Below are 57,671 nucleotides of genomic sequence, written 5' to 3' on the forward strand. Positions count from 1 at the left end.
CGCCCCGAGAGCCCTGCGAACTCCCGGTACAGCGGGCGTTCGTGCAGTTCTTCCTCCATGGCCGGGTCGCTCAGGTTCCACCACAGTTGCAGGCAGTGGATGCGCAGCATCGTCTCCACGGCGAATGGCGGGCGTCCACCCAGTGCCTGGTGCGCGCCGCGCGCATGCGGCTGGATCAGCGCCACCAGCGCCGCCCACGGCACCACCCGGTTCATCTCTTCAAGGAAGATCTCCTTGCGGGTCTTCTTGGGCAGGGGATCGAACCCCAGCATCTGCTGCTGCTCATGCGTCATGCTCGCCATCTTGCCTGCGGCTCACTTCACGCGCCAGTCAGCGATGGGGTTTTGCAGACCTTCCCTAGTATGGAAGTATTATTTCTTCTATTTCTTCTGCGAGCTCGAAAGATACTTGTTTTATTAAAAAACTTCTCAAAATTTCGTATGATTCGGCAGACAAATTTTTTTTCCATGAATAAAGAAAATTCAAATTTGCATGCGAATTTTTTAGCCTAAGGGCAATTGTATCTATATAATATTGATCATATTCATCATCATATATTTTGACGATTTTTTCATCCCATTCATCTCTAGGGTCTGATGCGTCTCCTATGATTTCTTCGTGAATACTTGTGCGGTAATGAGGTGGCTTTGATCCTTCATCTAATGCTATGACTGAAGCAATTGTTTCGTCATCATAGAAAAAATCATTCGATAGGGTCTCGATGCGTTCTCCTGCACTTGATATCTTTTCCGATAAATATTCGTTGTTTAATGGGTGAATAAAGCCTTTTTCCAATCTTTTAAGGTATCTTTCAATTGTATTTTTCGCGATTGGATTGAAGTATTTATGTATGGAGTTTCGTAGTATTTTCTCTGTTGGACTGTTTTTGGTCGGGTTTTTTATCAGGCTTTCAATTGATTTGTTTGTGGATTGTAGGTAACTCCTGGCTGTTAATATTGTCTTGAGCCGGTCTTCTTTGGGGTATTTGGGAAATAATGTATCGAAGCAGCAATTTAGGCTGGTTAATATTGTGAGATCGATAGCATCGTTTAGCATTTTATCTACTCGGAAATTTGGGGATTTCGATTCGCGAAGCGTCTCTGGTTGCTTGGGGTAGCTTTTTGTGGGTTGAGCCACAGCCTTTGGTGTCATATGCCTCGATGTCGTATTTTAGATTGTCGAGAACTTCTTGCGCAGCATTTACATGCCCGTCCCATGTTCCCACTCCATCAAGTGATCCACCTTTTCCTTTGAAGCTATCTGATTTTGCTCTCCTAAATAGATCAAGTTTGTCTTCGAGCAGATGTTCAACTCTTTCAAGCACACCCCTAGATCCTTGCGTTTCTTTCTTTCCAATAGATGTGCTTAGTGCATCTTTATAGATTTCTTCACATGTTCTTTGATCTTCGCAAGGGCATTTTTTTCGATTTCTTTTTGAACGAAGCCCTAAAGGATCAATCCAAGTTAGAGGGTTGGCAGCATAAATTCCGAGGTTGATGCCGCCCATTAAACCGATCGGATCCTCGCCAACAAATCTCCCGATAATGGGGTCATAGTATCTAAATCGGTTGTAATGTAATCCGGTCTCTTCATCAAATTGTTGCCCTTGTAACCGGAAGGGCTGCTCTGCGGGTGGAGCAGTTTGGCCCGTTCGAGGGCTATCTGCATCGTGTGCATACGCTCTGGGTTCATGTATTTTGCGGGATAATCCAGAAATGCTGTCAGTGCCTGTCGCTGATCTCGGCAAGGCCCGCAACACCGCCTCTCCCCATACCCTGTAATCGACCGCCCAGGCAATCTGCCCCTGCACATTGGTCAACTCCAGCGGCGCTCCGATCTGGTCGCAGTGGTACCAGTAAGTATGTTGTTCCTCTGCCGTACCTTGGACTGTGGCCAGCGGCACGAAGCTGTCTGGCTCATAGATGAACAGCGATCCGCGCCCGCCGCGCTGGCTATGCACCATCAGGTCCCCATCCCAGAGATAGTGCGTGGAGCCGAACCTATCGCTCTTCGTAACGCGGCGGCCAAGGGCATCGTAGGCGTAGCGGGTGGCCTGCGTCACCCCGTGTCGGGTGGTGGTGGATTCGACCAGTTGGTGGTCGGCGTTCCAGCGCAGTTCGATGGTTTCGTGGTGGCCGGCCTTGCGATTGCCGCGCGTGCGCTTCGTGACGTTGCCATGCAGGTCGTACTCGTAGTGCAGGTCCTGGTAGAAGCGCAAGCGGTTGTCGCCCACCACGCCCAGTCCTTGCTGGGGTATGCCCTGGCCTGCCTGCTGGCGCTGCATCTGCGCTTCGTTGGCGTCCAGCAGGTTGCCTGCGGGATCGAAGGCGAACAGTTCCCTGGCGAGTGCGCTGCCTTGGGCAGGCAGCGCGGCGAGGATGCGCCCCGTGGGGTCGTAGCGGAAGTCCTGTCGGCCGCGCGAGGTGTCGGCACGCGCGATGAGCTGGCCCTTGGCATCGTAGGCGTAGGCGCGTTCCAGCACCGCGCTTGACGCATTGGATCCCGCTGGCGCCATATTCCCGCTGCCCCGCAGGCTGGCGCGGTGGCTCACGAGGCGGCCCGCCGGATCCCAGCCGTAGTGGCTGGTGGCGGCGCCCTGGCTTCGCTCGATCTCACGGTGCAGTGCGTCGCGCTCGATGTCGGTGATGACTTCGTGGGCGCTCTGGTCGTCCGTTGGCGCGATGTTGATCTGGTGCAGATGCCCGGAGCCGTAGAACAGCCAGTTCAGCGTCCGCCCGTCAGGCAGGCACGTGCGGATGCGGTTGCCCAGCGGATCGTAGGCGTGGGAGAGCGTGCGCACGAGGTCGTCAGACGCTGGATGGCCGGGGCGGTTGCGGCCCATGCCCGCCCCACCTTGACCGATCAGCGTTTGTGTCTCCGACAGCAACTGCCCCACCGGGTCATAGGCGAATGCGAGGTGCGCCGCGCCATTGTTCGCCTGGGTGAGGCGGCCCAGCGCGTCATAGCGATAGCTGGATTCCTCCACGGTGCCATGCCCGTGCGATCGCTTGGCCAGCAGCTGGCCGAGCGCGTCACGCTCAAAACGCGTGGCCTTGCCCGGGCCGGCCTCGCAGCCTCCCGCTTCGATCACGTGCGTGAGTTCCCCCGCGGGGTTGTAGACGTAGCGCTGCCAGCGGCCGTCGAAGCCGATCTCGTCGGTGAGTTGGTCGCGCAGGTCGTAGCGGAAGGTGGTCTGCGCGCGGTTCTCGTTGATGAGAGAGACGAGACGGCCGGCGGCGTCGTAGTGGTAGGCCAGGATGCGGCCGGCCGCGTCCTGGCGGGTGAGGGGGCGGCCCGCGCCGTCGTAGGTGTAGCGGGTGGTCTGGCCGAGCGGATCGGAATAAGCCAGCAACTGGCCTTCGCCGTTCCAGGCGTATTGGTGTACTGCGGGTGCGCCGTTCATGCCGGGCTCTTCCACGCGCACCAGCCTGCCTGTGCCGTCATAGGCGTAGCGCGTGGTGTGACCGAGCGCATCGGTGCGTTCCAGGATCTGCCCCATCGGGCCGTAGGCGAAGCGTGTGGTGCGGCCCGAGCAGTCGGTGGTGGCGACAAGGTTGCCGGCCTCGTCCCACGACAGGCGCCGCGTGCCGCCGCGCGCGTCGGTGATCTCCACGGGCCGGCCCTGTGCGTCGTAGGCGTAGCCGGTGGCCTGTTCCAGGGGATCGATGGAGCGCACGAGATGGCCACGAGCGTCGTACTCGCGTCGCCATGCATGGCCCATGGCATCGCGCAGCACGGTGACGAGGTCCCGCCGGTCGTATTGCAACTGCGTGCTCTGCCCCAGTGCATCGGTGACCTGCACGATGTTGCCGCGCGCGTCGGTGCGCAGGCTGGTGCGCCGGCCCAGCGCGTCTATGCGTCCGCGCGGGGTGCCCGTGGCGTCGAAGGGGGTTTCCTCGCGCACGGACTCGGGCGTGCCTTCTGCGGTGACTGTGGCCACGATGTTGAAGCGCGCGTCCCAGTGGTAGGCGGTGACGCGGCCCAGGCCGTCGATGTGGCGGGTGATGCGCTCGGCGGGGAAGTAGGCGAAGCGGTCGTCGTCCTGGCCGGGCACGGGCGTGTCGGCACACCAGGAGCGCAGCACGCGGCCCTCGGGGCTTTCGTGGTCGTATTGGGCGAAGTAGCGGTGGCCGCTGGCCTTGCGGTAACCCACCAGCACGCCCGAGCGCCAGGCGTATTGGCGGTAGGGGGCGGCGCCGTGGTGGGTGGCGACGAGCTGACCGTGGGCATCGTAGTCGTAGCGCGCAAGTTCGGTGGGTGCATGGCCAGGCACGAGGAGTTCGACACGTGCGATGCGTTCGCCCTGCAGGGCATCGTGCGTTGCGGGGGCCGGGGAGCGCTGCCATGCCAGGCGAAGGTGGCGGCCGGCCGTGTCGGTGAGGCCGGTGAGTCGCAGCGGGCGGAAGGCTGCGGCGAACGGATCCGGGCTGGGTCGTGCCGCCACTCCCTCACGCGCCCGGCGTTCTTGCTCCTGGCGGCCGCTCCAGGTCAACGGCTCTGCCGTGCCGCCGCCGGTGCCGGGTTCCATGGGCTCCCAGTGCATTGCGATGGCGTTGCCATCGCGGTCCTGCAGACGGGCGAGCGGGAGGCGCCACTGCTCGGGGGCCTCGCGGCGGAAGTGGTGTTGCAGGCCGCTCTTGTGCTCGACGATCCACAGGTCGGCGCCAGGGCGGCGCACGGTGAATTTCTCGTAAGGGTCGAAGTAGTCGGTGCCTTCGGGCACCAGGGGCAGCGGGACATGGCGGCCGGCCTCGTCCAGCAGGACCATTCCCTCGGCCGAGAGGCGCAACTGCTGCGCCACCGGGTGGCTCCAGCCGCGCCCGAAGGGCCCGTCCTCGGCCAGGCCCGAGCGGTAGCGCCTGCGCCAGGGCAGGGACAGTAGCGGGCCGGGGCCGGGCAGGGTGAAGTCCGTCTCGTCCATGAGCTTCTGCCCGCTGGAGATGAGCACGGGGCTGCCGATGGCGCACGATTCACAGGGGCCCTTGCCGTGGGGCGGCTTGGTGTCGCTCTGCGCCGTCGTGGGCTTTTTGTCGTTGTTACCTTTGCTTTTGGTGCTGACCTTGAACCTCTTGCCGGCCAGCGCCAACAGGAGCGCGAATCCGCTGCCGAGCATCCATTTCGCCAGCTGCTCACGAGCCGCCTCCCTCTGCGCCTCCGTCATGGGGGAGCTCCAGGTCTCCATGATGGATTTCAGCTCCTCCGCGGCGGCGAGCCCTGATTCCCCCAGGGTGGCGATGCGGTCGGCCATCAATGCGCCACCCACGATCTGCCCCGCCACGGGAATACTCTGCGCTGCTGCGGCCGCCATCGAAAGAGCCAGGCCGCCGTAGGTCGCAGGGTCCTTGAGCACTTCCATGATCTCGTCGATCTGCTCCTGCGCCGCCCCCTTGAAATGATCGACCGTCATGCCGCCCAGGACGTCCTTGCCGTTGCGCACCGTCTGCTGGACCTCCGGGGCGAGCTTGCTCAGGATGGAATTCGTCAGCGTGGTCACGCCGTTCACGACCATCTCGCCGGATTCATGGACCACCGTCTTCACATAGGTCACATGTTCGTTGACCTTGTCGCGCACGTTGGTGAACAGGCCCACGATGACGCTGACCGGATCGTGCTGGCCCTGGTCCATTGCGCCGTAGCGGTTGGCCATCTGCGTGCCATGCTCGCGGATGGTGCCCAGTGGAACGTCGATGGCGCGGCTGTTGTTGGCGTGCCATGCCACGCCGGGCGTGCCGCTGGTCTTGAGCTTGACGGGGGTGGCCGGCTCGAAGGTCCATCCGTTGGCGACCTGGGTGATCGCGCCGTTGCCCCCGCTGAAGATATGCGTTCCCATGTTCGGTCGGCTCCCTGTTCTTGTTCGTGTCGGTGTTTCTTTTTCTGCTCGTCAATCGCCGTGCTGGAGGAAGCGCGACGAATAGGTGCGCACTGTGTCCACGGCCGCGCCGTCGCTCGCCGTTGCCGGATGGGCATCCCGCCTTCCAGGTAGCGTCACCGCGCGTTCCAGCGCCACCGCCGCAGCGCCGCTGCCCTCGTCGAGTGCCCAGGACAGCACCGAATTCGGCGGGCGCTCGTCATGCCATGCGCGCTCGGCGGCCAGCGCCCAATGCACGGGCCCGGTGGCTGCGCCCACCTGCCCGATCACGGCGGCAGGCTCCCACTCGGTGGGTTCCAGGTCCGGGGCTGCGCGCACGCGGGCGTTCACCTGGGCGAGTGCCCTCCATGCGGAGCCATCGAAATCCGAGATGCCATAGCCCACGTCCTCGCCCTGCCAGCCGGCCTGGGCCAGCGCGTTGCGCAGCACTTGTTCGAGCGCGCCGGTGTCGGGCGGCTGTGGTGGCCTTCTGTGCGGGCTGCCGCTTTCCGCCAGGGCGGGGGCGTGCAGCACGAGGTGGCGCTCGCTGCTGGCGTGGGTATCGGGCACGCTGGCCAGCCACAGGCAGGCCGCCGCTTCGCTCGCGACGCAGCCTTCCGGCGTGCGGTCGGTGAGCAGCGCGCCGTTTGCGTAGGCCCGGGCCAGCCGCGGCGCGTCGAGCAGGCTGTCCACGGCCATGAGCAGCGCGGTGCCGCCGCCGGGTGCGGTGGTGCCCTGCAGCGCAGACAGTGCCGCGAAGCCCGCCGTATGGCCGCCGCGCACGAAGCGGCAGGGCCGCGTTGTCCAGGGCGCTTCGGCCCCCGGGCCGGCCCAGCGTGCCAGTTCTGCAAGGCTCAGTCGCCAGACCTCGGCGCAGTCTGCGTCTGCCATCCATGCAGGCAAGGCCAGGACCATCTGATCAGGGACTGACAAGCGGACCGAACTTCCTGCGGCCAGCAGGCTGGCACCGAGGTCAGCCAGCGCGGCGCCCAGAAGGCGCGCCAGGCGCGGAATGCCAGTCGCGTCGCCGGCGATTTCCGGACAGGGGGCCGTGGTGATGGGATGCGGGCCGACGGCGGGCCAGGCGGACTTTCGGAACCGCTTCTGCAGGCCCACCCAGGAGGCGGCCGATTGCCATGCGCGCGTGCCGGCCGAGGTGACGGCGCCGCAGTGTTCGATGCGCCATAGGCGGTGGGGCGAAGCGGGGGAAGAGGAGACCATGGGAGCTGCGTGCGTCAGGCGGGCTGCGCGGAACATCGGGCGGCGTGGAATGGCACGGTCGAAGGCGAACGGGCGTGGGCGGTGATATGCACGAGGCCGATGTCTTCCCGGACCGGCAATGCGATGGCAGTGCGCCAGAGCAGGCTGGCGAGCCGCTCGCCGGTGTCCGCCATCAGCGTGTCCCAGCGCATCTCCTGCGGAGGCAGCAGCGTGCCCCCGGTGGTTTCCGCCTGGGCGGTGAGGGTGATCTCAGGCCAGGTGAAGAAGAGCGGGCCTGCCGCGTCCATGCCGTGCAGCGCCAGGCGATGGCCGGGGCGCGGGAACTCGCGCAGTTGCATCGCCTCGGGCGCGGCGTTGTAGTGCCGCGGATCGAAATCCTCCGGCAATTCCGGTGCGCGCGTGGCGCGCCAGTGTTCGTCGAAGGTGCCCTGCAGGTCGCGGCGCGGCACGTGGTGGGGCGGGACGGGACCCAGCGCTGCGGGCTCGGGCCGGTCGTCCCAATCGCGCATCAGCCGGTCGGCCGGCTCCACCCAGGGCAGGGGCCGGCCCCGGGCATCGGCGGCCGTACGGTAGTACCCCATGCCTTCCGGGTTGGCTTCGATGGCTTGGTGCTGGCCCGTGGCGGGGGCGGTGCACTGGCCGCCGAAGGCGAAGGGGCGCAGCAGCGGGATGCGCGATGCCGTGTGCGCGCAGTCCGCGCGCAGCCGGCCCAGGCCGCCGAAGTCGGCCGTCCATGTTCGGGGCGCGAAGGCGCGCAGGGCCAGCAGTCGGCGTGCTGCGGGGCCGGCCAGGACATCGACGGCCGCCTCCATGGAGCGCACGGGCTGGCCCCCGGGCGCCACGGCCCAAGCATGGAGCAGCAGGTCGAAGCAGGGCTTCGGGGGCACGTGCTCGGATTCGATGCGGCCCCAGCATTCATTCGCCCGGTCCGCGATGGCGGCGGCCTGTGCGTCTTCGAGCGGCAGGCTGCCCAGCGTTTGCTGCAGGCCGCTGCGGAAGATGGGGGCCTGCCGTTCCGCAGGTGCGAGGCGCGCAGGTGCGCCTTCCGTGTGGGACAGCAGCCAGCTGCCTTTCACGGCGACCACCAGGGCGGGGCCGGTTTGCGTGTCCCGGTGCAGGAACGTCTGGGCCCGGAACGGCGTGTGGTTGAGGATCTCGCAGCTCATGGGTTGTCGCTGCCGTCTTCGAGCGAGGCGATCAGTTGCACGGCTTCGACGGCGGCCATCTGGCGCGTGGCCAGGTCTTCCGGCTGCAGGGGAAAGCACCGGGCGCCGTAGCGCGCGTGCTCGGTGTACAGCCAGCGCCGCAGGGTATGGCCCACATCGAAGGCCTGCTCCAGGCAGGCGCGCGACGACCACGGGCGGGCACCGCGCAGGCGTACCGGCTCCAGCGCCCAGAGCCGCTCCTTCGTGGCGGGATCGGCCCAGGAGGTGATGTCATCGGGCGCGAGGCCGGTGCAGCCGTTGGCGGCGAACACGCCACAGGCGAGTGCGCGCAGCGCGCCCTTCCGGGCCTCCGGGCTGGCCCCCTGCGTGTTGGCCTGCTCCGGCGGCACCTGCCCGAAAACCAGTTGCAGCACGTCGCGCTCTGCCGGGCTCACGGGCCGATCCTGCCGTTCGATGAAGTCGAGCACGGGTAGCAGGCCGCGCGCCCTGCCGGTGAGTGCCACCACGCGCAGCGCGGTGTCGTTGGGCACGCGCAGCCCGCCCACCACCGCGTCCAGCGCGGCGTCGGGCTCGCGGGCCGCCCAGAGTGCCATGGCCGCATCGGCGGCCAGCGCCCAGCCGACGGGATGGGATTGCTCGGTCGGGCCGTCGTGCGCGGTGATGCGGGTGATGTAGTTCCGTACCTCTGTTGCCAGCCGTTGCCCGCCGGTGATGGCCAGCGCCCGCAGCGCCGTGATCTGGCGCGCCAGGTCCTGGCCCTGCAGCACTTCGGCCCAGCGTTCCTCTGCGCGCGGCGGCAGCGTGTCCATGCCGGCGCATGCCAGCAGGCAGGCATCCTGGTCAGCGCCGTTGCGGGCTGCGGCATAGACGGCATCGGCCTGCACCGGCAGGGCCAGCCGTCCGGCCAGTTGCACGCCGCAGTCCCGCACCAAGGGGTTGGCGGCAGCGAGCAGCCGCGCGCAGGTGTCGGGCTGGCCATAGAACCACAAGGCATCGCCGACGGCGTCGGGGTGCTCGGCCAGCAGTGCTTCGATGAGTGCGAGGCGCGCGCCGGCGTCCGGCTCGTGGCGCTCGGACAGCATGGTTCGCACGAAGGCCGCGCCGGCCTGGTCTTCTGCCGGTGCTGCTGCGGCGGCTTCTGCAGCGGCGTCCAGGCAGGCGGGCCCATAGTAGCGGCAGACCGCGAGCAGGGCGTCCAGCCGCTGGTCCACGGCCTTGAGGGCGCGGACCGTGTGGCCGCCGCGCAGCAGACCCGCGCGGCGACCGTAGGCGCGGATGGCGATGCCCATCTGCCGGGACAGCATGCCGGGCAGCGGGGGCGGGGCGATCGATGGAACAGAGGACATCGTCTGAAAGTGCAATGGCGCGCTCTGGCCGGCACGGCCTCGGGCCTATGGCGGAAGAAGGCATGCCGCCCGGCCTGCCGGCGGGCGGCATGCCGGTCAGTTGAGCTCGATGGAACCGCCTTCGATGCGGTGCGTCTCGACCGCGGCCGACGTGATCTGGTGGGCCCGCGTCTCCACGGAGCCGTCCTTCTCGAACTGCATCCGGGTGTCGCCGCAGCGCAGCACCACGCGGCCCACGGCCGCCAGGTCGATCTGCGCCACCTCCAGCGCGAGGTTGCCGGTGTCGCGGTCGAACTGCCATGGCGGGCAGGCCGGCGCTCCCGGGGCTGGCCAGGCGGCCACGACCAAGGCCGGTAGTGCTGCACCGTTGCCGCTGGTGCCTTCCTGGCCTTCTGCCGGGAGCGCGGCCAGCACGGATTGCCCCGTGATCACGCCCGGCACTTGAGACGCCAGTGCGGCGCGCCATTCGCGGCCGTTGCACAGAATGACCGTCTCGTCGTGCCCAACCCGTAGTACCTGGGCGGGGAAGAGCCCGAAGGCCGCGCCGGCATCCTGATGGGCCGATGCGGTTCCGGCATCCTCGCCGGATGTGCGCAGTACGCGGAGGTCAGTTTTCATGGATGCCTCCGGAATTGGTGGTGACGTCGCTGGCGCCGATGAGCTTGATGCTCTCGCCGTTGGCGGTGATGGTGCCGTCGGCCTGCAGGATCAGCGTGCTGCCGCCCACCTTGAGGGTGATGGATTCGGCATCCATGGTGATGCTCGATCCGCCGCCTCCGCCTCCGCCGCCTTGCGGAGAAGACGCGACGATGTTCTTGGCGCCGCCTGCGGCGGGCGCCCCGCCTCCACCACCGCCGCCCACGGTGAGCGTGTATTTGGTGCCCACGTCCGTGTTCTGGTTGGAGCCGACCTTCACGCTGCGGTCGCTGCCGACCATCGTGGTCTGCGTGCTCCCGACCACGGTCGCCATGACGGCGCCCACGTTGAGGTTGTAGGCCACGCCGACGTTCTCCATCCGACCCACGCCCACGTTCTGCATGTAGGCGATGCCGATGGTCTCCGTCTTCATCTTGCCGACCTTGATCGACCAGTTGTTGCCGATCTTGTCCTTCTCATTGCGGCCAATGGTCTTCGTGCGGTTCTTGCCGATGGAGACCGTCTCGTCGATGCCCACGTCCTCGCGGCGGTTGTCGCCGATGCTGATCTTCTCGTCGTGGTCCACCCGCTCTGTGCGGTTGTTGTGCACCGTGATCTTCTCGTCTCGGTCCACCGTCTCCGTGCGGTCCCGGTGGATCACGTTCGTCTCGTCCCGGTCGATCGTCTTGCGCCGGTCCTGACCCACCCACTTGTCCTCATCGTTCTCGACTTCGGTAAGCTGGTCCTTCTGCGCATGCAGCCATAATTGCTCCGCGCCCTTCTTGTCCTCGAAGCGGATCGCGTTGGCGTCGCCGCCTCCGTTCTTCATCCCGTCGCCGAAGGCCCCGCCCTTGCTCGACTTGGTCTTGATGCCCGACTGCGTGGCATTGCCGGGCAGGCCCCAGGGCGGCATGTTGGCGGCGTTATAGACGCAGCCTAGGATGATCGGATAGTCCGGGTCGCCGTTGAGGAAGTCCACGATGACTTCCATGCCGATGCGCGGCGTGAACACGGCGCCGAAGCCGGGGCCGGCCCAGCTGGTGGAGACGCGCACCCAGCAGCTGGAGTTCTCGTTCATCGCGCCGATGCGGTCCCAGTGGAACTGCACTTTCACGCGGCCGTACTGGTCGGTCCAGATTTCCTCGCCGGGCGGGCCCACGACCACGGCCGTCTGGGGGCCGGTGGTGCGCGGGCGCGGGGTGGCCACTTCGGGGCGGTAGGGCACGGAGGTGGGGTGCACTTCCATGCTGAATTTCTGCACCGAGCCGGCCTGCGTCTGCCCGGCGCCGCCCGTGCCCTGGGTGGCCTGCACGTTCTCTTCCAGGTGGTAGTGCACGCGGGTGACGAGGTACTGCCGGTTCTGGTCGCCGCGCGGGTAGTTCTCCAGCACGATGGTGTAGCCCGGGGCGATGCTGCGCTTGTTCAGTTCGGCATGGGCGCGCTCGCGGGCCGCCATGCCTTCTTCCATGTGCAGCCGCGTGTAGGTCTCTCCGTCGGCGAACTCGGTGTAGCCGCCCGGCCATTCGTAGCGCTCGTAGGCATCGTGCGCATGGCCCGGGGGCGACTGGCGCATCTCGGAAAGATCGGCGCGCGGCTTGGTGAAGTCGTAGTCGTCCAGGTAGGCGCGACCGGGCGCGACGCCCTGGCCCATGCGCCAGGCGAAGATGTGCTCGCGGTCGGCGATCGCCATCTTGCCCGGCGGGTAGAAGGGAATCACGTGCCCGCCCGGCAGCGGCGCGTGCGACGCCACCACGTCGTCGGCGAAGACCACTGTATGGCTGCCGCTCGCGTGCTCCACGAACCAGTAGATGCCCTCCGATTCGCACAGGCGCGAGACAAACTGGTAGTCGCTCTCGTGGTACTGCACCGTGTAGGGCCGGCTGCGGTAGCCGCGCGTGAGGCGCAGCACGAAGGGCCGGCCATAGCGCGAGAGTACCTGCGAGACGATGGCCGGCACGTCCATTTCCTGGAAGATGCGGAAATCGGTGCGGCGCGTGGCAAGCCAGAGCCACGGCTGCAGGGTGAGCCGGTAGGCGATCTGCGCGGAGGTGTCCTGCCCGCGCATGCCGAAGCGGGTGACGATGCCGTCCAGGTAGCGGCGGCCCAGGCCTTCGGTTTCGATGGAGACGGTGGCGCCCAGGCCGAGCAGGGCCTTCGGGTCGATGCCCTTGTCCTTCGAGAGCAGATCGATCTCGAAGCCATACAGCGCCGACAGCGCTTCCTCTCCCTGCAGCTGGCGGAACTGCAGGGCCTCTCCCAAGGGTGTCTGAATGGTCACGCGGCGTTGCGTCATGCGATCAACTGTTTCCAGCCGTTATTTTTGTGGCGCGAATTATGGTGTGGTTCGCCCCGCGAACGCGTGCCACCGTCGAGTCAATTGCATCCAAATGTTCGACGTAGTGACGTGGAAGGCTGCAGTTGCCGGCGGTTCATGCCGCAGCGGCATGGAGTCATGGCGATGTCACACGGCCGGCCAACACTGGCGGCTTTCTTTCGTTACCCATCCCACTCCATGTCTCCACATTCCCCTTCCGCTGCCCTGCGACTGCCCCGGTTCCCGCTGGTAGCCCTGTGCGCGATCCCCTCGCTGTTCCTCGCCGCCTGCGGTGGTGGCGGTGATGGCGGCAGCTTCACCAGCAGCAAGCAGGCCACCGCCACGCTGGCCGTGCTGGAAACCACCGACCTGCACTTCAACGTGCGCAGCTATGACTACTTCAAGCTCGCCGAAGACAAGTCGTACGGCTTCGAGCGCACGGCCACCCTGGTGCGCCAGGCCCGCAAGGAGTTCGCGAACACGCTGCTGGTGGACAACGGCGACACCATCCAGGGCACGGCCCTGGCCGACTACGAAGCCGTGGTGAAGACCATTCCGTGCAACCAGCAGCTGTCGATGTACAAGGCGATGGGTGCCCTGGGCTTCGACGTGGGCACGCTGGGCAACCACGAGTTCAACTACGGCCTGCCGTTCCTGAACCAGGTGCTGGGCGGAGGCATGCAGGTCGATGGCGTGGATTCCAGCGTGAAGTGCGCCGGCGCGGGCTACCCCACGGTGCTCGCCAACGTGTACAGCAGCAAGACCCGCCAGCCGCTGATCCAGCCCTACACGCTGATCGAGAAGACCGTGGTGGCCACCGACGCCGACGGCAAGGAAGTGAAGCTGCCGATCAAGGTCGGCGTGATCGGCTTCACCACGCCGGGCATCATGAACTGGGACAAGCGCTACCTGGACGGCAAGATCTACACGGAAGGCGCCGTCGAGGCCGCCACCCGATACGTGCCGGAACTGCGCGCCAAGGGTGCCGACGTGGTCGTGGCGCTGCTGCACGGCGGCCTGGACGCCAGCGCCTACACCTCCACCATGGAGAACCCGGGCCTGTACCTGTCCAAGGTGTCGGGCATCGACGCGATGGTGATGGGCCACCAGCACAGCGTGTTCCCCGACACGGCGGCCACGCCGGCCTTCACCCAGGCGGGCGTGGACAACAAGGCCGGCACCATCAATGGCGTGCCCGCGGTGATGGCCAGTTCGTGGGGCAAGGCCCTGGGCGTGGTCCGCCTCGCGCTGAAGTGGGACGGCAAGGCCTGGACGGTGGACAAGAGCGCGTCGAAGAGCGAGCTGCGCAACATCCAGACCGGCAAGGACGCCGCAGGCAAGGCCACGTTCGTGGATGCCGACAGCAGCATCGCACCGCTGGTCGAAACGCAGCACCAGGCCACCATCGGCTATGTGAAGACGCCCATCGGCAGCACGGACTTCCGCATGAGCACGCTGTTCGCCGACGTGGGCGACCCGGGCGCGATCCAGATCGTGAACCAGGCGCAGCAGGCCTACGTGTCGGCTTACATCCAGGCCAATCTGCCGCAGTACAAGAGCCTGCCGGTGCTGTCGGTGAGCGCGCCCTTCAAGTCCGGCTTCCAGGGCGGCGCCGACTACACCGACGTGGCCGTGGGCCCGCTCGCGATCTTCAACGCGGCCGACCTGTACCTCTACCCGAACACCGTGTACGCGGTGAAGGTGAACGGCGCCGACATCAAGAACTGGCTGGAGGCCGCCGCCAAGCGCTTCAACCAGATCGATCCGGCGAAGACGTCCGAGCAGGCGCTGATCAGCACCTTCCCGGGATACAACTTCGACATGTTCACCACGGCCGACGTGCAGTACGAGATCGACGTCACCCAGGCCGTCGGCAGCCGCATCAAAAACCTGACCTACAAGGGCCAGGCGATCGACCCGGCGCAGGAGTTCGTGATCGCCACGAACAACTACCGCGCGACCAGCGGCAAGAGCTTCATCGACAAGCTGGACGGCTCCGGCACGATCTGGGCGTCGCCTGATGCGAACCGCGACGTGGTGATCGACTACATCCGCAAGAACCCGTCCGTGACGCGCTCGGCCAACGGCAGCGCCAAGAGCTGGCGCTTCACGAAGGTGAAGACCTCCGGCCCGGTGGTGTTCAATTCCGGCGCCAATGCGATATCCGTGGCGCAGGCCGCCGGCCTCTCGAACATCTCCGTGCTGGCCGCGGACGATGGTTCGGGCAAGGGCACGTCGAAGTACGCGGTCGATCTGTCGAAGTAACAAAGAGGGCGGCAGGCATCCTGCTGACAGCGCCGGCGGCCTTTCCGGGTCGCCCGGCGCTGTTTTGCTTGGAAAAAGCGTCAGTCGTCCAGCTTCTCGCGCAGCACCTTGCCGGTGGTGGGCTCGATGCGCAGTTCCACCGGCTGGTTGGCGGCGTTGGTGGCCTCGGCTTCCCAGAAGCCGTCGTCGTAGTCGATGTCGCGGATGCGGGTGTATCCCGCCACCTGCAGGGCCTGCCGGACCTGGTCCGCGCCCAGCACCGGCTGGCCGTTGAGCGTGCCGCCATTGCGGCCCACCTGGCTCAGTACCTCCAGCGTCGCGGGGTGCAGCACGAATTCCACCTTCTCTCCCTGCAGTGTGGACTGGCGTGCCTTCGCTTCCCAGAAGCCGTCATCCAGCTCCACGTCATAGACGACGGCGTAGCCGGCGGCGCGCAACCGCTGCGTCACCTGGTCCACGCCGGGCAGGGCGCCGCCGATGTCGTTCTTGCGCACGGCGGTGAAGCTGCCGTCGGCATCCTTCACCAGCACGGTGGCGCGGGCCCCGTCGCTGGAGACGGCGCTGGCCGTCCAGTAGCCATATTGCTTCTGCAGGTCGTGCGGTGCGACGTACTGGTTGCGGGCCATCACGTCGACGGCCTCTGCGGCGCTCAGGGCCCAGGCCATGGAGGGCAGGGCGGTGGCGGCTGCGGCGGAGAGCGCGATCGTCACGAGGGTTTTCTTGTCCACGGTGTTTCCTTTCGAGGTTGCGGTGGTTGGCAGGTGATGGCGGCAGTGTGTGCCGCGCTCCCTAAATCCACCGTGAAGCGCCCGTTCATGCCCCGTTTAATGCGGGCCGCAATAATCGGGCGATGACACGACCGACACCCGGTGCTTTCCTGCGGGCCGCCGCTCTTGCCGCGGCGGCGCTCGCGTGCGCGCAGGCTCCCGCCGCCGAGCAGGACGCGGCGCGGCGCGGCGTACTGGCCGGCCAGCTCAAGCCCCTCAACAGCATCATTGCGGACATCGGGCGCAAGTACGGAGGGCGCGTCATCGAGGTGGAGACCAAGAGGGGCCGCCAGGGCGAGCTCCGCTACGAGATCAAGGTCATCGACGCCCGGGGCGAGAAGCACGAGGTGCTGGTGGACGCGGCTTCCGGCGCCGTGGTCGCGCAGGAGCGCGAGTGGCCGACGCAGCCCGTCCCGCTGGCGCAGATGGCCCGCTACATCCGGCAGCTGGAGCAGAAGTACGGCGCCCGCGTGGTGAACGCGGAATTCGAGCGCGACGGCCAGGGGCAGGCGGTGTACGAGGTCAAGCTCTCGGACCGGCCCGCCGGCGAGACGAAGCTGCTGCTGGACGTGCGCACGGGCGAGGTGCTGCACCCGCCCGAAGCCGGCGCCGTGCAGCCCCCGCCCAGGTCCATGGCGGTCATGCTCGAATCGCTGCGCCCGAAATTCTCCGGGCTGGTGCTGGAGGTGGAGCTGGAGACCGACCACCGCCGGCGCCCCTACTACAGTGTCGAACTGCAGCAGCCCAACGGCTTCAAGCTGGAACTGGAAGTGGATGCCGCCACCCTGGAGGTGACGCGGCAGAAGGTGGACGACGACTGATGCGCGTACTGGTGGTGGAAGACGACGTGGCGCTGACGCGGCAGCTGCGCGAGGCCCTGGAGGCCGCGGGCTTCGCGGTGGACGTGGAGCACGACGGAGAGGCCGCGTCCTTTGCCGGCAGCGTGGAGGCCTACAGCGCCGCAGTGCTCGACCTGGGCCTGCCGCTCAAGGACGGCCTGAGCGTGCTGCACGACTGGCGCGAGGCCGGCCGCGGCTGGCCCGTGCTGGTGCTCACGGCCCGCAACCGTTGGAGCGACAAGCTCGCCGGCTTCAACGCCGGGGCCGACGACTACCTGACCAAGCCGTTCCTGATGGACGAGGTCGTGCTGCGGCTGCGGGCCATGCTGCGCCGCGCGGCCGGGGCCGCCGCCGCGGTGCTGCGCGCGGGCCCGCTGGCGTACGACGCGGTGCAGGGCCGGTTCTCGCTGCACGGGCAGGCGCTGCAGCTCACCGCGCAGGAGCACAGGATCCTGGCGTACTTCATCCACCATCCGGGCAGGCTGCTCACGCGCACGGACATCACCGAGCACGTGTATGCGCGCGACCTCGATCCGGATTCCAACACGCTGGACGTGCTGATCGGCCGCATCCGCCGCAAGCTCGGCGCCGCGCCGCAGCTGGTGACCGAGCGCGGCCAGGGCTTCCGGCTCGTGGCCTCCGGTGCGCCGGGCTGACGCATGGCGGGGCCGGCCATGACGGACGGCGCAAGCCCAGGCCATGTGCCGGAAGCAGCGGCGCCCGCCGCTCCGGTGCCGCCTGTGCGGGGCATGTCCGCGTGGGCGCTCCGGGTGGCCCAGTGGCCCATGGCCACGCGCATCGCCCTGCTCGTGCTGATTCCCATGCTGCTGCTGGTGTCCGCGGGCGGGCTGTGGATGCGCGGGCAGGTGCACCGCAGCCTGCTGGAGGGTTTCGAGCAGGTGCTGCGCGACAAGGCCCAGCGCGTGGGCGCGCGGCTGCAGCGGGGCCCGGCGGGGCAGCTTCGCGAGGCCGCGGGCGGGGCGGACGAATTCAGCGCCATCTATGCCGGATGGTACTGGCGGGCCGAGGCCGGCAGCGAGGTGCTGCGCTCCCGCTCGCTCTGGGACATGGGCAGCCTGCCGGCCGCGCCCGGTCCGGTGCCGGGATCGGCCGTGCTGCACCCGGCCACGGGCCCGATGCAGGAGCCCCTGCTGGCGCTCACCGTCCCCATCGCGCTGGGCCAGCCTCCCGTCGCGGTGGCGCTCACGGTGTACGGCCCCGCCGACCAGCTGCAGCGCAGCGTGCGGCAGATCGACCGCAACCTGCTGGCGGCCGGATGCGTGCTCCTGGCCCTGGCCGGCGTGCTGGCCTGGCTGCAGGTGCGCCTGGGGCTCGCGCCGCTGCGCCGGCTGGAGGCGCTGATCGCGACGCTGCGCGGGCCGCAGGGCGCGGGCTCCGACGTGGCGGAGCACCTCGCGGCGCCCACGGGCAGGGACCTGCAGCCCCTGCAGAGCGAGCTGGCCGGCCTGCTGGCGCACAACGCGCACGTGGTCGCCCGAGCGCGGGCCCATGCGGTGGACCTGAACCACGCCCTCAAGAAGCCCCTGGCGCTTCTCGGCGCGCAGGCCAGCGCGCATCCCCAGGTGGCCAGCGCCGAAGTGCGCCGCCAGGTCGAGGCCATGGCGCAGCTGGTGGACCGCTACCAGGGGCGCACGCTGAGCGATGCCCTGCACGCCCATCCCGGTGCGGGTGCTCCGGCGGTCGATGTGCGCGAATGCGTGGGCCAGGTGCTGCGCATGATGCAGCGCCTGCATGCCGCGCAGGAACTGGACTGGGTGCTGGAGGACCGCACCACGGGCCCGGTGCGGTGGCGCGGGGAGCGGGCGGACCTGGAGGAGGTGCTGGGCAACCTGCTGGACAACGCCGGCAAATGGGCGGCCTCCCGCGTGCGGGTCACGCTGTCGGCCGAGACTGTCGCCGGCCAAGGCCGCCTGGGCCTGGACATCGAGGACGACGGCCCCGGCATGACGCCGGAGCAATGGCAGGCCGCAGGCCGGCGCGGCGTGCGGTTCGACGAGTCGGTGCAGGGCAGCGGCCTGGGCCTGGCGATCACGGGCCAGATCGCGCAGGCCTATGGCGGACGGCTGGAGCTCTATCGCAGCGCCGACCTGCGGGGCCTGGGCGTGCGGCTGGAAATGCGCGGCCTGGTCCTGCCTGCAGGCACGCCGGCCGGCTAGCTGGCCGGCACGGTGCGGCGGCGGCCCGGCTGCAGCAGCACGACCAGCGCGCCGGCACCGCCTTCGGCCGGGCGCGCCTGCACGAACGCCAGGACTTCCTTCTTCTGGACGAGCCAGCGCTGCACGCGGCCCTTGAGCACGGGCGTCTTGCCGGGCGAGCCCAGGCCCTTGCCGTGCACCACGCGCACGCAGCGCAGGCCGGTGCGGTGGGCCAGCCGGATGAATTCGCCCAGGGCCTCGCGCGCCTCGTCGGTGCGCAGGCCGTGCAGGTCGAGCTGGCGCTGGATGCTCCAGTGCCCGGCGCGCAGGCGGTGCGTCACGTCGGTGCCGATGCCGGGGCGGCGGAAGCTGAGCTGGTCGTCCACGTCCAGCAGCGTGCTCACGTCGAACTCGTCGCTGATCGCTTCCCGCAGCACCCGCTCCTCGTCGAGCTCGCGCTGCACGGGCTGCGGCTCGGGGGGCTCGGGCAGGTGCCAGCGGCGCTCCTGCGTGCCGCGCAGGGCCTGCACCGGGCCGACCGCATCCTGGAAGAGCATGCGCTCCGCCCGCGCGCGGCGCGCGGCCTCCTGCCGCTCGCGCAGCAGCCGGGCCTCGCGCTCGGCGGCCTCGGCCAGCGCCTTGCGCAGCGGTTGCAGGTCCTGGAGGGAGCGGGCTTTCACGGTCATGGAATGCCGGTTGTATCCGATCTGCCCGCCCGCCTGCAGCGGCGGACCGAGTAACCGGAAAAGCCGCGCGGGCCGGCTTGCGCCCCAGGTCCGGCAGGCGCTAGACCCAGATGTCGTTGGGCGCCGTGCGTTCGCCGCCGGCCTCGCCCGTGTTGGCCACGCCGCGCGGCTCCACCAGCATCAGCCAGACTTCACCCTGTGCGCTGGGGCGGTGGGGCATGCCCCGCGGCACGACGAACATGTCCCCGGCCCGCAGGTGCACGGCCGTGTCCGGCAGGTCGATGCGCAGGTGCCCGCGCACCACGATGAAGGCCTCGTCGGTTCCGTCGTGCTGGTGCCAGATGAAATCGCCGTCGATCCTGGCGAGCTTGAACTGGTAGTCGTTCATCTCCGCCACGACCCGGGGCTGCCACAGGGCGTCGATGAGGGAGAACTTGTGCGCGAGATCGATGGCAGCGGGAACTGCCTCCGGGGTGTCGGCGGTGCCGGGAATTGTGGACAGGGTCATGGACTTGGGACAGGTGATGGAAACAGCGCCACAGCTTAGGCAGCGCTCCATCCACCGTCTTGCACGATCGTGCAACCTGGCCGGCCGGCCGCCCTCAGCCCCTGGCCTGCATGCGGGCCCAGCGCGCGGGCGGCACGCCGAAGGCCTGCACGAAGTGCCGCGTCATGTGGCTCTGGTCGTGGAAGCCCGCCGCTGCGGCCGCCTCGGCGAGCGGCGTGCCCCCGGCGATCAGGCCCCGCGCCAGGTCGAGGCGCCGCAGCACGAGGTAGCGGTACGGGCTGGTGCCGTAGAGCGCCCGGAAATCACGCGACAGGCGCCAGCGGTCCTGCCCGCTCGCCTGCTCCAGGTCCGCCAGCGTCAGGGGGCGAGGCGACGGCAGCTGGGCGTGCAGGAAGTGGCGGGCCCGCTCCGCGGCTTGCCAGTCGCAGGTGCGGCGCCCGCCGGCCGGCCCGGACACCGCGCACAGCGCCTGGGCCAGGTCGAAGAGCGCGTCGTCTTCTTCCAGAGGGTCGAGCGGGGCGTCCATGCGGCGCAGCAGCGCCTCGACGGGGGGCGCCAGCCGCGGGTCGGACGTGATGCCGCCGGGAACGAACGGCAGCGGCCGGCCGCCGAGCATGGACTGCAGCAGCGCCGGGGGCACGTACACCATGCGGTAGCGGAAGCCGTCGCCGGTGCCCGCGTGGCCGTCGTGCAGTTCGTCCGGGTGCAGCACGAGCGTCTGGCCCGGCAGGCTGTGGCGGTGCTCGCTGCGGTAGCGGAAGCTCTGGACGCCCGACAGCGTGCGCCCGATGGCATAGGTATCGTGCCGGTGCGGCGCGTAGCCGTGGCCCTGGAAGTACGCCTCGATGCAGGGGATGCGCGCGATGTTGCCCGCCTGCCGGACCCAGTCGCGGGGAGAGGGGTGTTGCGTCATGGCGGAGCGTCCGGCTCCAGGTACTCCGCCGCGATGAACTGCGTGGACTGGGCCGGGTTGAAGTTGTCGTCGCTCACGAACACGATCACGCGGCCGCCGCCGGGCAGGGGCGGCCCCCAGGCCATGCCCTCGAGGTTGTCCACGGCATCCAGGCCGGGGCCGGGCATGTCGGCCACGAGGGTCTTGGCGGCCGGGGAGTGGTTGCCGGGCTCCAGCCGTTCGATCGCCAGCGTGTCGGTGGCGGTGCGGGTGTCGATGCGGTAGAGGCGCGCGGAGAAGCCCGCCCCGGCGCTGTAGGCGCGCTCCAGCACCAGCAGGTGGCCCGGGCCATCCGCCAGGATCTCGCTCACGCCGTTGAGCCGGGGGCCCCAGGGAATGCGCCGCTCCCGGGGCACGGCGTCCGGCATGTAGGCGATCTGCCGCAGCGCTCGCCCGCTGGCGAGGTCGAGGGCCGTGATGCGCAGCGGCCCGCCGGGCGCCTGCCGCGTGGGCAGCGGGCCGTCCTGGCGCCAGGCGCCTTCCATGGCCAGCCATGCCGTGCGGCCGTCGGGGGACAGGGCCAGGCCTTCGAGCGTGCGGTTGGGGCGGGGGCCGCGTCCGCTACCCGGCTGCGGCTGGAAACCCGGGGGCAGCGTGAATTCCCGCACGGTGGCCCCGTCGGCGCGGCTTTCGCGCAGCGAAGGCCCGAAGCCCCGCGCGAAATCGCCCTCGCTGGTCCAGAGCAGGGTCCGGCCGCCGGGCAGCCAGCGCACGGCCTCGGGATCGACGACCTCGCCGGCGGCCGGGCCGCCGCGGCGGGCCTGCAGGGCGGAAGGGAAGGGCGCGCCGCCCGGCTGGCGCAGCGTGACGGCGCCGGTGAGCCGGGGGGCTTCCAGCGCGTCGGCACGGTAGTGCATGCGGGCGGTGTAGAAGCGCGCCGGCTGGTGCGTGGAGCGGTCGTCGCTCAGCAGCACCCATTGGTCGTGCACGGGGTCGTAGTCGATGCCGGAAATGCCGCCCACCGTGCTGCCGAGGAACTCCGTGCCGGGCGGGAGGCTCGCGGTGCCGATCCAGCGCAGGCGCGCAGCGCCCGCAGGGGCCCCGGGCCCGTACGGCGCGAGAGGGGCGACCGGTGCGGGCGGCGCGGCGCAGGCCGCGAGCACGGCACCCAGCGCCACCGCGGCGGCCAGGCGGGCGGCGCGGGACGGCCGGCCCGCGCCGGTGGCACGGGATGGGGCCGCGGGCGTCAGATCAGGCCCTCTTCCGCCATGGACAGCGAGGCGCCCGGTGCGACGATGATGTGGTCCAGCACCCGGATGTCCACGAGCCGCAGGGCGTCGACCAGCGACCGGGTGAGGGTTTCGTCCGCGCGGCTCGGCTGCACCTGGCCGCTGGGGTGGTTGTGCACCAGCACCACGGCGGCGGCGTGGTGGTGCAGCGCGCGCACCACCACCTCGCGCGGATAGACGCTGGCCTGCGACAGGGTGCCGCGGAACATCTCCTCCATGGCGATGAGGCCGTTCTGGCTGTCCAGGAAGAGCACCGAGAACACCTCGTGCGGCTTGCCGCCCAGGTGCAGCTGCAGGTAGTCGCGCACGGCGCGCGGCGAGTGGAACAGGTCGCGCTTGGGCAGCGTCTGCACCAGCATGCGGCGCGCCAGCTCCAGCACGGCCACGAGCGACGTGCGCTTGGCAGGGCCCAGGCCCTTGATGCGCTTGAGGTCGTCGGCATCGGCCTGCAGCAGGCCGCCGATGCCGCCGAACCCGCCGCGCAGCGCGCCGGTGGCCGGATCGGGCAGCGCGGGCGAGAGCAGCTCCTGCGCCATCTGCATCACGCCCTTGCCCACGATGCCCGTGCGCAGGAGGATGGCGAGGAGTTCCGTATCGGAGAGGGAGGAGGGGCCGCGCGCCAGCAGTCGTTCGCGGGGGCGGGCTTCGATGGGCAGAGTCTTGAGAGCCATGGGGTTGCACGAAGGAAGGACAATCGGGGCAGACACCGTGACCGCGGATGGGCGGCATGGATACTGGGTTTTTATACACCATCCGCAAGCTGACAGGCGCTTTTGTCCATGATTTCCAACGCTTTCCCTTCCGTGCCCACCGTGCAGCCCGGGTCCTTCCTGACCCTGCACTACCGCCTGGCGGGCCCTTCGGGCGATGTCATCAACACGTTCGGCGACAAGCCGGCCACGCTGTCCCTGGGGGCCGGCGAACTCTCGCCCGCGATGGAGCAGCGCCTGATCGGCCTGGCGGAAGGCACCCGCACCACCTTCGAGTTGCCGGCCGGCGAGGCCTTCGGCGAGCGCAACCCCGAAATGCAGCAGTGGGTGGCGCGCCGGCTGCTGGCCGAGCTGGGCGATCCCGACGAGCAGTACACCCTGGGCGACGTGGTGCAGTTTCCCACGCCCGACGGCACCGGCAGCTATGCCGGCGTGGTGCTGGAGGTGCGGGACGACGGCGCGGTGCGCTTCGACTTCAACCACCCGCTCGCGGGCCAGCCCGTCACTTTCGAAGTGCAGCTCATCGGAGTGCTCTGACGCCATGGCCATCCAACCCCAGGAAATCGTTCTGGCCGAGCCCCGCGGCTTCTGCGCGGGCGTGGACCGCGCGATCGAGATCGTCGAGCGGGCCCTGCAGAAGTTCGGCGCACCGATCTACGTGCGCCACGAGATCGTGCACAACACCTACGTGGTCAACGACCTGAAGGCCAAGGGCGCGATCTTCATCGAGGACCTGGCCGAGGTGCCGCCCGGCGCCACGCTGGTGTTCAGCGCGCACGGCGTCAGCAAGGCGGTGCAGGCCGAGGCCGAGGCGCGGGGCTTCAGCATCTTCGATGCCACCTGCCCGCTGGTCACGAAGGTGCATGTGGAAGTGGCCAAGCTCGCGAAGGAGGGCTACGAATTCATCATGATCGGCCACAAGGGCCATCCGGAGGTCGAGGGCACCATGGGCCAGCTGGACCATGGCATCCACCTCGTGGAGGACGTGCAGGACGTGGCCCGCGTGCAGCCGGCGCAGACCGCGAAGCTGGCCGTGGTCACGCAGACCACGCTGTCGGTGGACGACGCGGCCGAGATCACCGCCGCCGTGCGCGCGCGCTTCCCCCAGGTGCGCGAACCCAAGCAGCAGGACATCTGCTATGCCACGCAGAACCGCCAGGACGCGGTGAAGGTGCTGTCGGGCCAGGTGGACCTCGTCATCGTGGTGGGCAGCCCCACCAGTTCCAACAGCAACCGGCTGCGCGAGCTGGCGGTGCGGCTGGGCACGCCCTCCTACATGGTGGACAGTGCCGACGAGCTGCGGCCGGAGTGGTTCGAGGACGTGGCCCGCGTCGGCCTCACGGCGGGCGCATCGGCCCCGGAGGTGCTGGTGCAGCAGGTGATCGACCGCATCCGCGCGCTGGGGGCCGTGTCGCTGCGCCGGATGGACGGCATCGAGGAGACCGTGAAATTCCCGCTGCCCAAGGGCCTGAAGATCGACGCGGCCACCGGCCTGGAGATCTCCCAGCGCACGCCCGAGACGGGGGCGGGGCGGTCCTGACCGCCTCCCGCACGGCCCGTTCCGTGGCGCGCGCACGCCACGGCCGGGCCAAATCCCTACGTCGCCGGGCATTGAATCCCCCATCCGGGGTAGGACTTCTTACAATTTGAGTCCGATTCACTCCGAGGGAGCCTTCACTCCCTGTCTATGGAAATAGCAATACTTTTCGCCCTCATCCTTCTCAATGGCCTGTTCGCCATGTCCGAGCTTGCGCTGGTCTCCGCGCGCAAGACCCGGTTGCAGAAGCTGATCGATGAGGGCGATACCGGCGCCATCGCCGCCATGAAGCTCGGCGAAGACCCGACCCGCTTCCTCTCTACCATCCAGATCGGCATCACCTCGATCGGCGTGCTCAACGGTATCGTCGGCGAGGCCGCCCTCGCGGCGCCGCTGGGCGAGTGGCTGCTGTCGGTGGGCATGCCCGAGAAGGCCGCCGGCTACACGGCGACGGGCCTCGTGGTGGTCTTCATCACCTACTTCTCCATCGTCGTGGGCGAGCTGGTGCCCAAGCGCCTGGGCCAGAGCTACCCCGAGACGCTGGCCCGCCTCGTGGCCCGCCCCATCAACTGGCTGGCGCTCGCCACCAAGCCGTTCGTTCGGCTGCTGTCGGTGTCCACCCAGGCCCTGCTGCGGCTGCTGGGCGTGAAGGAGAACACCGCCAGCGCCGTGACCGAGGCCGAGATCCATGCCGTGCTGGCCGAAGGCACGAGCGCGGGCGTGATCGAATCCCACGAGCACCAGATGGTGCGCAACGTGTTCCGCCTGGACGACCGCCAGATCGGCTCGCTCATGGTGCCGCGCGCCGACGTGGTGGTGCTGGACGTGGAAGATTCGTTCGAGGAGAACCTGCAGCGCATCGAATCCTCCGACCACGGCCGCTTCCCCGTGGTGCGCGGCGGCATGGAGAACGTGCTGGGCGTGCTCAACGCCCGCCAGTGGCTGTCGCGCTCGCTGCGCGAGGACGTGCGCGACCTCGCGGCCCAGCCGCTGCAGTCGGCCCTGTACGTGCCCGAGACCATCACCGGCATGGAGCTGCTCGACAACTTCCGCCAGTCCGACCTGCAGATGGCCTTCGTGATCGACGAGTACGGCGAGGTGCAGGGCATCGTCACGCTGCGCGACCTGATCGAGGCGATCACCGGTGAATTCCACGCGCGCGATCCGGAAACCTCCTGGGCCGTGCAGCGCGAGGACGGCAGCTGGCTGCTCGACGGCCACATCCCCGTGCCGGAACTCAAGGACCGCCTGGGCCTGGACACCGTGCCCGAGGAAGAGCGCGGCCGCTACCACACGCTGAGCGGCATGGTGATGCTGCTGACCGGCAAGCTGCCCAAGGTGACCGACACCGTGCAGTGGGAAGACTGGCAGTTCGAGGTGGTGGACATGGACGGCAAGACCATCGACAAGGTGCTCGCCTGCCCGCTGCCCTCGGTCGAGATCGCGCAGCCCCAGGGCGCGGCGATGGCCGACTGAGAGCCGTCAGCTCCAGAGGTCGAGCGGCGGGTCCGCCGCCACCGCGCGAAGGATGTCGGTGCGCGAGATGAAGCCGGCGAGCGTGCCGTGCTCGTCCGTCACCGGCAGCCCGGGCAGGCCCGTGTCCAGCAGCACTCCCGCCACGCGGCGCAGTTCCGTGTCCGGGGCCACCGTGGGCACGGGACTCACCATGACCTCCGACACCGGCCGGCGCGCGAGGTCGATCGCGGCCTTCACGCTGCCGGGCTCGGGCAGCAGGTCGAGCGGCGCCATGTCGGCGCGCAACAGCAATCCCACCACGTGTCCCTGCGCATCCACCACGGGGGCCTGCGCGACGTGGTACTCGGCCAGGGTCTGCCAGGCGTCGTTCACGCGTACGCCGGGCGGCACGGAGAGGGAGCCGGAGGTCATCACGTCCCGTACGTGGGTGAGCGGCTGGCGCGCCTGCTGCGGCCCCTGCTCCGTCTGTGCATAGGCGCTCACGGCCACCTGGGCCCGCAGGTTGACCGGGGCCGCCGGCGCGGCGTCCTGGGCGGGCGGCTCCGGTCCGCGGTCGGACACGTCCGGCCCGCGGGTGCGCAGCGCCTGGGGCCGCTGCACGCGGCGCACGGGCGAGACCTGGTCCAGCTGCTCGGGGCCGCCGCGGTACATCTGGCCCGAGGGGCCGAACACGAAGAACATGGGACGCATCTCCTGCTGAAGGCCGGCCGCATCGCGCGGCCCGTGCCATGTTATCGGCACCCGGCGCCGAAGGTGTGCATACACTGTCAGGTTTCGCCTCCGAAACCCGGGGCGCCGTTCCACCGCATTTCTCCTGGTGTCCGCTTCATGATCGACCGTTCCGCCATTGCCTCCGCGCGGCAGCGCCTGGCCGCCCATCCTGATTTCCTCCGCACCACGCCGCTCATGCGCCTTTCCGGGCGTTCGGCGGGCCTGGGCTGCGCAGAGGTCTGGCTCAAGCTGGAGCACCTGCAGGTGGGTGGCAGCTTCAAGGCCCGCGGCATGCTCAACCGCCTGCTGGCCCAGCCGCTGCCGGACAGCGGCGTGATCGTGGCCTCCGGCGGCAATGCCGGCATCGCCACCGCCGCTGCCGCGCGCTCGCTGGGCACGCGCTGCGAGGTGTTCGTGCCCGAGGTGTCGCCCGAGGCCAAGCGCGCGCGCCTGCGCGCGCTGGGGGCGCAGGTCGTCGTGGCCGGGCCGACCTATGCCGAGGCGCTGCAGGCCTGCCTGGAGCGCCAGCGCGAGACCGGCGCGCTGCTCACCCATGCCTACGACCAGCCCGAAGTGGTGGCCGGTGCCGGCACCCTGGCGCTGGAGATGGAAGAGCAGGCCCGGCGCCTGCCCGACAGCGTGCTCGTGAGCGTGGGCGGCGGCGGCCTGGTCGGCGGCATCGCCGCTTGGTGCGAGGGCCGCGCCCGCGTGGTCGCCCTGGAGCCCGAGGGGGCGCCCACGCTGCACAGCGCGCGGGCCGCGGGCATGCCCGTGGACGTGGCAGTCGGCGGCATCGCCGCCGATTCGCTCGGCGCCAAACGCATCGGCGACATCGCCTGGCAGGTGTCGCAGCGCCACGTGCAGGAATCGCTGCTGGTGACCGACGAGGCCATCCGCGCGGCGCAGCAGTGGCTGTGGCACGAACTCAAGCTGGCGGTGGAGCCGGCGGCGGCGCTGGGCATCGCGGCCCTGCAGAGCGGCGTGTACCGCCCCCGGCCCGACGAGACCGTGGGCCTGGTGCTGTGCGGCGCCAACTGCGACCCGGCCACCGTGGCCTGAGAGCCCGGGCCCGCCGGGCGGGGGAGGGGCCGTAAAATCGCCGGCTATGCTCGACATCCTCCTCCTTCGCAAAGACCTCGATTCCGCCATCGCGCGGCTGGAAACCCGCAAGAAGCCCCAGGCTTTCCTCCAGGTGGAGGCCTTCCAGTCCCTCGAGTCCGAGCGCAAGACCCTGCAGACGCGCACCGAGGAGCTGCAGTCGCGCCGCAACCAGCTCTCCAAGCAGGTCGGCCAGCTCAAGGCCAAAGGTGAGAACGCCGACGCCGTGATGGCCGAAGTGGGCGGCCTGAAGGCCGAGCTGGAGAGCTCCGCCGCCCGCCTGGAGCAGATTCAGGCCGAGCTGCACACGCTGCTCGTGGCCGTGCCCAACCTGCCGCACGAGAGCGTGCCCGTGGGCAGCGACGAATCCGGCAACGTGGAAGTGCGCCGCTGGAGCCCGGACGGCCAGGATCCGAAGCCGCTCGGCTTCCCGGCCAAGGACCATGTGGACCTGGGTGAGCCGCTGGGCCTGGATTTCGACATGGGCGTGAAGCTCTCGGGCTCGCGCTTCACCGTGATGAAGGGGCCGATCGCTCGCCTGCACCGAGCGCTCGCCCAGTTCATGCTGGACGTGCAGACGCGCGAGCACGGCTACACCGAGTGCTACGTGCCCTACGTGGTGAACGCCGATTCGCTGCGCGGCACGGGCCAGCTGCCCAAGTTCGAGGGCGACCTGTTCGCCGCGAAGAAGGGCGGCCAGGACGGCGAGCCCATGCCCGACAACGCGGCGCTCTACCTGATCCCGACCAGCGAGGTGCCGCTCACGAACTTCGTGCGCGACCAGGTCGTGCCCGAAGCCGAACTGCCCATCCGCCTCACGGCCCACACGCCGTGCTTCCGTTCCGAGGCCGGCAGCTACGGCCGCGACACGCGCGGCATGATCCGCCAGCACCAGTTCGACAAGGTCGAGATGGTGCAGATCACCCACCCGGACCGCAGCTACGAGGCCCTGGAGGAGATGACCGGCCATGCCGAAGCCGTGCTGAAAAAGCTCGGCCTGCCCTACCGCGTCATGTCGCTCTGCACGGGCGACATGGGCTTCGGCGCCGCCAAGACCTACGACCTGGAAGTGTGGCTGCCCGCGCAGAACACCTACCGCGAGATCAGCTCCGTGAGCAACTGCGAGGCCTTCCAGGCCCGCCGCCTGCAGGCGCGTTTCAAGAACGCCCAGGGCAAGAACGAACTCGTGCACACCCTGAACGGCTCGGGCCTCGCCGTGGGCCGCACGCTGGTGGCCGTGCTGGAGAACTACCAGCAGGCCGATGGCAGCGTGCTGGTGCCGGAAGCCCTGCGGCCGTACCTGGGCGGCGACAGCGTGCTGGCCTGATTGCACCGGCCCAGCCTCTCGACCCTGACCGCACCGACATGGCCCTCCCCACAAAGCTCAACGTCGGCTGCGGCCGCAGAATCGTCGAAGGCTGGTTGAACCTGGACTGGCAGGCGACGCCGGGCGTGGACATCGTCGCCGACCTCAACGAATGCGGGCGCACGCCGCTGCCGCTCGCCGACGACAGCATCGGGGAGTTCCTGCTCTCGCACGTGATGGAGCACATCCCGAACGTGCTGCCGATGATGCAGGAACTGCACCGCGTGGCCCGCGACGGCGCGCGCATGGAGATCCGCGTGCCGCACGGCGCGAGCGACGACGCCTTCGAAGACCCGACCCACGTGCGCCCGTTGTTTCCCGGCTCGTTCGGCTACTTCTCGCAGCCCTATTACTGGCGCGCGGACTACGGCTATCGCGGCGACTGGGTCACCGAGCGCGTCGAGCTCACCCTGGCCCAGCGCTTCCGCGGACTGACCGTGGAGCAGGCCTGGGAATGCGTCTGCAGCCAGCGCAACGTGGTGGACGAGATGGTGGCCCACCTGCGCGCGGTGAAACCCGCTCGCGCCCCGCTGCGCGAGTTGCAGATCGTGCCGCAGCTGGTGCTGGTCTGACCGGAACACGACAGCCTCTGCGAATCCCGGGGCGATTCATGTGCTGTACAGACCATCCCCGGGTCGAATCGCCAATGGTCTAATGCGATGCCGATCCTTGGCTCCACCCCTGGCAACACACCCATGCGCAGCATCTTCCACCTGGCCTACAACGTTCGCGACCTGGACGAAGCCCGACGCTTCTACGGACAGGTCCTCGGCTGCGCCGAAGGGCGCAGCACCGACACCTGGGTCGATTTCGACTTTTTCGGCCACCAGTTGTCCCTGCACCTGGGCGAGCCATTCGCCACGGCGCGCACGGGCCATGTGGGCGATGTCCTGGTGCCGATGCCCCACCTGGGCCTGGTGCTGGAGCTGCCTGACTGGCAAGCCATGGCGGACCGCCTCCAGGCCGCAGGCACGGCATTCGTGCTGGAGCCCCAGGTTCGCTTCGAAGGCCAGCCTGGCGAGCAATGGACGATGTTCTTCATGGACCCCTTCGGTAATCCCATCGAAATCAAGGGCTTCCGCAGCCTGGGCGATCTGTACAAGACCGCCTGAGTCGATCCAGTGTCGGGGAGATGGGGCGAACTGAATGCATTGAGCGTTGTGCCTCGCAAACTTCCTGCTACAATCGCAGGCTTCGACACGAATGCAGGAGAGGTGGCAGAGTGGTCGAATGTACCTGACTCGAAATCAGGCGTAGTGGCAACACTACCGTGGGTTCGAATCCCACCCTCTCCGCCAATGAACAAAGCCCTTGAATGATTTCAAGGGCTTTTTTCTTTGTGCCACGCGACAGGTGTCCCACTCTGGTGTCCTCACTTTCAGTGATCACTAGCCTTAGAGCGGCTAACACCACCCGCTCAAAGTGCTGCGCAGAGCCTTTATGCTTGGCGCCCTCATGGCAAGATAACGGCCAAGGGGCGATCCGAGCTGGCGATGAGCTTTTCCGGCGATGACGCGAGTGTCATCCGCATCCGCTTCCTTAAAGCATTCAAGGAAGTGGCGAAGCGCCGAGCGCTCCATCACCGAAAGACTGTTGGAACTGGAGCGCCGCGAAACGCCCTCATAGGTGAACGGTCAAATCGGCTCGCGACTGATGAACGAACGGACGAAGGAAAAACTCGTTTTCGCAGAAGAGCGAGCGACCCCCATGGCCGCGGCGCAGCCCGGGTTGCCGCTGCGCTACTGACCCGTACGGGTCGAATTTGGCCATGGGTAGGATGCAGCAGGGGGACTGCTCAGAAGTGGTACGCGATCCCCGCTTGCTTCATGATGGCGTTAGCAGTGAAGCGAGATGCGCAGTTCGTGGAAACGGTGACTGAGATGGTTCCGTTCGTCCAAGTCTGGTGGGAACCTTTTTGCCTGGAAAAAGAAAAGCCGTGCTGCTTGAGCACGGCTATCACTTGGCTGTAGTACCCGTTCATGCGGCCAGAACGCGACCATCCCATGCCGCCATAGGCGGCGTCTTCAGAGGCTTGTGAAGCATGTCCTCCAGAAGCATCTCCGTGCACTCAAAGAGCGAGGTCAGCAATTCTTCTCTGGTGGGCGATTCCACCACCAACCCACGCAGATCAGGGCTGGTTGCCACGAGCACACCAGCTTCGTCGTCCTTGACGACGGCCACCCTGACGACCAGTGGAACACCCAAACGGGCGGCCACCTTCCACCCTGGGAAACCAACTCGATACATCTAATTTTCTCCTGCGGACCCTCCGCACCAGGGGACTCCCTGGTGGTGCAACACCGCGTTTTCCTTGTGATTTGGAGAATTGTGTCACCAAAGTGGTTCCCACGTGAGGCCTATTTGCGACACCACTTCGTAAGCGGAGGGCTATTTTCGTAGTGCTCGGCCTACACGACCAGTACAGATTCCGAACCGCGCAGACCTACGCCATCAAGAACGGCTCGATGCTCTCCAACTCTTCGCCCAGGGCTTGCCGTGCCATGTCCGCGTCGTAGTGGCTCGATGGCTACTCTTCAAGCTGTGGCGCGGTACTCATCAGCGGCATGGGGCTGCCTCCGGCGGGCGCCCCTCCACCTTCCGGGCCCGCACGTTCTCCAGGAACGTTTCCTCCGGCATCGGCCGGCCATGCAGCCAGCCCTGCTGGGACGGGCAGCGGTTGGCCTGCAGGAAGTCGGATTGCTCCTGCGTCTCGACCCCCTCGGCCACCACGTGCAGCCCGAGGTGGGAGCCCATCGACAGGATCGAGCAGACGATGCCGACGCTGGCTGTGTCGCCGGGCAGGCCGTTGATGAAGCTGCGGTCGATCTTGATCTCGTAGAGCGGCAGCTGCCGCAGGTAGGAGAGGCTCGAGAAGCCCGTGCCGAAATCGTCGATCGAGAACCGCACGCCCAGTTCGACCAGTTCCGCGAGGCGTTCCGCCGCATGGTTCACGTCGGTGATCAGCAGGCCTTCCGTGATCTCCAGGATCAGTCCGGACGCGCAGGCGCCGGTCGCCGCCAATGCGTGGCGGACTTCATCGACGAAGCCCGGGTGCTTGAACTGCGCCGGGCTGATGTTGATGGCCAGGGTCAGCGAGGGATCTTCCCGGTGCAGGTCGGCGAGGATCCTGCAGCCGGTCTTCAGCACCCAGGTGCCCAGTTCGATGATGAGGCCGGAGGCTTCCGCCAGGGCGATGAACTGGTCCGGCGGCACCATGCCGCGCTCTGGATGCCGCCACCGCAGCAGCGCCTCGCCCCCTGTCAGCCGGCTGTGGGCATCGTGCTGGGGCTGGACCTGCAGGAACAGCTGCTCCGAGCCGATGGCCGCATGGAGATCCTGCTCCAGCGCCAGGCGTTCGTGGAAGCCCGCCAGCATGTTCTCCTCGAAGAACACGGGATGGTTGCCGCCCTGCGTCTTGGACCGGCGCAGCGCGAGTTGCGCTTCGCGCAGGGCATCGAGGCCGCTGGCCGTACCGGCGTGGATGAGGCTGATACCCGCACTGGTGCGGATGCTCAGGGAGCCCTGGCCCACGTTGAACGGCGCGGCCAGGCTGTGGAGCAGCTTGGCGGCGACACCTTCCACCAGGTGGCGGGCGTCGTGGTCGAGGCGGCCTTCCGTGCGCAGCACCACGACGAATTCATCGCTTCCGGTGCGTGCCAGCGTGTCTCCACGCCGCAGGACGCGTTTCAGCCGCCGTGCGGTTTCGCAGAGCACTTCGTCGCCGACCTGGGTGCCGCGGGCCACGTTGAGCAGCTTGAACTGGTCGATGTCCAGGCAGATGACGCCCGTCGCCCCCTCGCCGCCTGCCACCAGGCCCTGCTCCGATGCCAACTGTTCGAGCAGGTGCCGGCGGTCCATCAGGCCCGTCAGGGCATCCCGCTGCTGTGGTGCCGCGGCGGCCGGACGTCCGGTATCTTTCCGGGATTCCGCGGCGTCTTCGTCCTGGCTGGTGATGCCGGTTTCGGCGATGGCGATTCCGCCTTTGCCTGCCTGCTTGACGGCATACATCGCCGCATCGGCGGCATGGATCAGCGTCTTGACGCTGGTGGCGTGCGCCGGGTAGCTGGCCACGCCGACGCTCGCGCCGACCCGGGCCGATTCCCCGTTGGGCAGAACGAACGGCATCCTGAAGCTGTCGATCATTTGCCGCGCCAGGTCCGACACGCTGGGGTGGAGTGCGTCCACGCCCGTGATGACCACCACCAGTTCGTCGCCGCCCAGCCGGCCGATGACGTCGCAGTTGCGCTGGAAGAGCATGCGCAGCCGCCGGGCGGCTTCGACCAGCACCGCATCCCCGGCGGCGTGGCCCCAGCGGTCGTTGACGGACTTGAACCCGTCGAGATCGATGAACATCAGCGTGACGTCGCCCGGGTCACGGCCCGGATGGACGGCATGGATGTGCTGGCCGAGCAGGGCTTCGATATAGGAGCGGCTCTTGAGCCCCGTCAGCGCATCGTGCTCCGCGCGGTAGCGCGCGGCGCTTTCCTGGTTCTTGCGGCGGGTGATGTCGTAGAGCACGCCCTCGACGTACTGCTCCGCGTCATCGGCGGTTTCCATGCACGACACCATGCAGTGGACCCATACCTTCGTGCCGTCCGGGCGGATCAGTTCGAGATCTTCGGCTTCCGGCTCCAGGGAGGTGCGGGCCCTTTCGATCAGCTGCAACAACTGGGCCGAGCGGACGAAGAAGGTCGAGATGAAGTCCCCGGCATGGGCGTCGATCCCCTGGCCGGCCTGCAGGTGGAGCAACCGCGCGAAGGCCGGGTTGGCGTGCAGCAGCTGCCCGGCCGGCGAGAGGATGAAAATGCCCGCGCTGGTCGAGTCGAATATGCCCCGGTAGCGTGCTTCCAGCGCGGAGATTTCCTCGCGCATGCCGCGTTCGCGTTCGAGTGCGTCCTGCTGCAGTTCCAGCAGGCGGTTGACCGCGGTGGTGACGATACCCACTTCATCGACGGCATGGCGCGGGTCGATCGAGATGCGGCGGGCCGTGCCGGGCATGATCATGGCCAGTTCTGCCGCCAGCCGGTGCATGGGCCGGGACAGCATGCGCCGGGCCAGCATGCTGAACACGCCCAGCACGCCGGCCAGCAGCACGGTGATCGCCGCGACCAGCTGGGCCGCCTGCCAGCCTGCCTCGGCATTCATCCGCTGGTAGTTCAGCCAGACCTGCAGATCGCCGATGGACCCTTCGCGCCTGAAGGGCGACACCAGGGGCGACTGGAAGGTCGGCTTCGTCGGGGAATTTCCGTCGGTGGCATCCAGTCCGGCATCCGGGTTGGCCTTCGCCGCCATCGTGATGCCGGCGGCATCGCGGACGCCCACGCGGGCGACCGAAGGATGGTGGGCCATGCCGTCCAGCAGTTCCTTGAGCAATACCTCGTCCCGCGCATATACCCCGATCGCCATCGTCTGCTGCACGGCCGCGGCGATGGCGCGTGCGGAGGCTTCGGAGTTTTCCAGGTAGTGCGACTTGGCGCTGAGGTACAGGACGATGGCCACGAGGGCCGCCATCACGCCCGCTACGCTCACGACCGCCCACTGGAAGCGGCGATGGAGGCTTTTACTGCGCATGGGGAGCAGGGCGGTGGTTGGAAGGCACGTGCAGCATCACGGGAGGTGCATCACCACCCGCACCGAGTTGTCCTGCGGGGGGCGGGTGACGTAGCCGATGGCCGAGGGATCGTTGCGCAGGCGCTGCAGCATGGCCGTATCGTCCTCGGCGGTCTGCGGCGGCCGCACCTGGCCGGTGAAGTGCAGGCGCGCCCAGTAGCTGTTGATGCGGGCGATGTCCATGCCGGTCAGCAACTGGTAGAACTCGGCGCGCGCCGGACTGTCGCGTTTCTGGTCGAGCGGGGTGGCCGTACTGCCGTCGGGGAAGGCGCGGGTCCTGCCGGTATAGATGGCCACCAGTTCGTTCTGGTTCACGGACTGCAGCGGACTCTGCGCGGACACCACCACGTAGATGGGGGCGGAAGCCACGGTGAATTGCAGCGCATGGACCGCCAGCGCGATGGCGGTCAGCATGCGCGGGAGGTTCGGGAGTGCGCGTGGCATCACTGGCCCCATACGAAATCGACCAGCAGGGACACCAGCGTGCCTTTTGCAGCCTGCCCGTCGTGGTTGCGCCAGCCTGCTGCGCCGTTTTGCCGGACATGGAACCGGTCGACCTGGAGCTTGAGCGCGGCATTCGATGCGAAATCCCATCGAAGACCCACGCCGAACGTGCTCTGGTCGAAGCGGAACTGGTTGGCCGCGTAGGTGGCGTAACCCGCCAGCATCTGGGCCTGCCGGGCCGCGGCGGGTCCTGCCGCGGGCGCCAGCGAAGAGGCCACGTCGGGAGTGGCCAGGGCCGCCTCCTGCGGCTTCACCCGGCTGGCGAGGGCGTAATAGGTGACCGTGTCCCTGCGCCATGCGGCGCTGGCGTAGGCCCGGTAGGCATCCAGCGTGCTCCCGGGAATGTTCAGGCGGCTGCCTTCCGCCACGAAGGTCCAGGGGCCGCTGTCATATTGGGCTGCGAGCGCGAGGTAGCTGGTCGCGCCACCTGCCCAGAGCCTGTCGCCGAGCGGTGCGACCGCCTCCCGCACGCCGGGGATGGGAGACTGCCGTAGGCTGTCGATGCCCTGGCGCAGCGCTGCGTATTCCGGCCCCTGGTCCAGGCTCACCCGGGAATGCATGTAGCTGAGCTTCAGCAGCAGCCCGCCCGCTTCCCGCGACAGCCCGACCGCCAGGATGCCGTCCGCTTTCGCCGGCCGGTGGGACCGGCCGCCGTCGGTGGTACTGGTGCTTATCGTGCCGGTGGTGGCACGCAGGCGCCACGACGAACTGCCCGTATCCCATCGCTGCTCCACATCCAGGCCATCGATGGCCACGACCGGCGCGAAGGCGTAGAAATCGATCGGCGGGCGCGCCCAGGTGAATGCATAGCCGACGTTGCGGCTCTCGGAGTACAGGAACAGGTCCGGGCTGACCCGGCCCATGCGGAGGCGGGTATTCGCCCATGGCCGGTAGCCGACATAGGCCTGCTCGATCGCTTCGCCGGAGAATGCCCCCTTGGCCCTGGGCAACAGCACGCCCTGCGCGGCGGCCTCCCAACCGCTGCTGTGGTTCCAGTCGATTTGCGCGCCGAACCTGGAATCGGTCGCAGCGCTGAGGTCTGCCGCTGCGCCTTTCTGCGCGGTGCTGCGGATCAGTCCCCAATGCGGGGCACCGGTCTTGTGGACCACGCCCACGGTGCCGAAGCCGCTGAGGGAGACATTGTTGTCCGTGGCCTCCTGGGCCTGGAGAGGCATGCCCGAACCCAAGGTGAGCGCCAGGGCGGCAAAGGAGATTCTGTGCACAGAACGGGCCCCGGGACGCGGAACTGTCTTCGACCGCCGCGTCGCAGGGAGAGAGGTTGTTCTGGTGATCAAGATGGTCTGCGAGCCAGGGAATCCTGAATCTTCCGAAAATGGATTGAATAATCGATATCCATGATTATTCGTTTAATTCGCGGAATAAACGGATGAATCAACTGCAAACAAATTGTACTTCTTGATTCATTTTGATGTCAAAAAAGATATTTTTGCGGTTTTGTTTGTTGTTTTTTTGGAAAATATGTCATCATATTTCCCGAGCCCATGTAGGACGCCATTCCCGCTGAAATTCATTCCTGGTTGGCCACAGGGAGTTCATCCGGCGGCGCCATCCTGTTAGAGTGCATGCAATGCGCCGGCCTTCCATCCGGCGCACCCGAACAATGGAGCAGTGAAGCTCCCACCGATCGTCCAGGTCGGTGGGAGCTTTTTTTTTGGAGGGCAGGGCGTATGCCAAAAGGACAATCGGCCCACTGGCGGGTGGGGGTGCTTTTCTCCACCACGGGCGTCACAGCCGCGGTCGAGCGGACGCAGCGGGCGGCCACGCTGCTGGCGATCGACCAGATCAATGCGGCGGGCGGGGTGCTGGGGCGCAGCATCGAGCCCATCGTCCACGACCCGGGCTCGCAGCCGCGGCGCTACCGCGAGCTGGCCGAGCGCCTGTGCGACGTGGATGGCGTGACGGTGATCTTCGGCGGGTACATGTCCAGCACGCGCAAGGCGATGCTGCCGGTGGTGGAGGCGCATCGCGCGCTGCTGTTCTACCCCACGCTCTACGAAGGCTTCGAGTATTCGCCCCACTGCGTCTATACCGGCGCCGCGCCCAACCAGAACTCGGTGCAGCTCGTGCGGTACCTCGCGGGCCACTATGGCAAGCGGGTGTTCCTGGTGGGTTCCGACTACGTCTATCCGTATGAGTCCAACCGCATCATCGCGGACCTGTTCAGGCAGTCGGGTGGCAAGGTGCTCGACGAGATGTACGTCCCGCTGCGGGTGGCGGACATTGACATGGGGAAGGTGCTGCGGCGCATCCAGGCCGCCCGGCCCGACGTGGTCTATTCCACCGTGGTGGGCGACGGCATCGCCCGCTTCTACGAGGCGTACCGGGAGGCCGGCTTCGACACGCGCACCCACCCTATCGCCAGCCAGTCGACCCAGGAGGCCGAGGTGGCGCAGATGGCGCCCGGCGTGGCCGAGGGCTGCATCACCGCGGCGCCGTACTTCTCGACCCTGCAGTCGGAAGCCAACCTGCGCTTCGTGGAGGCCTACCGCACGCGCTACGGGGCGGACATGCCGATCACGGCATGCACCGAGGCGGCGTATTTCCAGGTGTACCTGTATGCGCAGTCGCTGGCCCGCTCGGGCGGCGACCGCATGAACCAGCTGCTGCCGCACCTGCACCAGCACGCATTCGATGCGCCCCAGGGCGTGGTCCGCATCGATGGCGACAACCACCATACCTACCTCTGGCCGCGCGTGGCGCGCGTCGATGCGCAAGGCCTGTTCCAGGTGGTGGACGACCCCGGCTTGCAGGTCAAGCCCGACCCCTACATGATTGACAACCGGCTCGATCCGCTTGAGCGGAGACTGGCCTGACAGCAGGAGGCAGGATGTCTGTTGCCAAGTTGCGCGAACTGCTCGAGCTGAAGGTGGTGGTCGTGCATCCGCCCGACGAGGAAGGCGCGGCCCTGATCGGCCACATGCGGCGCATCGGCTGCCTGGTCAGTTCGGTCTGGCCGATGCCCACGGCCCCGGCCAACAACACCGACGTGCTGTTCCTGCTGATCGACGGCGAGGAGAGGGCGGCCACGACGGCATTCCTCAAGGCCCTGCCGCAGCCGCGGCCGACGGTGATCGCCATCGTCAATTACGAGGATCCCGGCACGCTGCAGATGGTGCTGGAAAGCGGGGCCCTGGCGGTGGTGCAGAAGCCGATCAAGCCGCTGGGCCTGCTGGCCACGCTGGTGACCGCACGCAGCCTCTGGACCGAGCGCCAGGCGCTGGCCAAGGAAAACCGCAAGCTGCGCCGCAAGATCCTGAGCGACCAGACCATCAGCCGCGCCAAGACCATCCTGATGGTGACGAGGCAGCTGGACGAGGCGGCGGCCTACCAGACGATCCGGGAGCAGGCCATGGCCAAGCGGGTGCCGATGGACGACATCGCGAATTCGATCATCCACATGGAATCGCTATTGAAATCTTCCGCATGAGCCGATATAAATACGGCACCGCATCGCAATTTGAATTGACGGTGTGGTGACTGCGGCATCCCCTGTTCACAGGCCATGACGCGGTTGGTCCGGCAAGCGGTCAACGCTTGCCAGGCCCAGGCAATGAAGCCTCCCGGAGCGGTCATCCCGCGCCTGGAGGTTTTTTTTTGCCTGCGCCCGACAGTGCTGTCGGCTGGTTCTGCTTCGTCCCGGTTCATCAATCCGGCGGTGCGCTCCATGCCTGCGCCGCCCTGTCAACAAGGATCCGCCATGCCGAACACGACACGCCGTCGTCTCCTCGCCTCGTCCGCCGCCACCGCGGCCGCGCTCGCAACGCCTGCCTGGATGCGCTCAGCCCACGCTGCCGAAACCATCAAGGTCGGCGCCCTGTATTCCCAGACCGGAGGCCTCTCCATCGTGGAGAAGATGCTCGCCAACGGCGTGCTGATGGCCGTGGCAGAAATCAACGCCGCCGGCGGCGTGATGGGCCGCAAGGTCGAGGTGGTGGTGGAAGACGGCGCGTCCGATCCGAAGATCTTCAACGAGAAGGCGTCCAAGCTGGTGGTGCGAGACCGCATATCGACGGTGTTCGGCTGCCACACCTCCGCGAGCCGCAAGGCGGTGCTGCCGGTGTTCGAGCGACGCAATGCGATGCTGTTCTACCAGACGCACTACGAAGGCTTCGAGTGCTCCAAGAACGTGGTGTACAGCGGCGCCGTGGCCAACCAGCAGCTGGGCAACTACATCCCGTGGATGGTCAACAAGCTGGGCAAGAAGAAGATCTTCATCGTCGGCTCCAACTACGTCTATCCCCGCGAGATGGCCAAGGTCAGCAAGAAGCTGATCGAGCAGGCGGGCGCGCAGTGGGTGGGCGACGAATACCTGGAGCTCGGCCACTCCGAGTGGGCCAGCATGGTGCGCAAGATCAAGGAGTCGGGGGCCGATGCCGTTCTGTCCAACGTGGTGGGCGACTCGATCATCGCCTTCTACCGCGAATACAAGAACCAGGGCATGTCGCAGGCCGCCGTGCCGATCTGCGCCACCGTGACCGGCGAGATCGAGATCGCCGCGATGGGGGCCGAATACGCGGCCGGCAGCTACACGTCGGTGCCGTATTTCATGTCGATCGACACGCCGGCCAACAAGTCCTTTGTGGAGCGCTACCGCAAGTTCGTCAACGACCCGAAGGCCGTCACCTACCACTCGCTGGAGGCGGCGTACTTCCAGGTGTTCCTATGGAAGCAGGCGGTGGAGGCCGGCAAGTCCGCGACGGCCGATGCGATCCGCGCCCACATCGGCGGCCAGTCGTACGACGCGCCCGGCGGCAAGGTGCTGATCGACCCGGAAAGCCTGCATGCCTGGGTCACGCCGCGCATCGGCCAGTGGCAGGCCGACGGGCAGAGCAAGGTGGTGGATGCCGCGCCGAAGCCGGTGCGGCCGCTGCCGTACTTCGCCTACGGCGAGACCGACACCAACCTGATGTGCACCGCCAAGGGTGCGGTGAACGTCAAGTCCTGAGCTCCCGGGCGCCTTGCGGCCGCGCCACCCGGCGCGGCGGCGCCTGCCATTTTCCACGGGAACCATATGCTGGATGTCTTCTTCATCGGCCTGAGCGTGGGCGCGATATTGCTGCTGGTGGCGCTGGGGCTGGTCATCACCTACGGCGCCATGGGCGTGATCAACATGGCCCACGGGGAAATGATCATGGTGGGCGCCTACACCGCCGTGCTCGCGCAGATCTGGCTCGGCTGGGGGCTGGTCGCCTCGATCCCGCTGGCCTTCGCCAGCGCCGCGCTGCTCGGCCTGCTGATCGAGCGCTGCGTGGTCCGCAAGCTCTACGGACGCCTGGCCGACACGCTGCTGGCGACCTGGGGCGTGGCGATCCTGGTGCAGCAGGCGGTGCGGCTCGAAGGTGGGCTGAGCTTCTTCGGCATCCACGTGCAGGGCCTGGGGCCCGGGCTGCAGAACCTGCCGGTGCCGGAGATGCTGCAGGGTGTCGTGCAGGTCGGCGGGGTGGCCATCAATGCCTATCGCGCGTTCATCGTGGCGAGCACGGCGGTGCTCACGCTCGGCACCTGGTTCCTCCTCTACCGCACCACCATCGGCATGCAGGTGCGCGCGATCATCCGCAACCCGCGCATGGCCGCGGCATGCGGCATCGACGTGCAGCGCGTCAACGCCTGGACCTTCGCCTTCGGCGCAGGCCTGGCGGGCGTCGCCGGAGTGCTGGTGGCAGGCTTCAAGACCGTCTCGCCCGACATGGGCACCACCCTGGTGGTGGACGGCTTCCTCGTCGTGGTGGCGGGCGGCCTGGGCAGCCTGCTGGGCGCGGTGGTGACGGCGGGCGTCCTGGGCGAGGTCAACGGCGTGATCGCCACGCTGTCCAACGACATCGTGGGACGGGCCGTGGTCTTCGGCCTGGTGATCCTGCTCATCGTCGTGCGGCCGCAGGGGCTTTTCTCTTTCAAAGGGCGCTGAACCATGACTGCCTCCTTCGACCGGCGCGCGACCTTCGCCGCCTACGGCGCCTTCCTCCTGCTCGTGGCCCTGGCCCCGCTGGTGCTCGATGCCTTCTGGCTCAACCGCATCGCCAAGTACCTGGTGTACGGCATGCTGGGCGTGGCCATCGCCCTGGGCTGGGGCTATGCCGGCATCCTGAACCTGGGGCAGGGCCTGTTCTTCGGGCTGGGCGCGTACATGCTCGCCATGGCCCTCAAGCTCGCGAGCCCCGCCAGCCAGCAGCCGGGGGCGCACGGCCCGGTGCCGGACTTCATGCTGTCCAACGCCGAGCCGGGCGCCATCGTCGATCTGTGCTGCATCAACCGCGGCGCGTTCCTGTGGCAGCCGTTCCAGCACCAGGGCTTCGGCCTGGCGATGGGGCTGCTGCTGCCGATGGCGGTCGCCTTCGTGCTGGGCGCGGTGGTGTTCCGCAAGCGGATCGCCGGTGTCTTCGTCTCGATCATCACGCTCGCGGTGGTGCTGCTGGTGCGCCTGCTGCTGGTCGATGCGCAGCCGCTCACCAATGGCTTCAACGGCCTGACCGACCTGGCCTGGCTGCGCATCGGCGGACTGGAATTCGACCCGTTCGGCCTGCCGGCCTACTACCTCGTCGCCGGCACCCTGGCGGTGGTGCTGGTGGGAACCCGGCTGCTGGTGGCCACGCGCGCGGGCCTGATCCTGAAGGCCGCGGGCGAAGACCCGCAGCGCGCCCGCTACCTGGGCTTCGACGTGGCGCACTACCAGACCTTCTTCTTCACGCTGTCGGCCGGCATCGCCGCCGTGGCCGGCATGCTCTACGTGGTGGTGGCCGAGTTCGCCTCGCCCAGCTTCATGGACCTGGCGTTCTCCATCAGCATGGTGGTGTGGGCCGCGGTGGGCGGCCGGTCGTCCCTGCTGGGGGCCTGCCTGGGCGCCATCCTGATCAACCTGCTGGAGGCCACGGCCAGCGAGACGCCGGCCCTGGTGGAGGCATGGAAGGTGGTCGTGGGCCTGGTGTTCGTGCTGGTGGTGCTGTATCTGCCCAAGGGCATCGCGGGCTGGGGGCACGACCTGCTGGCACGCCGGCGCAGGCCTGCCGCGCACGCCGGGAAAGCCTCGCAGGCCGCGGAGCCCGTGCCTGCCCTTCCCGCCCGGGAGGCCGCATGAAAGCCGTCGCACTGCAATTGGACGACATCGGCGTGCGCTTCGGCGGCTTCAAGGCCGTGGACGGCGTATCGCTCACCGTGCACGAAGGCGAGCTGCGCGTCCTGCTGGGGGCCAACGGGGCCGGCAAGACGACGCTGATGGACCTTGTCTCCGGCAAGACGGCCAGCACCCAGGGCCGCATCCGGCTGTATGGCCGCGACATCACGCACTGGCCCGAGTACCGGGTGGCGCGTGCCGGCATCGGCCGCAAGTTCCAGATTCCGAGCGTGTTCCGTGAGCTGAGCGTGCGCGACAACCTGCGCGTGGCCAGCTGCCGCGAGCGCTCGATCCTGCGCAACCTGCGCTTGCGCTTCGGCAGTGTCGCCGAGACGCAGATCGACGAGATCCTGGCACTGACCGGCCTGGAGGCCGATCAGCACCGGCAGGCCGCGTTCCTGAGCCACGGGCAGACGCAGTGGCTGGAGCTGGGCCTGCTGATCGCGCAGAAGCCGCAGGTGCTGCTGCTCGACGAGCCCACGGCGGGCATGACGCAGGCCGAGACGCTGCGCACCTCGCAAATCCTCAAGGCCCTGCGCGGCCGCCACACCATCCTGGTGGTGGAGCACGACATGGCTTTCGTGCGCGAGATCGCCGAGCGCATCACGGTGCTGCACCTGGGCAAAGTGCTGGCCGAGGGCGACGTGGAGGCCATCGAACGCGATCCCCGGGTGCGCGAGGCGTACCTGGGTTCACACGGGATCAGCACGCCATGCTAGAACTGAAGAACGTCCACAGCTACTACGGGCGCAGCCATGCGCTGCACGGCATCGACCTGCGGGTGCCGGCCGGACAGGTCACGGCCGTGCTCGGGCGCAACGGCATGGGCAAGACCACGCTGCTGCGCACCCTGGTCGGCAGCCTGGTGCACAGCACGGGCGCCATCCTGCTGGACGGCGCCGACATCGCCGCGCAGCCCACCCACCTGCGCGCGCGCGCCGGCATCGCCTACGTGCCGCAGGGCCGCGAGATCATTCCCGATTTCACCGTGCGGCAGAACATCCTGATGGGCGCCTTCGCCCGCCAGGGGCCGCGCGAGGTGCCGCCGCTGGCGCTGGAGCTGTTTCCCTACCTGGCCGCGAACCTCGACCGCCCCGGCGGCGTGCTGTCGGGCGGCCAGCAGCAGCAGCTGGCGATCGCCCGGGCGCTCGCCGCCGCGCCCAAGGTGATGCTGCTCGACGAGCCGAACGAAGGCATCCAGCCCTCGGTCGTGCAGGAGATCGAGGCCGCCATCGTGCGCCTGAATACCGAGCTGGGCATGACCATGGTGCTGGTGGAGCAGAACATCGGCTTCGCCCGCCGCGTGGCCAGCAGCTTCGCCATGCTGGAGAAGGGCGCGATCGCGGTCGCCGGCCCCGTCGCCGGCCTGACCGATGCGGTGGTCGATCGCTACATGACCATCTGAGCCGGCTCCAGTCCCCCTCCCGCTGTTTCTCCGTTGTCCATCCACAGGAGCCCTTCATGGTCCCGTCACCCTTTACCGCCGCCGCCGTCCAGTTCGAACCGGTCCTGAATGCCAAGGAACGCAATGTGCAGGCCCTGCTCGCCCTGGTGGAAGAAGCTGCCGCGGCCGGCGCGCGCCTGGTCGTCACGCCCGAGATGGGCACCACCGGCTACTGCTGGCACGACCGCGACGAGGTCGCGCCGATGGTCGAGCCGGTACCCGGCCCCACGACCGAGCGCTTCGCCGCCCTGGCCCGCGCGCGCGATTGCCATATCGTCGTCGGCATGCCCGAGGTGGATCCGTCCACGAATCTCTACTACAACAGCGCGGTGCTGATCGGCCCCGGCGGCGTCGTCGGCGTGCACCGCAAGAGCCATTCGTACATCTCCGAGCCGAAATGGGCCGCACCCGGCGACCTGGGCCACGCGGTGTTCGAGACGCCGCTGGGCCGCATCGCCCTGCTGGTCTGCATGGACATCCACTTCATCGAGACCGCGCGGCTGGAAGCGCTGGGCGGCGCCGACGTGATCTGCCACATCAGCAACTGGCTGGCCGAGCGCACGCCGGCCCCGTACTGGATCACCCGCGCGGCCGAGAACGGCTGCTACCTGGTCGAGGCCAATCGCTGGGGCCTGGAGCGCACCGTGCAGTTCAGCGGCGGCAGCTGCGTGATCGCGCCCGATGGCGAGATCCTGGCCGTGGTCGATGACGGCGACGGCATCTGCTACGCGCAGATCGACCCGGCCCGCAGCCGCGCCCGCGCGTTCCTGGGCGAGCCGGTGATGGCCCAGCGCCGGCCGGAGCACTACCCCGCGTTGATGACCAACACCTTCCTGTGGAACCCGTCGGATTTCTTCCGCCTCTACGGGCACCGCCCGCTGCCGCCGGGCCGGCGGTCGGCGGCCTCGGTGGCGCAGTTCGCGCCGCAGCCCGAGGCCGGCGACAACCTGGCCGCCATCGCCCACTGGGCCGAGGAGGCCCGGCTGCGCGACGGGGCGGAACTGGTGGTGTTCCCCGAACGGGCCCTCACGGGGCTTCACGACCCCGCCCACGGCGCCGTGCCGGCCGACGGCGAGACCGTGGATGCGTTCGTGCACATCGCGATGCGGCTCGGCCTGTACCTGGTGGCGGGCTTTGCCGAGCGCGATGGCGACCGGCTCTACAACAGCGCGGTGCTGGCCGGGCCCGAGGGGCGCATCGGCGTCTATCGCCAGCTGCACCTGGCGCAGCAGGACCGCGCCTGGGCCACGCCCGGCGAGCGCTGGGCCGTGCACGACACGCCGCTGGGCCGCCTGGGCCTGCTCATCGGCCACGACGCGAGCTTTCCGGAGGCGGGCCGCGTGCTGGCGCTCGAGGGTTGCGACATCATCGCCTGCCCCGCGGCGCAGGGCGGGCGATTCACCGGCGCGCATGCGGGCTCCGCCGTGCGGCAGAACTACCCGATCCCCACCGGCAGCGATCCGCTCCACTGGCACCTCTACCGGGCACGCGCCGGAGAGAACAACGTCTATCTGGCGTTCGCCAACACGCCCGATGGAGGGCGCAGCGGCGTCTTCGGCCCCGACAGCTTCGAGTTTCCGCGGCAGGAAAAGCTGGTGTGGGAGGCGGAAGGCGTCGCCAGCCTGGCGATCGATACCCGGACTGCCGAGGGCAGCCGCTATCCGACCAGCGTGGTGCGCCGCAAGGACCTGGTGCTGATGCGGCTGCCGCACCATTACAAGCCGCTCATCGCCACCGGCGGGTAGCCGCCGGCGAGCGGCTCGCCGGCGCCATCCGGGCGGGGGCACGTCCCGCGTGCTATACATTGACTGAAGCAACACACCATCCGAGAGGACCGCATGCCGATGTCGATCACATCCCTCCTGAAATCCTCCGTCGCAGCGCTGGCGATCGCCGGCAGCGGAGCGGCGTCCGCCCAGGGCACGCCCATCGATGCCGCGGCGTTCGACGCGCTGGTGGCGCAGGGCCCCGTCGCCAGCGCCGAGACCATCGCCGCGAGCCCCTGGGCCAGCCAGATCAAGCAGGCCGGCACGCTGCGCCTGGGCGGCACCCAGACCTCGAACCTGTTCTCGCTGCTGAACGAGAAGGACGGCAGGATGCGCGGTTTCGACGCCGGCATCGCCCAGCTCCTGACGCGCTACATCCTGGGCGACGCCTCCAAAATCCAGTTCACGCAGGTGACCTCGTCCACGCGCGAGCAGGTCCTCATCAACGGGCAGGTGGACACGGTCATCGCCACCTATTCCATCACCCCCGCGCGCGCCGAGAAAATCTCCTTCGCCGGGCCGTACTACACCTCGCAGGCAGGTGTGCTGGTCAAGTCGAACAACCAGGCCATCCAGTCCGTCAACGACCTGGGCGGCAAGAAGGTCGCCACGCAGGCGGGCTCCACGGGGCCGGCCATCCTCGCGCAGTTCGCGCCCAAGAGCACCGTGCAGGAGTTCCAGACGCACCAGGAGGCGCTGGATTCGCTGCGCCAGGGCCGCGTGGCCGCCTACGTGACCGACTACACGCTGCTGCTCAACACCCTGAGCCTGGGCACCGGCGACGCCAAGCTCGCGGGCGCCCCGTTCGGCGCGCAGGACCCGTACGGCATCGGCCTGCCCAAGGGCTCGGACGGCGTGGCTTTCGTGAACGCGTTCCTGAAGAAGATCGAGGCCGACGGCACCTGGGCCAAGCTCTGGACCATCGCCATCGGCCAGCGCACCGGCAGCACGGCCGTCCCCACGCCGCCCGCGCTGCCCTGAACCAATGGGCGAGGTAACCAGGCTCCTGGCCGACCAAGGGCCTGCCTTCTGGCAGGCCCTTTTGCTGACCTGGAAGCTCACCGCGCTGTCGTTCGTGCCGGGTGTGCTGCTGGGCATGGGGGTGGCGATGCTGCGGCTCTTCCCGCTGCCGCCGCTGCGCTGGGTGCTCACCCTCTACGTCGAGACCTTCCGCAACATCCCCAGCGTGGCGCTGCTGATCTTCATCGTGTTCGCGCTGCCCGATCTCGAATTCGTGATCGACTACGAGCCCAGCGTGGTGCTGACCCTGGTGCTGGTCTGCTCCGCATTCACGGCCGACTACGTGCGCTCGGGCATCAACACCATCCCCGGCGGCCAGGTCGAGGCCGCGCTCAGCCTGGGGATGCGGCCCGCGCGCATCATCTGGTCGGTCGTGCTGCCGCAGGCGATGCGCTCCGTGGTGCAGCCGATGACGTCGCTGCTCATCGCGCTGATGCTGTCCACCTCGCTCGCATCGCAGGTGCCGTTCCCGGGCCGGGAACTCACCACGCTCGTCTCCAAGATCGCGACCGACTCCGCGGCCGGCATGGCCGCCTTCGCCGTCGCGGCCACGATGTATGTGGCCAGCGGCCTGTTGATCGCCTGGGCCGGCGCCGCCCTGGACAGGAAGCTGCGGATCCTGCGATGAACCGGTCCCTCGAAGACATCCTGTTCGGCGCGCCGAACCCCCGCACCCGCAACCTCATCCGCGGGATGAGCGTGGTCGCGGCGGGCGTGCTGCTCCTGCTGGCGGCCGGCATCGCGCTCCGCTTCCATGCCGCCGGGCAGCTCGATGCCCGCTACTGGAAATTCTTCGCCTGGCCGACGACCTGGGCCTTCCTGGCCAAGGGCCTGCTCGGCACGCTGGCCTCGGCGGCGATGGCCGCGGTGATCGCGCTCTCCCTCGGGCTGGTGCTGCTGGCGGGGCGCCTGGCGCGGACGCGCTTTGTGCGCTGGCCGGCCGTCGCGGCCATCGAGTTCCTGCGGGGAACGCCCACGCTGCTGCTCATCTACGTGTGCTTCCTGGTGCTGCCATCGGCCGGTATCAAGCTCGGCACCTACTGGATGCTGACGCTGCCGATTGGCCTCAGCACCGCCGCGGTGGTGGCCGAGGTCTACCGCTCGGGCGTGCTCGCCGTGCCCCGCGGCCAGGCCGATGCCGCGCGCAGCCTGGGCATGAAAGAGACCCAGGTGTTCTTCTCCATCGTGTTTCCGCAGGCGCTGCGCTACATCGTGCCGGCCCTGGTCGCGCAACTGGTGATCGTGGTGAAGGACACCACCTTCGGCTATGTCGTCACCTATGGCGAGCTGATGCAGAACGCGCGGGTGCTCATCGCCAACTACCACTCGCTGATGCCGGTGTACCTCATCGTGGCGGCGCTGTACTGCCTGGTGAACTACGCGATTTCGCGGGCGAGCCGGCGGCTGGGGCGGCCGGTGCATTGAGCGCGGCCGGATGCCGGGCGGTGGATCAAAACCTGCCCCACGAACCGGCGATTCGGCGATAACCGCGGCGGGCGTGCGCGGAGAGAGGCCGCTGCGGTTCGGCGAGTTTTACTGCGGCTACGCCCGGCTGCTGCTCGCGACCAGCGAAGCCGCCAGCAGCCGCGCGGACTTCGTGCTCACGCCCTTGCCCGTGATCGACAGCGCCGGCGGATGGGCGAGCATGCGCGCGAACACCTGCTGCACTTCGTCCGCACGGATGTTGCCGATCAGCGCGATCGTCTCGGCCAGCGGCGTCACGGTGCCGTGCGCGAACACCTCCTCCACGGCCCGTTCCATCGTCGCGAAGGGCCGCTCGCTGGCCCGCACGCGGGAGACGGTGAGCTGGTTCTTCGCGCGCTCCAGGTGCACCGGATCGATCGCGCAGGTCTGCGCCCGCAGCAGCTCGCCCGTGGCCTGCACCAGCGCCTCGACCTTGTTCGGCGTGGTCACGGCATGCACCACGAAATTCAGCCACGCGTCCCCGCTGTCGATCGTCGCATCGGCGTTGTAGGCCAGGCCCAGCCGCTCGCGCACCGTGTCCACCAGCGGCGAGGACATGCCGCCGCCGAACAGGTTGGCCGCGAGTGCCGCGGCCAGGCGCCAGCGTGGTGGCAGCAGGGCCTGCACCGTGCCGGCGCCCCGCCGCTCCGGCGCGCCAGGACCGGGCAGCGGATAGGCGATGTTCAGGAACACCTGCGACACCTGCGTGAAGCGCCGTGCCACGGCCTGGCCGACGTGCGGAGCGGGCGCGGGCGGCTGTACCCCGGCGTCTTCGGCCGGCAAGCCCGATGCGGACACAGGCACGGGCATGGCAGAGAACAACTCCTCCGCGCGCCGCATCCACGCATCGACGTCGAAGTTTCCCGCAGCCGCGACGATGGTCTTGCCAGCCACGTAGTGCCGCCGCACGTGCCGCACGAGGTCATCGCGCGTGAAGCCTTCGATGTTCTCCACCGTGCCGATCACCGGCATGCCCATGGGATCGTCGCCCCACAGCGCGCGGTCCAGCAGGTCGCTGGAGCTGTCCTCCGGGTCCTCGTCGTACTCGATCGCCTCCTGCCGGATAACGTCCAGCTCGCGCTGCAGCTCGGCCTCGGGGAACGTGCTGTGCAGCACGATGTCCGCCGTCATGCCGAGCAACTGCAGCGCGTGCTGCCCCAGCCCGGTCATGAAGTAGCCGGTGCTGTCCTTGCCCGTGTAGGCATTCACGTCCGCGCCCAGCCGCTCCGCATCGAGGTTGATCGCCTGCACCGAGCGCGTGGCCGTGCCCTTGAACGCCATGTGCTCCAGCACGTGGCTGATGCCGTTGGTCTCCGGCGTCTCGTCGCGCGAGCCCACGCGCAGGAACACGCCGACGCTGGCGCTCTGCACGTGGGGCATGGGGAGGGCGAGGAGGCGGACGCCGTTGGGGAGGGTGTGGAGGAGGGGGGAGGGGGGATGGGCCATCGGTGGTTGGGGCAGGGAGTCTTTGCGGCTTCTATCGGACAGATGCGGCGCATCGTCCTGTGGCTCTCTGCCTGCATGCTGCATTGTCGCCGGGCGGTGATGGAGCATGCGATACGCAGGGCGTTGCGTCCCGAGGACGGATGAACAGCAGATTGGCAGGTCGTTAACTATTAATAGGATCAATAAATTTTGTTGATGCTGATGGCTGCTTCCCATAGGCGCGCGCGCAAACGAACATTTGCAAACAAATTGCCCGCATCGGAAGCCTTTTCAACTCATTGTTACGCCTTCTATCATCGCGGTCGTTTCAACTTGACTCTGCAGCAACCTGAGGGGCTGCAGCCATCACAATGACACGCCGCGTCACCATCCAGACGCCCCTGGGAGAACAGCTGCAGTTCCGGCAGCTGCGGGGCAGCGAGGAGCTGAGCCAGCTTTTCTCCTTCGACATCGACCTGCTCTCGGAAGGGCGCGACATCGATCCCAAGGCGCTGCTGGGCAAGACGGCGACGGTGGAGATCGAAACCGAAGGCGGCGGCAAGCGCTACCTGGACGGCCTGGTCACGCGCTTCGGCATGCAGGGGCAGGACCATCGCCTCTACTCCTACCACCTGCGCCTGCAGCCCTGGCTCTGGGTGGCCACGCGGCGGCAGGACTTCCGCATCTTCCAGTTCAAGACCGTCCCGCAGATCGTGCAGGAGGTGCTGGGCCGCTACGGCTACCCCATGCAGCTCAAGCTCACGCGCGCCTACCGCGCCTGGGACTACTGCGTGCAGTACGGCGAGAGCGACTTCGACTTCGTCTCGCGCCTCTTGGAGCATGAAGGGGCGTACTACTACTTCCAGCACGCGAGCGGCCAGCACACCCTGGTGATCGCCGATGACATCGTGGCCGGGCACGAGCCCCTGCCGGGCGCGGCCGTGATCCCGTTCTACCCACCCGAGAAGTCGGCCGTGGCGGACCGCGAGAACATCCATGCCTGGACGCTGGGCGAGGAGATCAAGCCAGGCCGGTACTACAACGACGACTACGACTTCAAGAAGCCGAGGTCGGACCTCTCCAACATGCGCCAGCAGCCGCCTGGGCACGCGCACGACGCGTACGAGATCTACGAATGGCCAGGCGGCTACGTGCAGCACGGCGACGGCGAGCAATACGCCCGCGTCCGCCTGCAGGAAGGGCTGACGGGCCACAGCACCGTCCGGGGTGAATCCCGCCACCGCAGCCTCGCGACGGGCTACACCTTCACCCTGGAAAATTACCCGCGGGGTGACCAGAACCGGCAGTACCTCATCACGGGCGTCACCTACCACCTGCACGAGAACCCGCGCAGCTCTTCCTTCAACAGCGCCAAGCCGGGCGAGGCGCTCAAGCACAACGAGGAGCAGGGCTCCTTCCAGAAATTCAGCCTCACGGCCCAGCCCACGAGCCTGCCCTACACCCCGGCCAGAACAACACCCAAGCCACGCACCACGGGCCCGCAGACCGCCGTCGTGGTCGGCCCGGCCGGAGAGGAAATCTGGACCGACGAATACGGCCGCATCAAGGTGCAGTTCCACTGGGACCGGCTGGGGGCGATGGACGAGAACTCCAGTTGCTGGATGCGCGTGGCGACGAGTTGGGCGGGTTCGGGCTTCGGCGCGATCTCCATCCCGCGCATTGGGCACGAAGTGGTGGTCGACTTTCTCAACGGCGATCCGGACTACCCGCTGGTCGTGGGCTGCGTTTACAACGCCACGAACATGCCGCCCTGGGCCTTGCCGGGCAATGCCACGCAGTCGGGCATCAAGACCAAGTCGAGCAAGGGTGGGGCGTTCGGCGACGGGATGAAGAACGGCGCGGGCGACGCGAACGCGATCCGCTTCGAGGACAAGAAGGGCGCGGAGCAGGTGTGGCTGCATGCGCAGAAGGACCAGCTCATCGAAGTGGAGAACGACGAGGACCATTGGGTGGGCCAGGACCGGCGCAAGACCATCGACCGGGACGAGACGAACACCATCCACCGGGACCGCACGGAGACGGTGGATCGCAACGAGAAGATCACGGTGCATGGCTGGCGCACCGAGGAAGTGGATGGCGACGAGACCATCACCATCCACTCCAACCGCACGGAGCGGGTGGACCACAACGAGACGATCTCGATCGGCGACAACCGCGACGAGACCGTGGGCGCCAACGAAGACATCCGCATCGGCAGCCACCGCAGCAAGACCGTCGGGCAAAGCGAGAAGGACCGCATCGGCACCAGCTGGAACATCCGGGTGGGCACGATGAAGACCGAGACCATAGGGATGACGGCCATGCAGAACGTGGGCCTGGCCAAGATGGTGAACGTGGGGCTGGCCTACAGCGTCAACATCGGCGGCGTGCGCAACGACATCGTGGGCGCCAACTGGACCCGCACGGTCATCGGCAGCGACTCGGTGAGCGTGGGCTCGGACCGCAAGGCGAGCGTGAGCGGCACGGACAGCCTGGAGGTGTCGGGCGCGCTCACGGTGAAGGCCAAGACCATCACGCTGGAGACGGGCGACGAGATCACGCTGCGCTGCGGATCGAGCACGGTGCGGCTCACGCCCGCGCTCATCGAAGTGCTGTCCTCGCTGGACAAGCTCAACTGCTAGACATCCGTGAAACGTGCTCCGCGCGCACGCGCGCAGGAGCAGGGCGCCGCAATCACCATCCAGAGAGCCACAGGCACTGCTTGCTTGAAAGAGCGCAGGCCTTGGCCCTGTGGGCGCCACGACGAAGAACAAATAAGCAAACAAGGGGAACCAGAAAATGAGCGGCAAACCCGCTGCCCGGCAGGGCGATTTGACGAAAAAAGGCGGCCCGATCGTCCAGGGCTCGGCGACGGTGCTGATTGGCTCGGCCGGGGGCGTGGCGTGCTCGGAGTGTCCCGGAGGGATGGCGGTGGGCAACCCGGTGAACCCATCGCTGGGCGCCAAGGTGCTGACGGGGGCGGATGAACTGGATTTCGCGCTGCCGGGGCCGCTGCCGCTGGCGTGGCAGCGGGTGTACAGCAGTTACGTGAACGCGCAGCATGGTGCGGCATGCGGGTTGCTGGGGTATGGGTGGAAGCTGCCGCTGGAGTTGCGTTTGCGGCTGGAGCCGGACCGGGCGGTGCTCTTCGATGCATCCGGGCGGGCGATCACGTTCGAGGAGCCCTTGTTGCCGGGCCAGGCGCTGTACAGCAGCAGCGAGGACCTGTGGCTGTTGCGGGGCGGGGGCATGGCGGACGGTCATCCCGGGGCCACGGAGTCCACCACGGACCCGAACTCATCATCGACCCGAACCTCCACCCCGGCTGAACTGCTGCCCTGGGCACAGCAACCGCGCTGGTCGCACGTGCCGGCAGTGCTGCGTGCGGACCCGGGCTGCGTGATCGCCGTGCCGGGTGCGGGCGGGGCAGGCGCACCGGCCTGGGTGTTCCTGCCAGCGGGCGCGTCGGGGGAGGGACCTGCCGCGGGCCATGTCCTGCACGCCGTGATCGACCGCTTCGGCCGCAGCCAGCGCTACCAATGGGGCGAAGAGGGTTTGTCGCGAGGGCGCATCGTGGGCGTCACCGATGGCACCGGGCGCCGCTATGTACTGCGCTACGAACGCATCGTGCCGGATGCCACTGCAGCCCGCAGACCTGGCCGGCCGGATGAGTCCGTGCATGCACGCCATTCGCTGCTCTGCCCGGACGACGGGATGCGGCTGGTGGGCGTGGACTGCACTTTCAACCCGCTCGACCCTGCAGTGGTACCCGGCGCGGCCCCGCGCCCGCAATCGCTCGTGGGCTACCGCTACGACAGCGCAGGCAACCTGGCCGAGGTGCTGGGCGCGGATGGCACGGTGCTGCGCCGCTTCGGCTACGACGCATTGCACCGCATGACAGAGCACCAGGTGCGCCAGGGGCCGCAGCACCGCTACGTGTATGAGGACCAGACCGCGCAGGGCCGTCGCCAGGGGCTGGCGGCGCGCCCTGGGGCCCGGGTCGCCGAGCAGCACAACGAAGAGGGACTGTCGTACTTCTTCGAGTACAGCGAAGCACCCTCGCAGGCTGCGCACCCCACGCAATCCGCACGCGCCACGCAGGCAGCCCGGGGCTCGGAGGATGGCAAGGACGGCCCTGCTCCGGTCACCGCGTCCTTACCCAGCACCAGCCAAAGCAGCACGGTGGTGCGCGACAGCCTGGGCCGTACCACGGCTTACCACTTCGAGGGCGAAGGCGGCCTCAAGCGCCTGGTGCGCCTCGTGGCCCCGGACGGAGCCGAACAAGGATTCCGATACGACAGCGCCGGCCGGCGGCTCTCGGCCACCGATGCGCTGGGCCGCACGACATGGTGGCGCTACGACGGCGCAGGCCGGCTGCTGGGCGTGCAGGGCCCGGACGGTCGGAGCACGCAGCAGCACTGGGGTGCAGCGGGCAGCGCGCAGGACGGCTTGTTGCTGGCCAGCCAGGACGCAGCCGGACTTCGCACGGACTTCCGGTATGACGACTGGGGGCGGCTCGTGGAAGTGGCGACGGGCCCGGCCGGAATCGGGGATGGCTCCACTGACCGCCAAGCCCTCATCACCAGGTTGGAATACGAACAAGCCCAGGAAGATGCCGCTAGCGGCACCGTAGGCTTCCCTCTCCACACGCTCGCCTGGTGCGACCAGCCCGTGGCGATGATCGATGCGCAGGGCGGGCGCAGCCTCTACGCATACAACGCCTGCGGCCAGCTCGCGCGGCACACCGACTGCTCCGGACGCAGCCAGACATGGCGCCACGGCGCCTGGGGCGAGGTGGTGGAGGCCACGGATGCGCTGGGCCAGCGCACCCAGCTGCACCATGTGCTGCAGCACGGCGCGCTGCGTCTGGTGGGCGTGCAGCAGCCGGGCAACACGGGCGTACGGTATCGGTGGGGCCCTGATGGTTGGCTGGCGGCAGCCACGCACGGCACGCACGATGTGCTGGAAGGCACGGGCGAGCCCGCAGGCACCAGCACGACGGTCGCCTACCGGCACGACCTGTGGGGACGGGTGGTGGAGCAGGTGCAGGCGGGCCGGGGCGTGCAGCTGCGCTACGACGTGGCCGGGCGGCTGCAGGAACTCGTCAACGAGAACGGCGACGTGACGCGCTTCGTGCACGACGCGGCGGACCGGCTGGTGCAGGAAGTGGGCTTCGACGGGCGCAGCCAGGTGTACGGCTACGACGCTGCCGGCCAGCTCACGCACACGGGCGACGGGCATGGCGAAGGCCACCATCCGGGGGCGGCGGCGCGGCCGGAATTGGGCGCAGTAGTGCGCACGCGGCTGCACTACGACCTGGGTGGCCGACTGGTGGCGCGTGTCGCCGTGCGGCTGCCGGCCCCGGAGCCCTCCGATACCGAACCTCACGCGATACTGCAGATCCAGCGCTTCGAGCACACTTCGGCCGGAACATTGCTGCAGGCGCGGACCTGGGAAGCCCAGTTGCCCCACGGGATCGAGCCCATGGCTCTGTCAACGGCCCTGTCTTCTGACTCCTCGCGCCCAGGCACTGCCACAGACCGCCCCATCCCCCTGGCCGAGCGCTGGCTGGAACTGGAAACGCAGGCTGTGCTGTCCCTGCTGGATCGCCCGGGCGACCCGGTGCATGCACCGCTGGCCGCAGCGCTCCAGGCGCAGCGGCTGCAGCCAGAAACGCGCGTGGCGATGGCGCTCGATGCTTTCGGGCGCGTCTGCGGAGAGACGCAGACGCTGTACCGGAAGCCGCAGGCGCCACACCTCCAGGCCGGCCTGAGTGCCGGTGAGCCCCCCGTGGAGTTCGAGCACGCGATCACCCACACCCTGGGCCCGCTGGGCCAGCGCACGGCCACGCAGGCGCAAGGCCTGGGCACGCTGCAGTGGCTGGCCTACGGCTCGGGTCACGTGCACGGGCTGTTGCTGGACGGCCAGCCGCTGGTGGACTGGGAGCGCGATGCGCTGCACCGCGAGGTGGGACGCACGCTGCACCTGCTGGAAGGCCAGGACAACGCAGACCTGACGGCCATCGTGCATGCACGGCAGCTGGACCCGATGGGCCGCATGCTGCACCAGGACTGGCGCGGCCTGCGCCATGGGGCGGCCATGCCAACGACCGGTGACGCCAATGACTCCGATACGGGCCCCTCGTCCGCCGCGGGCCGCATCGCCCCGGCCCTAGGTCCCCTCTCCACACTCGCCCAGCGCCGCTACTGGTACGACCCGCTGGGCCAACTGGTGGGCGTGCAGACCCCGGGCGAGGCCACGCGCTACGGCTACGACGCCTGGCAGCGCCTGAGCGGGCTGCACCGTGCGGGCCAGGGTACGCAGGAAGTCCGGCAGCACTGGGCGCTCGACCCCGCAGGCAATCGCCTGCCCGCGCCCCCGGAGGCCGGCGTGATGGCACCGCACGCCGATCGGCAGGCGTGGGCCCGCGAGCTGCGCGATCATCTGCAAGACCCCGACTTCGACCTGCTGCGCGCGGGCGACGGACCCGGCGAGCGTGCGGGCCCGGTCACGCACTGGCCGGGCAATCGCATCGGATGGAGCACACCGAAGGGGGATGGCGACGGCCAAGGCACCCCGATCCGCTACCGCTACGACGCCTTCGGCAACCGGGTGCAGGCGCTGCACGCCGACGGTCGGGCGCAGCGGCTGCACTACGACGCCCTGCACCAGTTGCGCGAAGTCTGGGAGCGCGAGGGAACGCGTGGCGCCTGGCAACGGGTGGCCTGCTACCGCTATGACCCCTTCGGCCGGCGGCTGGCCAAGACCGTCGTCGGCGATAGCCGGCACAGCCACGGAGCCGCACCGGGCTCTGCAGCCACTACCCATGCTGGCTGGGACGGTGATCGCCTGGTGCATATCGAAGGCCCGCAGGGGCTGCAGCACACGCTGTACGAGCCGGACTCCTTCGTGCCGCTGCTGCGGCTGGAGCGGGACCGGGCCATCCCCACACCCGTGCAGGCCATGTTCGCGCTGGAAAACCAAGGCGGCGAATCCCACGCGGCCGCCTTGTTCGCGGGATTGCCGCGCGCACAGCGCGAATGGCTGGAACTGGCCCTGACCGACGCCCTGGGGCCGCAGGGCGATGCACCGCGATCCCGCCTGCAGGCAGGCCTGCCCGAAGCAACCGGCGCACTGCTCTCCGCGGGCCTCCGAGCCGTGCGCCAGCAACGGCAGGACTCCGCCCAGGCCCACGCGACGCGCATCCGCCATGTCCTGTGCGATCACCTGGGTACGCCCATCGCCCTGGTGGATGCCAACGGCCCGCAGGCGGGCCTGGTCACCTGGGCTGCCACCTACCACGCCTGGGGTGCCCTGCGCGAGGAATACGATCCGCACGGTATCGGGCAGGACATCCGTTTTCAGGGCCAGCAGTTCGATGCCGAAACGGGATTGCACTACAACCGGTTTCGGTACTACGACCCGGTGCTGGGGCAGTATGTGACGCAGGATCCGATTGGGTTGGTTGGAGGAATGAATAAATTAATATACCCTTTGAATCCAATTTCCAAGATAGATCCTTTCGGTCTTAAGGAGGGTGAGGGTGGATTTTTATCAAAGATATTTGGTTGGGGCGAAAAAGCTAGTTCAATCAAAGATGCTGCCGAAGCGGGGCAATTGGTTTTGGACAATAAAAAATTAGAAAAAGAATTTGGACGCCTTGAAGATGAATTGTTGTCTTGCATCTCTCAAACACCGACATGCTCTACAGAAAAAATGCAGGCTATCGAAAAGAGGATGGAAGAGATCAGGAAGAAGATTTTAAAAAATACGGGTGAAATAACAAAGATCATGATGGAGACTCCTGGAACGTCTGCAGGTGGTCCAGTACATATTCCAGGAATGAAGCCATGAAGAATATTAAGTTAATTACTTTCATTGTTGCTTTTGCCGCGACGATTTCCGTATTTTTGCTCTATCGGCACAGCAGGGTTGATGAACTCGAAGCTTTGATCCCGAAGGGGCGATGTGTCAAGTCTCAATATGATGACGACGGAAGAAAAGATAGGATTTACATAAATTGCCAATCTGATGATGGAAAAAAGTACATCATTATTGCAAGGAGTGTGAAAGACGAAGTTCAGATTAATAATATATATTCAAATTTAAAAGAAGGTAAGAAGATAAAAGATTTCATCTGCTCCGAGTTCAAGAATCCAGGCGGCGCAAGCAGTCCTAATAAGATAACTAGTCTCCATACTTGTCTCTCTAAGAAGCGGTTTATGGTTTTTACCGCCACCAGCGAGGAGGCTATTGTGTTCTTTATTAATCAATACTGAGAATTCTTGAGATTGAAACAATGGAGTCAAGGCGAAGTTTGATCTGCTACAACGCGACGTGGATAGCGTAACTGCCTAAATCATGAAAATGTTATTGCTTGTTGGTCTTGTCATGCTCTCATGTTCATCGTGGGCTGAGGATGTGGCCGACCATCAAGACAAGGTATCGATCCTGGGGCAGGAGGTAACTTTGCCGGCT

Annotated in this window: 47 protein-coding genes and 1 tRNA gene (1 of these 48 running past the window's edge); 27 read left to right on the plus strand and 21 right to left on the minus strand. The window is 67.7% G+C overall.

Annotation, left to right across the window (positions count from 1 at the left end; translation table 11 throughout):
- From T336_RS0118210 to T336_RS0118240, 8 genes are all read right to left on the minus strand, one after another.
- A partial coding sequence (locus tag T336_RS0118210; protein ID WP_167333658.1) for a transposase occupies positions 1-293 on the minus strand: 293 nt, incomplete at its 3' end.
- A 64-nt stretch (positions 294-357) separates the two neighbouring features.
- On the minus strand, positions 358-1,056 hold the full coding sequence (locus T336_RS26765; protein WP_167333659.1) for a hypothetical protein: 699 nt from the start codon (positions 1,054-1,056) through the stop codon (positions 358-360).
- A 1-nt stretch (position 1,057) separates the two neighbouring features.
- Positions 1,058-5,830: an RHS repeat-associated core domain-containing protein gene (locus tag T336_RS25365; RefSeq protein WP_244883984.1), complete on the minus strand. Its 4,773-nt coding sequence runs from the start codon at positions 5,828-5,830 to the stop codon at positions 1,058-1,060.
- 51 nt (positions 5,831-5,881) lie between these two features.
- Entirely contained in the window at positions 5,882-7,069 is a 1,188-nt protein-coding gene (locus T336_RS0118220; RefSeq protein ID WP_026433627.1) for a hypothetical protein, read from the minus strand.
- Positions 7,070-7,083: 14 nt separating this feature from the next.
- Complete coding sequence (locus T336_RS0118225) at positions 7,084-8,235, minus strand: DUF2169 family type VI secretion system accessory protein (RefSeq protein ID WP_026433628.1); 1,152 nt, start codon at positions 8,233-8,235, stop codon at positions 7,084-7,086.
- Complete coding sequence (locus T336_RS0118230; RefSeq protein WP_026433629.1) at positions 8,232-9,581, minus strand: hypothetical protein; 1,350 nt, start codon at positions 9,579-9,581, stop codon at positions 8,232-8,234. Before T336_RS0118230 ends, T336_RS0118225 begins: the two co-directional genes overlap by 4 nt.
- A 96-nt stretch (positions 9,582-9,677) precedes the next feature.
- A complete protein-coding gene (locus T336_RS0118235; protein WP_026432928.1) occupies positions 9,678-10,199 on the minus strand; it encodes a hypothetical protein in 522 nt (173 codons plus the stop codon).
- On the minus strand, positions 10,189-12,510 hold the full coding sequence (locus T336_RS0118240) for a type VI secretion system Vgr family protein (protein ID WP_026433630.1): 2,322 nt from the start codon (positions 12,508-12,510) through the stop codon (positions 10,189-10,191). Before T336_RS0118240 ends, T336_RS0118235 begins: the two co-directional genes overlap by 11 nt.
- Before the next feature lie 219 nt (positions 12,511-12,729).
- Between T336_RS0118240 and T336_RS0118245 the strand changes: the two genes are divergently transcribed.
- Positions 12,730-14,796: a bifunctional 2',3'-cyclic-nucleotide 2'-phosphodiesterase/3'-nucleotidase gene (locus tag T336_RS0118245; RefSeq protein WP_026433631.1), complete on the plus strand. Its 2,067-nt coding sequence runs from the start codon at positions 12,730-12,732 to the stop codon at positions 14,794-14,796.
- An 80-nt stretch (positions 14,797-14,876) separates the two neighbouring features.
- On the opposite strand, the gene T336_RS0118250 is transcribed toward T336_RS0118245, so the two are convergent.
- On the minus strand, positions 14,877-15,524 hold the full coding sequence (locus tag T336_RS0118250) for a PepSY domain-containing protein (protein ID WP_019702486.1): 648 nt from the start codon (positions 15,522-15,524) through the stop codon (positions 14,877-14,879).
- A gap of 122 nt (positions 15,525-15,646) precedes the next feature.
- Between T336_RS0118250 and T336_RS0118255 the strand changes: the two genes are divergently transcribed.
- The 3 genes from T336_RS0118255 (at position 15,647) to T336_RS0118265 (ending at position 18,579) form a co-directional block, all read left to right on the plus strand.
- Entirely contained in the window at positions 15,647-16,384 is a 738-nt protein-coding gene (locus tag T336_RS0118255) for a PepSY domain-containing protein (protein WP_019702485.1), read from the plus strand.
- Entirely contained in the window at positions 16,384-17,058 is a 675-nt protein-coding gene (locus tag T336_RS0118260; protein WP_026433632.1) for a response regulator transcription factor, read from the plus strand. The genes T336_RS0118255 and T336_RS0118260 overlap by 1 nt, the downstream gene beginning before the upstream one ends.
- 93 nt (positions 17,059-17,151) lie before the next feature.
- On the plus strand, positions 17,152-18,579 hold the full coding sequence (locus tag T336_RS0118265; protein WP_035208301.1) for a sensor histidine kinase: 1,428 nt from the start codon (positions 17,152-17,154) through the stop codon (positions 18,577-18,579).
- Here the strand turns inward: T336_RS0118265 and T336_RS0118270 are convergent.
- From T336_RS0118270 to radC, 5 genes are all read right to left on the minus strand, one after another.
- Positions 18,576-19,244, minus strand: coding sequence for a Smr/MutS family protein (locus T336_RS0118270; RefSeq protein ID WP_026433633.1), 669 nt, complete (start codon positions 19,242-19,244; stop codon positions 18,576-18,578). The genes T336_RS0118265 and T336_RS0118270 overlap by 4 nt on opposite strands.
- 100 nt (positions 19,245-19,344) lie before the next feature.
- Positions 19,345-19,752, minus strand: a complete 408-nt coding sequence (locus T336_RS0118275; RefSeq protein WP_051647319.1) for a cupin domain-containing protein — start codon at positions 19,750-19,752, stop codon at positions 19,345-19,347.
- A gap of 94 nt (positions 19,753-19,846) precedes the next feature.
- A complete protein-coding gene (locus T336_RS0118280) occupies positions 19,847-20,665 on the minus strand; it encodes an AraC family transcriptional regulator (RefSeq protein WP_026433635.1) in 819 nt (272 codons plus the stop codon).
- Positions 20,662-21,822 carry an esterase-like activity of phytase family protein gene (locus T336_RS0118285; protein ID WP_244883985.1) on the minus strand — a complete coding sequence of 387 codons (1,161 nt, stop codon included), beginning with the start codon at positions 21,820-21,822 and terminating at the stop codon, positions 20,662-20,664. Before T336_RS0118285 ends, T336_RS0118280 begins: the two co-directional genes overlap by 4 nt.
- A 68-nt stretch (positions 21,823-21,890) precedes the next feature.
- Complete coding sequence (gene radC / locus T336_RS0118290; RefSeq protein ID WP_019701490.1) at positions 21,891-22,604, minus strand: RadC family protein; 714 nt, start codon at positions 22,602-22,604, stop codon at positions 21,891-21,893.
- Positions 22,605-22,712: 108 nt separating this feature from the next.
- On the opposite strand from radC, the gene T336_RS0118295 reads away from it, so the two are divergent.
- From T336_RS0118295 to T336_RS0118305, 3 genes are all read left to right on the plus strand, one after another.
- Complete coding sequence (locus T336_RS0118295; protein WP_013596084.1) at positions 22,713-23,180, plus strand: FKBP-type peptidyl-prolyl cis-trans isomerase; 468 nt, start codon at positions 22,713-22,715, stop codon at positions 23,178-23,180.
- A gap of 4 nt (positions 23,181-23,184) precedes the next feature.
- Positions 23,185-24,183, plus strand: coding sequence for a 4-hydroxy-3-methylbut-2-enyl diphosphate reductase (ispH, locus tag T336_RS0118300; RefSeq protein ID WP_026433636.1), 999 nt, complete (start codon positions 23,185-23,187; stop codon positions 24,181-24,183).
- A 147-nt stretch (positions 24,184-24,330) separates the two neighbouring features.
- Positions 24,331-25,656 carry a hemolysin family protein gene (locus T336_RS0118305; protein WP_019701488.1) on the plus strand — a complete coding sequence of 442 codons (1,326 nt, stop codon included), beginning with the start codon at positions 24,331-24,333 and terminating at the stop codon, positions 25,654-25,656.
- Positions 25,657-25,662: 6 nt separating this feature from the next.
- Here the strand turns inward: T336_RS0118305 and T336_RS0118310 are convergent, their stop codons facing one another.
- A complete protein-coding gene (locus tag T336_RS0118310; protein WP_019701487.1) occupies positions 25,663-26,337 on the minus strand; it encodes a CBS domain-containing protein in 675 nt (224 codons plus the stop codon).
- Positions 26,338-26,484: 147 nt separating this feature from the next.
- Here T336_RS0118310 and T336_RS0118315 point away from each other — a divergent pair, with 147 nt between their 5' ends.
- The 5 genes from T336_RS0118315 (at position 26,485) to T336_RS0118335 (ending at position 30,129) form a co-directional block, all read left to right on the plus strand.
- Positions 26,485-27,426, plus strand: coding sequence for a threonine/serine dehydratase (locus T336_RS0118315; protein ID WP_026433637.1), 942 nt, complete (start codon positions 26,485-26,487; stop codon positions 27,424-27,426).
- A 46-nt stretch (positions 27,427-27,472) separates the two neighbouring features.
- A complete protein-coding gene (gene serS, locus T336_RS0118320; RefSeq protein WP_026433638.1) occupies positions 27,473-28,792 on the plus strand; it encodes a serine--tRNA ligase in 1,320 nt (439 codons plus the stop codon).
- Between the two features lie 38 nt (positions 28,793-28,830).
- The gene (locus T336_RS0118325) at positions 28,831-29,403 is read left to right on the plus strand and encodes a class I SAM-dependent methyltransferase (protein ID WP_019701484.1); all 573 of its coding nucleotides are present in this window, start codon (positions 28,831-28,833) and stop codon (positions 29,401-29,403) included.
- Between the two features lie 123 nt (positions 29,404-29,526).
- Entirely contained in the window at positions 29,527-29,943 is a 417-nt protein-coding gene (locus T336_RS0118330; RefSeq protein WP_026433639.1) for a VOC family protein, read from the plus strand.
- A 96-nt stretch (positions 29,944-30,039) separates the two neighbouring features.
- Positions 30,040-30,129 (plus strand) — tRNA-Ser (locus tag T336_RS0118335).
- Between the two features lie 497 nt (positions 30,130-30,626).
- On the opposite strand, the gene T336_RS27615 is transcribed toward T336_RS0118335, so the two are convergent.
- The 5 genes from T336_RS27615 to T336_RS0118355 all read right to left on the minus strand — a co-directional run bounded on the left by T336_RS27615 (position 30,627) and on the right by T336_RS0118355 (position 36,120).
- Positions 30,627-30,836 carry a type II toxin-antitoxin system HicA family toxin gene (locus T336_RS27615; RefSeq protein WP_081483758.1) on the minus strand — a complete coding sequence of 70 codons (210 nt, stop codon included), beginning with the start codon at positions 30,834-30,836 and terminating at the stop codon, positions 30,627-30,629.
- On the minus strand, positions 30,809-31,078 hold the full coding sequence (locus tag T336_RS25370; RefSeq protein ID WP_020424848.1) for a DUF1902 domain-containing protein: 270 nt from the start codon (positions 31,076-31,078) through the stop codon (positions 30,809-30,811). The genes T336_RS27615 and T336_RS25370 overlap by 28 nt, the downstream gene beginning before the upstream one ends.
- Positions 31,079-31,387: 309 nt before the next feature.
- Positions 31,388-34,402, minus strand: a complete 3,015-nt coding sequence (locus tag T336_RS0118345) for a diguanylate cyclase domain-containing protein (protein ID WP_026433640.1) — start codon at positions 34,400-34,402, stop codon at positions 31,388-31,390.
- Between the two features lie 36 nt (positions 34,403-34,438).
- Positions 34,439-34,855, minus strand: coding sequence for a hypothetical protein (locus tag T336_RS0118350; RefSeq protein ID WP_234384322.1), 417 nt, complete (start codon positions 34,853-34,855; stop codon positions 34,439-34,441).
- Positions 34,856-34,884: 29 nt separating this feature from the next.
- A complete protein-coding gene (locus tag T336_RS0118355) occupies positions 34,885-36,120 on the minus strand; it encodes a hypothetical protein (RefSeq protein WP_035226498.1) in 1,236 nt (411 codons plus the stop codon).
- A 513-nt stretch (positions 36,121-36,633) separates the two neighbouring features.
- On the opposite strand from T336_RS0118355, the gene T336_RS0118360 reads away from it, so the two are divergent.
- From T336_RS0118360 to T336_RS0118410, 11 genes are all read left to right on the plus strand, one after another.
- Entirely contained in the window at positions 36,634-37,779 is a 1,146-nt protein-coding gene (locus tag T336_RS0118360; protein ID WP_026433642.1) for a transporter substrate-binding domain-containing protein, read from the plus strand.
- A gap of 14 nt (positions 37,780-37,793) precedes the next feature.
- Complete coding sequence (locus tag T336_RS0118365; protein WP_013596065.1) at positions 37,794-38,393, plus strand: ANTAR domain-containing response regulator; 600 nt, start codon at positions 37,794-37,796, stop codon at positions 38,391-38,393.
- Positions 38,394-38,663: 270 nt separating this feature from the next.
- A complete protein-coding gene (locus tag T336_RS0118370; protein ID WP_026433643.1) occupies positions 38,664-39,911 on the plus strand; it encodes a transporter substrate-binding domain-containing protein in 1,248 nt (415 codons plus the stop codon).
- Between the two features lie 66 nt (positions 39,912-39,977).
- Complete coding sequence (gene urtB / locus T336_RS0118375; RefSeq protein WP_026433644.1) at positions 39,978-40,871, plus strand: urea ABC transporter permease subunit UrtB; 894 nt, start codon at positions 39,978-39,980, stop codon at positions 40,869-40,871.
- Between the two features lie 3 nt (positions 40,872-40,874).
- A complete protein-coding gene (gene urtC, locus T336_RS0118380; RefSeq protein WP_026433645.1) occupies positions 40,875-42,038 on the plus strand; it encodes an urea ABC transporter permease subunit UrtC in 1,164 nt (387 codons plus the stop codon).
- Positions 42,035-42,793, plus strand: coding sequence for an urea ABC transporter ATP-binding protein UrtD (gene urtD, locus T336_RS0118385; protein WP_026433646.1), 759 nt, complete (start codon positions 42,035-42,037; stop codon positions 42,791-42,793). Before urtC ends, urtD begins: the two co-directional genes overlap by 4 nt.
- On the plus strand, positions 42,787-43,479 hold the full coding sequence (gene urtE, locus T336_RS0118390) for an urea ABC transporter ATP-binding subunit UrtE (protein ID WP_019701472.1): 693 nt from the start codon (positions 42,787-42,789) through the stop codon (positions 43,477-43,479). Before urtD ends, urtE begins: the two co-directional genes overlap by 7 nt.
- A 56-nt stretch (positions 43,480-43,535) precedes the next feature.
- Positions 43,536-45,263 carry a nitrilase-related carbon-nitrogen hydrolase gene (locus tag T336_RS0118395; protein WP_026433647.1) on the plus strand — a complete coding sequence of 576 codons (1,728 nt, stop codon included), beginning with the start codon at positions 43,536-43,538 and terminating at the stop codon, positions 45,261-45,263.
- Positions 45,264-45,362: 99 nt separating this feature from the next.
- Positions 45,363-46,265: a glutamate ABC transporter substrate-binding protein gene (locus T336_RS0118400; RefSeq protein ID WP_026433648.1), complete on the plus strand. Its 903-nt coding sequence runs from the start codon at positions 45,363-45,365 to the stop codon at positions 46,263-46,265.
- A 4-nt stretch (positions 46,266-46,269) separates the two neighbouring features.
- Positions 46,270-46,932 carry an amino acid ABC transporter permease gene (locus T336_RS0118405; RefSeq protein ID WP_026433649.1) on the plus strand — a complete coding sequence of 221 codons (663 nt, stop codon included), beginning with the start codon at positions 46,270-46,272 and terminating at the stop codon, positions 46,930-46,932.
- A complete protein-coding gene (locus T336_RS0118410; protein WP_026433650.1) occupies positions 46,929-47,729 on the plus strand; it encodes an amino acid ABC transporter permease in 801 nt (266 codons plus the stop codon). Before T336_RS0118405 ends, T336_RS0118410 begins: the two co-directional genes overlap by 4 nt.
- Positions 47,730-47,846: 117 nt before the next feature.
- Here T336_RS0118410 and T336_RS0118415 read toward each other — a convergent pair whose 3' ends face one another.
- Positions 47,847-49,214, minus strand: coding sequence for a M16 family metallopeptidase (locus tag T336_RS0118415; RefSeq protein WP_026433651.1), 1,368 nt, complete (start codon positions 49,212-49,214; stop codon positions 47,847-47,849).
- Between the two features lie 350 nt (positions 49,215-49,564).
- On the opposite strand from T336_RS0118415, the gene T336_RS0118420 reads away from it, so the two are divergent.
- The 4 genes from T336_RS0118420 to T336_RS26775 all read left to right on the plus strand — a co-directional run.
- On the plus strand, positions 49,565-51,835 hold the full coding sequence (locus T336_RS0118420; protein WP_026433652.1) for a type VI secretion system Vgr family protein: 2,271 nt from the start codon (positions 49,565-49,567) through the stop codon (positions 51,833-51,835).
- 157 nt (positions 51,836-51,992) lie between these two features.
- Positions 51,993-57,047, plus strand: a complete 5,055-nt coding sequence (locus T336_RS25375) for an RHS repeat-associated core domain-containing protein (protein WP_035226502.1) — start codon at positions 51,993-51,995, stop codon at positions 57,045-57,047.
- Positions 57,044-57,472 carry a hypothetical protein gene (locus T336_RS26770; protein WP_156957898.1) on the plus strand — a complete coding sequence of 143 codons (429 nt, stop codon included), beginning with the start codon at positions 57,044-57,046 and terminating at the stop codon, positions 57,470-57,472. Before T336_RS25375 ends, T336_RS26770 begins: the two co-directional genes overlap by 4 nt.
- Positions 57,473-57,554: 82 nt before the next feature.
- Positions 57,555-57,671, plus strand: the 5' end (the start) of a protein-coding gene (locus tag T336_RS26775) for a hypothetical protein (protein ID WP_156957899.1). Its footprint extends 339 nt past the window's final position; 117 of the gene's 456 nt are visible here — the first part of the coding sequence; it begins with the start codon at positions 57,555-57,557; the stop codon falls past the right edge of the window.

Source organism: Paracidovorax oryzae ATCC 19882 (assembly GCF_000687165.1).
In the GTDB taxonomy this organism is placed as follows: domain Bacteria; phylum Pseudomonadota; class Gammaproteobacteria; order Burkholderiales; family Burkholderiaceae_C; genus Paracidovorax; species Paracidovorax oryzae.

What these genes read in the sequence shown, in the direction of transcription:
- T336_RS26765 (WP_167333659.1), bottom strand. Translation starts at nt 1,056, where the DNA reads ATGCTAAACGATGCTATCGATCTCACAATATTAACCAGCCTAAATTGC.
- T336_RS25365 (WP_244883984.1), bottom strand. Translation starts at nt 5,830, where the DNA reads ATGGGAACGCATATCTTCAGCGGGGGCAACGGCGCGATCACCCAGGTC.
- T336_RS0118220 (WP_026433627.1), bottom strand. Translation starts at nt 7,069, where the DNA reads ATGGTCTCCTCTTCCCCCGCTTCGCCCCACCGCCTATGGCGCATCGAA.
- T336_RS0118225 (WP_026433628.1), bottom strand. Translation starts at nt 8,235, where the DNA reads ATGAGCTGCGAGATCCTCAACCACACGCCGTTCCGGGCCCAGACGTTC.
- T336_RS0118230 (WP_026433629.1), bottom strand. Translation starts at nt 9,581, where the DNA reads ATGTCCTCTGTTCCATCGATCGCCCCGCCCCCGCTGCCCGGCATGCTG.
- T336_RS0118235 (WP_026432928.1), bottom strand. Translation starts at nt 10,199, where the DNA reads ATGAAAACTGACCTCCGCGTACTGCGCACATCCGGCGAGGATGCCGGA.
- T336_RS0118240 (WP_026433630.1), bottom strand. Translation starts at nt 12,510, where the DNA reads ATGACGCAACGCCGCGTGACCATTCAGACACCCTTGGGAGAGGCCCTG.
- T336_RS0118245 (WP_026433631.1), top strand. Translation starts at nt 12,730, where the DNA reads ATGTCTCCACATTCCCCTTCCGCTGCCCTGCGACTGCCCCGGTTCCCG.
- T336_RS0118255 (WP_019702485.1), top strand. Translation starts at nt 15,647, where the DNA reads ATGACACGACCGACACCCGGTGCTTTCCTGCGGGCCGCCGCTCTTGCC.
- T336_RS0118260 (WP_026433632.1), top strand. Translation starts at nt 16,384, where the DNA reads ATGCGCGTACTGGTGGTGGAAGACGACGTGGCGCTGACGCGGCAGCTG.
- T336_RS0118265 (WP_035208301.1), top strand. Translation starts at nt 17,152, where the DNA reads ATGTCCGCGTGGGCGCTCCGGGTGGCCCAGTGGCCCATGGCCACGCGC.
- T336_RS0118270 (WP_026433633.1), bottom strand. Translation starts at nt 19,244, where the DNA reads ATGACCGTGAAAGCCCGCTCCCTCCAGGACCTGCAACCGCTGCGCAAG.
- T336_RS0118275 (WP_051647319.1), bottom strand. Translation starts at nt 19,752, where the DNA reads ATGACCCTGTCCACAATTCCCGGCACCGCCGACACCCCGGAGGCAGTT.
- T336_RS0118280 (WP_026433635.1), bottom strand. Translation starts at nt 20,665, where the DNA reads ATGACGCAACACCCCTCTCCCCGCGACTGGGTCCGGCAGGCGGGCAAC.
- radC (WP_019701490.1), bottom strand. Translation starts at nt 22,604, where the DNA reads ATGGCTCTCAAGACTCTGCCCATCGAAGCCCGCCCCCGCGAACGACTG.
- T336_RS0118295 (WP_013596084.1), top strand. Translation starts at nt 22,713, where the DNA reads ATGATTTCCAACGCTTTCCCTTCCGTGCCCACCGTGCAGCCCGGGTCC.
- ispH (WP_026433636.1), top strand. Translation starts at nt 23,185, where the DNA reads ATGGCCATCCAACCCCAGGAAATCGTTCTGGCCGAGCCCCGCGGCTTC.
- T336_RS0118305 (WP_019701488.1), top strand. Translation starts at nt 24,331, where the DNA reads ATGGAAATAGCAATACTTTTCGCCCTCATCCTTCTCAATGGCCTGTTC.
- T336_RS0118310 (WP_019701487.1), bottom strand. Translation starts at nt 26,337, where the DNA reads ATGTTCTTCGTGTTCGGCCCCTCGGGCCAGATGTACCGCGGCGGCCCC.
- T336_RS0118315 (WP_026433637.1), top strand. Translation starts at nt 26,485, where the DNA reads ATGATCGACCGTTCCGCCATTGCCTCCGCGCGGCAGCGCCTGGCCGCC.
- serS (WP_026433638.1), top strand. Translation starts at nt 27,473, where the DNA reads ATGCTCGACATCCTCCTCCTTCGCAAAGACCTCGATTCCGCCATCGCG.
- T336_RS0118325 (WP_019701484.1), top strand. Translation starts at nt 28,831, where the DNA reads ATGGCCCTCCCCACAAAGCTCAACGTCGGCTGCGGCCGCAGAATCGTC.
- T336_RS0118330 (WP_026433639.1), top strand. Translation starts at nt 29,527, where the DNA reads ATGCGCAGCATCTTCCACCTGGCCTACAACGTTCGCGACCTGGACGAA.
- T336_RS27615 (WP_081483758.1), bottom strand. Translation starts at nt 30,836, where the DNA reads ATGGGATGGTCGCGTTCTGGCCGCATGAACGGGTACTACAGCCAAGTG.
- T336_RS25370 (WP_020424848.1), bottom strand. Translation starts at nt 31,078, where the DNA reads ATGTATCGAGTTGGTTTCCCAGGGTGGAAGGTGGCCGCCCGTTTGGGT.
- T336_RS0118345 (WP_026433640.1), bottom strand. Translation starts at nt 34,402, where the DNA reads ATGCGCAGTAAAAGCCTCCATCGCCGCTTCCAGTGGGCGGTCGTGAGC.
- T336_RS0118350 (WP_234384322.1), bottom strand. Translation starts at nt 34,855, where the DNA reads ATGCTGACCGCCATCGCGCTGGCGGTCCATGCGCTGCAATTCACCGTG.
- T336_RS0118355 (WP_035226498.1), bottom strand. Translation starts at nt 36,120, where the DNA reads ATGCCTCTCCAGGCCCAGGAGGCCACGGACAACAATGTCTCCCTCAGC.
- T336_RS0118360 (WP_026433642.1), top strand. Translation starts at nt 36,634, where the DNA reads ATGCCAAAAGGACAATCGGCCCACTGGCGGGTGGGGGTGCTTTTCTCC.
- T336_RS0118365 (WP_013596065.1), top strand. Translation starts at nt 37,794, where the DNA reads ATGTCTGTTGCCAAGTTGCGCGAACTGCTCGAGCTGAAGGTGGTGGTC.
- T336_RS0118370 (WP_026433643.1), top strand. Translation starts at nt 38,664, where the DNA reads ATGCCGAACACGACACGCCGTCGTCTCCTCGCCTCGTCCGCCGCCACC.
- urtB (WP_026433644.1), top strand. Translation starts at nt 39,978, where the DNA reads ATGCTGGATGTCTTCTTCATCGGCCTGAGCGTGGGCGCGATATTGCTG.
- urtC (WP_026433645.1), top strand. Translation starts at nt 40,875, where the DNA reads ATGACTGCCTCCTTCGACCGGCGCGCGACCTTCGCCGCCTACGGCGCC.
- urtD (WP_026433646.1), top strand. Translation starts at nt 42,035, where the DNA reads ATGAAAGCCGTCGCACTGCAATTGGACGACATCGGCGTGCGCTTCGGC.
- urtE (WP_019701472.1), top strand. Translation starts at nt 42,787, where the DNA reads ATGCTAGAACTGAAGAACGTCCACAGCTACTACGGGCGCAGCCATGCG.
- T336_RS0118395 (WP_026433647.1), top strand. Translation starts at nt 43,536, where the DNA reads ATGGTCCCGTCACCCTTTACCGCCGCCGCCGTCCAGTTCGAACCGGTC.
- T336_RS0118400 (WP_026433648.1), top strand. Translation starts at nt 45,363, where the DNA reads ATGTCGATCACATCCCTCCTGAAATCCTCCGTCGCAGCGCTGGCGATC.
- T336_RS0118405 (WP_026433649.1), top strand. Translation starts at nt 46,270, where the DNA reads ATGGGCGAGGTAACCAGGCTCCTGGCCGACCAAGGGCCTGCCTTCTGG.
- T336_RS0118410 (WP_026433650.1), top strand. Translation starts at nt 46,929, where the DNA reads ATGAACCGGTCCCTCGAAGACATCCTGTTCGGCGCGCCGAACCCCCGC.
- T336_RS0118415 (WP_026433651.1), bottom strand. Translation starts at nt 49,214, where the DNA reads ATGGCCCATCCCCCCTCCCCCCTCCTCCACACCCTCCCCAACGGCGTC.
- T336_RS0118420 (WP_026433652.1), top strand. Translation starts at nt 49,565, where the DNA reads ATGACACGCCGCGTCACCATCCAGACGCCCCTGGGAGAACAGCTGCAG.
- T336_RS25375 (WP_035226502.1), top strand. Translation starts at nt 51,993, where the DNA reads ATGAGCGGCAAACCCGCTGCCCGGCAGGGCGATTTGACGAAAAAAGGC.
- T336_RS26770 (WP_156957898.1), top strand. Translation starts at nt 57,044, where the DNA reads ATGAAGAATATTAAGTTAATTACTTTCATTGTTGCTTTTGCCGCGACG.